The sequence below is a fragment of the Ruegeria sp. BHSC276 genome (assembly GCF_059612945.1).
In genome coordinates, this window is the sequence record NZ_JBXWRP010000003.1 from 56,299 (window position 1) to 112,598 (window position 56,300).

Genomic DNA, 56,300 nt, shown 5'->3' on the forward strand with positions numbered 1-56,300 from the left:
TCGAATGCACCGCGACCGTCGCAATCCCCATCTCGCGCGCGGCACGGATCACACGCAGGGCGATCTCGCCTCGGTTGGCAATCAGGATCTTGTCGAACATGGGCCCGCCTTACTCGATGATGACCAGAGGTGTGCCGAACTCCACCGCGTCGCCGTCGGCGACCAAAATGCGTTTGACGGTGCCCGACTTGGGGGCGTGGATGTGGTTCATAGTCTTCATCGCCTCGACGATCAGCAGCGTGTCGCCTTCGGAAACCGATGCGCCCACGGTCACGAACGGGGCCGCGCCCGGCTCGGGCTGCATGTAGACGGTGCCGACCATGGGCGAGGTGACGGCACCGGGGTGGCTGGCCGGATCGTCGGCCGGAGCGGCGGCCTCGGCCGGGGCGGCGGCCGGTGCCGCCGGAGCAGCGGGCGCCGCCGTGGCAGCGGCCGGTACCGCCACCTGAACCGGTGCCGCGGGCGCCGGAGCGACACGGCTGACGCGCACGTTCAGGCTGTCTTCCTCGCCATATTCCCGTTTGACCTGCAGTTCCGTCAGATCGTTTTCGCGCAGCAATTCAGCCAATGCCTTGATGAACGCCACATCCGCTTCGTGTCTGGTATCTGTCATGAGTGTCCTCGAAGGTTCCCCTATGGCCCGTCTGTCTGCGCGGGCTTTGCTCAATTACGCTGCGTTATAGGGCAACGCGACGGCCATGAAAAGCGCAGTCTGGGCTGGGTTCGGCCATGAAACGCCAGCACAGCGTCGGCTAAAGTGGCGTGCCCGATAGCTTGGCCACCAATTCAGGCAGCTTGCGGGCCCCGAACTTTTCCAGAAGCCGAGCGCGATAGGCCTCGATGGTGCGGTAGCTGAGCCCAAGTTCGGCGCCGATCTCCTTGGCCGACAGGCCGCGGCACGACAGGATGGCAACCTCGCGTTCGCGCTTGGTCAGCTCGACCAGCGGGCGCTCTTCGGAAATGTCGGAAAAGCTCCAGATTCCATGGCGAAACGGGTCGTCGGGCGTCAGCGAGCGCCCGCGTGCCCGGCACCAGAACAGGTCGCCATTGCGGCGACGCATCACCCGCTCATCGGAGTAATATCCCGTGTCGCGCATCACCTGCAGGCTGCGGGCGCCGATCCTCTCCCAATCGGCGACCGAAGGGTAGAGATGCAGCAACGGCATGTTCCGATAGTCGGTCTCCTCGCCGCCGAAGGTGCGGGCGAATTGCAGGTTGCAGCGCCGGATGATCCGGTTCTCAAGTTCGACCAGGCCGATGGGCGCATATTCGAATGCGGGATCGCTCATGCCGGTATGGTGGCGGGATTTTCGGCCGAATTGAAGGGGAGAGTTGCCCACGCGTCGCAAGACTTCGGCAGGAATTGAGTAAATCCTGTAAATCAGGTTTGAAAACACTCGCGTAACCCCTTTAAATTAAGGCGGGTATCAGCAAAACCTGTCTTGGAGCTGTGTGCTTGCCAGGCATCAGCTGAGGAGGAAGATCATTGTGAGAGATATGTTGACCGGAAGTCGTATCCGCGAGAGGCGCCAGATTTCCGGGCTGAAGCAGGCGCAGCTGGCGCGCCAGGTGGGAATTTCGGCATCCTATCTAAACCTGATCGAACACAACCGGCGCAGAATCGGCGGTAAGCTTCTGGTCGACATCGCGGCGGCACTTTCGGTCGAGCCGTCGGTGCTGACCCAGGGGGTCGAGGCCACGCTGATCGCGGCCCTGCGCGAAGCCGCTGCCGACGCGGTGGGGCAACGCGCCGAGATCGATTCGCTTGACGAATTTGCCGGACGGTTTCCGGGCTGGGCCGGTGTGCTGGCCCAGATGCACCGTCGTGTGGTGTCGCTTGAACGTACGGTCGAGACCCTGTCGGACCGGCTGACCCACGACCCGCATCTGGCGGGCTCGATGCACGAGGTCCTGTCGACGGCAGCTGCGATCCGCTCGACTGCCGCGATTCTGGCCGAACCCGGCGAACTGGATGCCGAGTGGCGCGACCGGTTCCATCGCAACCTGCACCAGGATGCCGAGCGCCTGGCGGAAAGCTCGAAGGCCCTGGTCGCCTATCTGGATCAAAGCGAAAGTCCCGGCGACCGGCGCGGATTGCCCATGGAGGAGGTCGAGGCCTTTTTGGACCAGCGCGGATTTCACCTGCCCGAGCTGGAGGGCGGCGAATACGGCGATGACATGGTGCAGCATGGTCTGCGGTCGGCGGCGGCCAAGTCGCTGGTCCGGCAGGTGCTGAAGCAATATGCGCAGGACGCGCGGGCCATGCCTTTGGGCCGACTGCGCGAGGCCCTGCAAGCGGACGGGCTGGATCCGCTGACACTTGCCGCGCGGTTTTCGGTCGATCTGGCCACGGTGCTGCGGCGGCTGGCCTTCCTGCCCGAGGATGTGTTGCCGCGACCGGCGGGATTGGCGGTGTGCGATTCGTCCGGCAGCATCATCCTGCTCAAGCATGTCCCCGGTTTCGCCATGCCCCGGCACGGCGATGCCTGCCCTTTATGGCCCGTGTTCTCTGCGTTGAACCGGCCCTTGGTGCCGGTTCACAGCCGTGTCACCCTTCTGGGCCGCAGCGCCGCCGAGTTCGAGTGTTTCGCCATCGCCTGGCCGCAGCCCGTGTCGGGGTTCGGACGCGAGCCGGTCTATCGCTCGGTGATGCTGGTGGTGCCGCCGGGCGACGACAAGACCCAGTCAGGGGCAGAGGTGCAGGTCGGGGCAAGCTGCCGGATCTGCCCCAAGACGGACTGCGCCGCCCGGCGCGAGCCGTCGATTCTGAGTGAAGGTTTTTGACAGTTTCGCGACGCACCGCTTAATCTGCATGCGACCGTCCGCCAAACGTCGCGGCCGGTCTTGGGGAGGGAATACCAACATGAGCCGCAGGGTTCTTTTGATCGAGGATGAGCCGAACATCACCGAGGCCATCCGGTTTCTGCTGACCCGCGAAGGGTGGGTGGTGGAAACCCATGCCGAAGGTGGGAACGCGGTCGAGACGATTCTGGCTGCGCGGCCCGATCTGGTCATATTGGACGTGATGCTGCCCGGCAAAAGCGGCATGGACGTGCTGCGCGAACTGCGCGAGCACGCCGACATGAAGGCGCTGCCGGTCCTGATGCTGACCGCCCGCGGACAATCGCGCGACCGCGAGATGGCCGAGAAGGCCGGGGTCAGCCGGTTCATGACCAAACCGTTTTCGAATGTCGAAGTGCTGACCGCCGTACGAGACCTGTACGCACAGGCGTCGCGGTCATGAGCGCGCCCGGCCCCGGGCGACCGACAGCAGAGGGGCCGCGCCCGTCGGTCTTTTTGGAGCGCCAAAGCTATCGCCGCCGCCGGTTGGCGGATGCGGCGCGAATGCTGCCCTTTCTGGGGGCTGCTTTGGTCGTGATCCCACTATTGTGGCCGCGCGCCGATGTCGAGGGGCAGGGGATGCCCCTGTCGTCCGCCATGCTGTACATCTTCATCAGCTGGGCCGGGATGATCGCGGTCAGTTTCCTGTTCGGTCTGGCGGCGCGGCGCATGGCTGCGCGTGAAGACGCCAGTTCTGAGGGTGCCCCATGGCGACCATGAACATTCTGATCCTGGTCTGTCTGGGCTATGTGGTGCTGCTATTCGGCGTCGCCTTCGCAGCCGACCGGATGGCCGCGGCCGGACGCGGCCGCTGGCTGCGCTCGCCCTTGATCTATACCCTGTCGCTGTCGATCTACTGCACGGCCTGGACGTTCTATGGCGCCGTGGGCAGCGCGGCCCGGTCGGGTTTGGAATTCGTCACGATCTATCTTGGTCCGACCCTGGTGATGATCAGCTGGTGGTGGGGCCTGCGCAAACTTGTGCGGGTGGGGCGCAGTCAGCGGGTGACCTCGATCGCCGACCTGATCTCGTCGCGCTACGGCAAGTCGAACACGCTGGCGATCTGCGTCACGATCCTAGCCGTGCTGGGGGGCACCCCGTATATCGCGCTTCAGTTGCAGTCGATCACGTTGTCCTTCTCGATCTTCGCCGAGGCTGACCCGTCGGGCCTATACCGCGAAGGGGCCAGCGTGTTCTGGGTGGCGGCCGGGCTGGCGGTGTTTGCAATTTTGTTCGGCACCCGCAACCTCGATGCGAACGAACGACATCACGGCGTGGTCACGGCCATTGCGTTGGAATCGGTAGTCAAACTGTTTGCGCTGCTGGCGGTGGGCATCTTCGTCGTCTGGGGCATTGCCGGCGGAGTGACTCCGATGATGGAGCGGATCGACGCGTCGGAGATCGGGCGCTGGAATGTGGATGCGGGGCGGTGGATGACGATCACCTTCCTGTCGGCTGCGGCCTTCGTCTGCCTGCCGCGTATGTTCCAGGTGATGGTTGTCGAAAACGACGACGAGGCGCATCTGCGTACGGCCGCCTGGGCCTTTCCGTTGTACCTGCTGTTGATGAGCCTGTTCGTGGTTCCCATCGCCGTTGTCGGGCTGGATCTGCTGCCGGCCGGGTCAAACCCCGATCTGTTCGTGCTGACCGTACCCCTGTCGCAGGGCAATGACTGGCTTGCGATGCTGTCCTTCATCGGCGGGTTTTCCTCGGCCACGTCAATGGTGATCGTCACCGCCATGGCGTTGTCGACGATGGTGTCGAACCATGTGGTCATGCCGATCTGGCTGAACACGCGCGAGCGGCGAAGCTCGATTTCCGGTGATGTGCGCAACGTGGTTCTCATGGCGCGCCGGATTTCGATCGCCGCGATCATGGCGTTGGGCTTTTTCTACTATCGTCTGTCCGGCGGCGGGGCGGCGCTGGCCTCGATCGGATTGGTGGCCTTTGCCGGGATCTCGCAGATCCTGCCCGCGCTGGTCGGCGGGCTGTTCTGGCGCGGCGCCACCCGGACCGGCGCGTTGGTCGGGCTGAGCGTGGGGTTCTGCCTGTGGGTCTACACGCTGCTGCTGCCGGGAATGGGCGGGGGCATCATGTCCGCGTCCGTTATCGAAAACGGCCCGTTCGGCATGGGTTGGCTGCGGCCGCAGGCCCTGTTCGGGTTGGAGGGTCTGGACCCGATGACCCATACGGTTCTGTGGTCGCTGTCGCTGAACGCGCTGGCCTTCTGCGTGGCTTCACTGCTCAGCTTTCCCAGCCCTTTGGAACGCCTTCAGGGCGCGCAGTTCGTCAACGTGTTCGACCACTCGGTGGCGCCCGGCGGTTGGACCGGATCGGTGGCGCAGAGCGAAGACCTGATGATCATGACCCAGCGGATACTTGGCGCAGCCCCCGCGCAGGAGTTCTTTCAGGCCGAAGCCGAACGCCAGGGCGTTCGCGGCCGCCTGCCCGAGCCTACGCCCGGCTTCCTCGAACGGCTCGAGCGCGAGCTGAGCGGGTCGGTCGGCGCGGCGACGGCCCACGCGATGATCGGGCAGATCGTGGGCGGGTCTTCGGTGTCGGTCGAGGACCTTCTGGCGGTGGCCGACGAATCGGCTCAGCTGCTGGAATACTCCAGCCAGCTCGAGGCGAAATCGGCCGAGCTCACCCGGACCGCCCGCAAGCTGCGGGAAGCGAATGAGAAGCTGACTCAGATTTCAATGCAGAAGGATGCCTTTCTGGGGCAGGTCAGCCACGAACTGCGCACGCCCATGACTTCGATCCGGGCGTTTTCCGAGATCATGCGCGATACCGACGGTCTGAGTGCGGATGAAACCCGCCACTACGCCACCATCATCCATGACGAGGCGCTGCGCCTGACCCGCCTGCTGGATGATCTGCTGGATCTCAGCGTGCTGGAAAACGGGCAGGTCAATCTGAACATGGGCGACGCCAGCCTGCGGACGGTTTTGGACCGCGCGGTGTCCACTGCTTTGGCTGGGGGCGAACGGCGGTTGAAAGTGCGTCGGTCACTGCCTTCCGAACGCGTTGCACTGCACACTGACCTGGACCGGCTGGGGCAGGTATTCATCAACCTGATCTCGAATGCGCAGAAATACTGCGACGCCGCCGAGCCGACGCTGACCATTTCCGCCCATGATGTGGGCGGGCAGCTCGTGATCGATTTTGTCGACAATGGCAGCGGCGTGCCGGCTGATGCGCAGTCCATGGTGTTTGAGAAGTTCGCGCGTGTGGGATTCGACAAGGCCGGAGGCGCTGGGCTGGGCCTGGCGATCTGCCGCGAGATCATGCAGCGGCTGGGGGGCGAGATCGTCTATCTGCCGGGCCAGGGCGGAGCGGCGTTTCGGGTCAGCTTGCCGCTGGCACATCGGCAGGCGGCGCAATGACGTCAGCCTAAAGACATTGGTAACGTTCCGGGGTGTAGACCTGAGGGCGAAGTGTTTCAAAACGATGGAACGATGTGATGTCGAAATCGGTCAGCTCTGTGCTGGCGCGCAAATTGTCTGCGACTCAGCGTGGTACGATGGCGGCGTCCCGGGCCGTTCTGCGGGCTCTGCGTTTGGCGCTGGCGCGGACCGCCGTCGAAGGTTTTCGCCTTGCGATTTCGGTGATCGGTGCAAAGCAGGCTGGCCGTAAGGCCGAAAACCTGACCGAAGGGCTGGATGAAAGCTGGCTGTTTCTGCTGGTCGCTGCCGGTGAGGAGCGCCTTGCAGCTGTTGCACTCGATCCGGGTTTGGTGTCGGCTGTGATCCAGCAACAGACGATTGGCGAGGTCTTGCCCGCTCCGCCCGAGCCGCGCCCCTTCACCGATACCGATGCCGCAATCGTCGCGCCGCTGATCGACGGCATGTTCGCCCGCGCGACGGAATTGCTTGAGGATCCGCAGGATGTCGCGCTGCTGTCGGGGTATGAATACGTCTCACGCGCGGCGGATCTGAGGGCGGTTTCCCTGGCCTTGGTCCAGGAGGCATACGGCCGATATGAGCTGACCGTCGAACTGGGCCGAGGTGCCCGGCAGGGGATGGCCGTCATGCTGTTGCCCGATCCGTCGGACGGTCCGGGCCCTGACGATTCACGCAGCAACCCCGCCAAGAAGCTTCTGGCCGAGGCCGCGGGCATCATGCGGGCGGAACTGAACGCCGTGATCACCAGGTTGCAATTGCCCTTGGCGGAACTCTCCGGGTTGAGCGCCGGAGATGTGCTGCCGCTGACGGGGGCTGGGCTGGGGCAAATCGATGTATTGTCCATCGATCGGGCGCGTGTGGGCACTGGCCGATTGGGCCAATGCGGCGGCATGCGCGCCCTGCGTCTGACTGGCAAAACAGTGAGCCCGTCCGTTTCGGCCAAGGATGCCGGGGCATTTGTCGAGCATGCGGGGAACAGGTTCGGCCCTGACAAATCAGAGCCCCTGCAGGTGGACGAATCCGAGTTGGTACATGACGTTCTGGTCTCGGAAACGTCTGTGTCCAATCTGGACCGCGACGACCTAGATGCGATCGGAACGGATCAGCTGGCCGAGAAGATCTCGGAATTGTCGGGCTTGCCCGTGACCCGTTCGTCTTCTTGACGGGAAAGTCCGGCGATCAGGCGGTCGGGCGCATCTGTTCCAAGGCCGGGCGGAGCTGTTCAAGTTCATACCCGGCCTTGCGGGTGGCTTCGAGAATCTCGTCCACCGGCAGGCTGTCCGTCTGCCCAAGTGCCCAGACAACCGAGCACCGCGTACCTGATGCGCAATAGGCCAGAACCGGACCGGGGCCGCTTTCGATCAGCGTTTTTTGGTGTGAGACGTTGACCGGAGTCATCGTCTGATGAGTCAGTTCCAGCACCTCGAACTCCAGTCCGGCCTCGCGTATGGCGCGTCCGATCACGTCGGACTGCATGTGCGGCGGCACTTCGGCATTGGGCCTGTTGCAGATGACCTTTGCAAAACCCGCAGCCTTGATCGCAGGGATATCCTCGACCGTGATCTGCGGTGAAACTGAATAGCGGGGCGTGATTTGGCGAATTTCCATGCCGAAGCTTTAGGCTGCGTTTCCGGTTCTGTCCAGTTTTCACGGGTCGATTAGGGTCAGACCGTTTTTGATGTCCGTCAAGGGCCGTTGCGTCATGATGGTGTAGTATCCATGGTATCATTTCTTGGTGAGGGGCTCGCGATGCGCAAAAACCTGCCAGAGGGCCGAGGCTTGGATGGCGGTTCGCAAAGCCCCTCCCCATATCAGGGATGCTGGCAACATGCGGGAGGATGCCGATGACTGCACATGATTTCTCTGCCGAGATCGCGAGGTTGGAAAGAAAATTGCGTGGGGCAAACCTGGAAACACGCCTGGCCCTTCAGCCGTCGGTAAGCAAGGTCATTGATCGCATGCGCGCGGAAGGCGTGCCCGTCCCGACTCGGCTGCGCCTGTTGGATGCCGCCTTGGCTGAGGACGCCCTTGAGGCGAAATTCGACAATCTGCCGATCTGAGAGGGCCTTCAGCCCAGGGAAATCCCCAGAATCACCAGCATCAGCCCGATGACGGATAGAAACAGCGCGCCCAAGTTCCAGGGGAGAACGCCTTGGACCGTTGCGCGCAGTTCGTCATCCGACAGGTTTGACCTGCGCGCCTTCATCACGCGAAGGATGCACCAGACCAAGCCTGTAAGCCCCGCGACGGACAGGCTTGCGCCGCCCCAGATGAAAAAGTCGAACATGGCTCGCCTCGTGTTTCATGCCGTGCAGTTGCGGATACCGGATCGTCCGGAGCGGCACAAGTCACGGCTTGGCTGGTCTCTTGCGACCGCTGCCGCCCCGATGTATCCGGCAGGGTGACCGTCACGCCGGAAACACCAATCACCACTTGGGAGAGACGCCAATGGAAGACATGACCGAAAACCAGGCCGCAGCGAACTATCGCGTCACCGCTGGCGAGTTGCGCCAGTTCATCGAGCGGTTCGAGCGTCTGGAGGCCGAAAAGAAAGACATCGCGGATCAGCAAAAGGAAGTGATGGCCGAGGCCAAGGCCCGCGGTTACGACACCAAGGTCATGCGTAAAGTCATCGCGCTGCGCAAGCGCGACAAGGACGATATCGCCGAGGAAGAGGCGGTGTTGGAAATGTACAAGGAAGCTTTGGGCATGTAGCCGCGGCGTGCCATGCCGGGCGGTGCGGGCCTCAGAGGCCCAGAACACGTATGCCCGGCATGGATTTAAGCCGCGCAAGGTCCTGTGCATACAGTTCCGTAAAGGCCTCGACGATGTCCGTATTCCACCCGGGCAGGTCCAGTTCTTCCTCAACCTCATGCGGCAGCGCGTGATCTTCGAACAAGGCGGAAAGATCGGCCAGCAGGGCCGGTCGGTCACCCGCGTTTTCCGGCCGGATCAGTTCTTCCAGCCTGTCGCGGCCTTCATCGTCCAACAGCGATGCCAGCAGCGCAAATTCGTTCTCGATCGGCGTTTCGCGTGGCAGGCCACAGATGGCACAGACGATATCTCCGAAAATCACCGGCAGATCTTCGTTGGCCCAAAGGGTGATGGCCACGTTCGGCGCGAGGTCGCGGATGTCCTCGATCATCGTCAGCCAACTCAGGCAACTGACATCGGTGTTCGCCAAGGTTTCGGCCCGATCCTCGGGCGGCAAGGCCATCAGGACCTTGGGGATGAAGCTTCCGGGGTTCCTCACGCCGACAAAAAGCTCAATCCCGGCCGGCGCAAAGGTTTGCTCGAGAAATGCCACGCGTTGACCGGCCAAGGGATAGAATTGCCCATCCCTCAAGGCCGTGGGAGTCTCTCCGATGAAGTCCGGGGATGTCAAAACAGTTCTTTGATACTCGATGTCGTCCGGTATCAAGCTGCGAAGTCGATCGACGGTTTCCGGCTCCACTTGGCCGTTGGCCAGGTCTTGCAAGGGCGACATGAACAGCTGACGACAGCGTCGCGGTCCATACAGCACGACGCCGACATCGGTCAGAAGGTCGGAATTCGCGCGCAGGGCATGAAGCAGAAGGCCCTCGTCGGTGAAATCTGCGCCAGAATGAATGGCTAGATGCATTGCTGATGCGGTCCTGCGGTTTCCGGTCTTTGTTCATCGGGTACAGTCTGTTTGGGATGAGGTCAAACCTACAGGGCAATTCGAGACCGACCACGCGTCTTGCCGGATACGATCCGGCAAACAAGTTGGAGATTCAGGCTTGCAGTCTGTAACGCGAGGCGGTAACCGACATTAGGAGCCCCTATAGCTCAGCTGGTAGAGCAACTGATTTGTAATCAGTAGGTCCGCGGTTCGAGTCCGTGTGGGGGCACCACTTTTTTCAAAGGCTTACGAGGCGATCTCATGCCTGGCACTCGCTTCGGGTAAGCGTAGATGCCGATTTTTCCCTTTACATTCGCCCGAGGGTTGCATGATTCTGCAGACAAGGGAGGAACTGATGGGACACATCAGGCTTGGCACTTTGCCTCGGTCCAGGAAGTGGCGCGAGGTCGTTGATTTGATCGCAACCGATGCGTCGGTAGAAGAGATCGCCGAGGCGGCGGCTGATGCATCCGAAAAAGATCTCTCGCGCGCGAGTCGTGACCCTAGGTTTCAGTTTGTAAGCTATTTGCTGGTGAGGTTGCCTTTGCTTGCGAGGGCTCCTGGCTTCGAAGACGCTCTGGCTGATCTTGGTGTCGACGGATCGGAGCTTGCCTCTGTGACAGGGCTGCTCGCCGGGTTGGATCGTGCCATTGATCGCAACAGCTTCGATCTCCGAAGTTCCTCAGATACAGGAGAATTGGCGAAGGTCGCGCTCTTGGAAAGCCTTTCCGTTCAGCTGCACGACCGGTTGCCATCCCTGTTTGAACCGACACCGCAAGAAATTCGCCAAGCACTCGCGAGCTTCGCCTCGGGCGATGCATTTGCGAGACTCTCGCGGGATTTCTTTGCCCGGTTGACATACCGTTCGCTAGACTACTATCTGAGCCGGGAACTCGCCAATCACACTGGCGAGGATCGACGCTTTTCCACCGATGCACAGCGAGTGGCATTTCAACAAGCCCTCGCCCACCACACATTTGAAGTGTCTAGAATTGTCGAAGAATATGCGGGCGGCTGGTATGGCAAAACCGTCTGGCAGAAGCAGGCGCTTGATCGCGATTCAATAGACAAGTTCACAGCTTACGCGTTCAAAAAGATGCGCTCGGAGTTTGGGCGCCGTCGCGCTGTTGTCTGAAGTTGAAGTCAGATGGTTGCCGCCCCTGACAAAAAGCGGCGGTGATGAAGTCCTGCGTCTCGACATTGCTGGCCGCGAAGTCGCAATGACGCTGCGGATTGGACAATTGAACCGTCAATTGGTCGAGGGCCTGCAGGATCGTGCACTCGATTTGCTGGAGATTGCCGCGCTTGTCTATTGCGCGGACGCGGCAGTCAGCCGTGGTGGCCCGGCGGATCAGAAGATGGGTGAGAAGTGGCACAGACGATTCGTAGCCACCATGCCGGTACGCGATCTGGATTTCTGGCAACGTGAGAGCGTAATACAGGCTCTGGAAGAAACGTTGATGTTTCTATCCGGCGACCGCTTTGAATTTTCTTTTTCGACCAAAGACGAACCGGATGCAGAGCGATCGCGCTTTTTCAAATTCGGCCGAAATAGTTCATGGAAGCCCCACCGCGTCCTGATGTTTTCCGGCGGGCTCGATTCCTTTGCGGGCGCTGTGGAAGAAATCGTAGAACAGAAGCATCGGGTTGCTTTGGTCAGTCATGCCTCGTCCACGAAAATAGCGCCGGTTCAGAAACGGCTGATCTCAGCCTTGAGCAAACGGTACGGACCGGAAACGTGCCGTCACATTCCCATGACCGCCCAGTTGAAGAGCCGATCGACCGCCGAAAGAACGCATCGCACACGCTCATTCTTGTTTGCGGTACTTGGGTCGATCACTGCAACGGCCTTCGGACTGGACCGCGTGTCGTTCCATGAAAACGGGGTCGTGAGCCTCAACCTACCGCCGGTTGGCAACGTCGTTGGAACACGAGCGACGCGAACCACGCACCCAAAGACACTGAAGCTGTTCACCGGTCTTCTGCGGCTTGTTTTTGAAAATGACATGCGGGTCGACAATCCATTCTTTGCTCGAACAAAAGCAGACGTTGTGGAACGTATCTCCCATCTTGGCATGGCAGACCAGATTGTTGAGACGCGTAGTTGCGCTGATGTGCATAATCAAACCCATCAATACTTCCATTGTGGGCGCTGTTCGCAGTGTATCGATCGGCGGTTCGCGATGCTTTCAAAGGGGTTGGAGCGATTTGACCCGGAAGATGCCTATCGCGTGGACCTTATGTCGGGCGCTCGACCGAACGGGACCGACCGTGAGATCGCGTTGTCCTACGTACGCAATGCAGTGTTCTTCGGGAACGCCACACCAAATGCACTGGCCCGGAGTTTCCCGGTTGTTCTGGATGCGGTTAATCATCTCGAAAGTCCACCAGACACCGCAATGTCGATGATCGCAGATTTGCTTAACCGCCACGGCAAGGCGGTCACATCTGTCATGCGCAGAACTCTCGAAAGCAAGTCACCCGGTGAGTTCCCTGAACAGAGTTTGCCAAGTCTATATGGTGAGATGCAGAGCGGTTTAACCATGCCGGCAGTGCCTGCTGCGTCAGTTGAACAAAACGAGAATGAGCAACCACCGCTGACTATAGAAATCAACAAAACCTCACGTTTGGTTCTGATCGGCGAACATATTGAGCTCAAGAAAAACGCCACAGCGGATCTGTTGATCGTTTTGGCTGAAGAGTGGCTCCGTGCGGCAGGCAAAGGTCTCGAACCTTTGGAGTATCCCTGCTTGAAGTCTGGCGACCTCGTCAAAAAATTGGGCGTTGAAACCGACGAAGTCGTTAGGCGGAGAATACTGACCGCGCCAAGGACGATTGCAAAGAGATTCGAGTCTGCTGGTCTGTCAGTTGAAAAGCCCCAAGAGTTGATCGAAAACCTCTCTTGGAACGGATACCGGCTTGCTCCCGAGCGCGTGGTCGTTCGGGTGCGCCACCGGAGCTGATCATTCATCAATAACCGCGTCCTCGTCTGGCAACGGTCCACGGCGGCGAAACCGCCCCATCAGTTCGACCTGGCGGCCAGGTGAAACAGAACCATAGGAGCTGAACGTCGTCATCACGTCGTCGTGTCCCATGTTCTGCGACCAGGCTTTATAGTCCTCTGGTGTCCTGCAGTGAAGTTTTGCTAGCTCTGCGATCGTATCTCGAACGCGGTGCGGCGAAAACGGTGGCAGCCCGGCGTTGACGAAAGCTTGCTTGAAGATCCGGGCCGCTGACGACGGGCCTACCCACGGCTCGCGCGCTATACCTACTGCCTCAAAGCGTCTGGACGGGCCAACAGCGACGCGCGTCTTTGGGAACAGAGGATCCGTGTCCGAGAAAAGATGGCCCTGGCGAAGCTCCGTGATCCAGTCTCGCAGAATCCTTTCGACATCATCACCGAAGGGAAAGAAACTGGTCGTGAAGGACTTTCCAAACTTTGTATCCACGGAACGGCCGTCAAACTGCACGCATTTATTGGCTAGATCGACATGACGCAGCTGCATGGTGATGGCGGCACCTTCACGTGATCCGGTCAAGAAAAGGAAGGCGATCACGGCGCGGTCACGGCGCTGGATCACTGTTTCTGCAGGCATGATGGACAACAGGTGGTTTACTTGTTCAGGGGACGGATGCGGCTTCCACAGGGTGCTGCGACGGGCCTGTTCCGATTTGCGATCCGGCGTGAGATAGGCAATGTCTGCGCGCGAGATCCTGGACTTGTACCCCGGTTGGTCAGCCATCCAGTCAAAAAGCTTCATGACATCGCGCAACACTCCGTTGATCGTAGCTGCCGACAGTGGCGCGCCCGTTCGTTCATTGCGCAGACCTTGCAGATGGCGTTTGAACGCGCGCGCCCTTTCTGAATGGAACGCCCGGTAGTCCTTACCTTTGAGCCATTTATCATAGATGGCAATCGATGCTGCGGCTTTGTCGATCGAAGATTGCGACAGCCCCTTTGCGTCCTTCAGCCAGACAAGGTGTTTGCGCTTGATGCGCAGGTTATCCGAGGTGTGTTTTGGCATGGGTCTCTGGCTCCTCTTTCAAGGTCACTTTTGAATGGGGTTCGGTACAGGACACTAATCTTGGGGAGGCTTGTTGAAGTGTGACCTCCAGTTTGGCCTGAATGGCTTCCAGATCTGAACGGCGAATGATCTTGTTCATGACCGCACCACACGTCGGACAGAGGGCGGTTAGGCGGCCGCTGGAAGCTGTTTCCTGAACATAGTCAGCGATCTTGCCGTCGGGTTCGCGCGGACCTCTGCAGCTGAGGCAGTAGCAGTGATGCAATGCCAACTTGCACCGCGCCTTGCGTTGTCTTTGTCCGAGGAAGTCCTTGAGCACATGTCCTTCGATCAGCCAAGGCTTGCTGCTGGTATCAGCCGCAAGTCCGTTGTTCCCAATCCAGCGAATGACGGTCTGGCGATGACAGCCCAAAACGTCCGCCACCTCCCAGACTGTGTAGACAAGGTGCGATTTGACTTTGTGTGAGGGGAAGGACTTTGCCATTACACACCCTCCCCGGAAATCGGTCCGCATGTATTCTGGCAGACCTGCGCCTCCTCAAAGGCTTCGATCACGTCTTCATCGTATAAAACGCGCGCGCCGATCTTCAAAAACCTGGGGCCCTTTCCGAGCCAGCGCCACTGCTCCAGCGTCCGCGGCGACATGTGCCACCGCTCCGCCAGCTGATCTTGTGTCAACTTGGTCATACCAACCTCAATTGCTCACTGCGGCACGAGGAAGTTCGGTCCGCTTCTACAATTGAGAATCTGACGGTTCAGAGTTTGGAAGTATGTGGTCACAGCCCCGGAAAGCGTGACAAGTACCAAGGCTAAGCTATTGACTCTAAACACACCGAGGCGAAAAGGTGTGACATTTCCGCAAAATGCGTGACCTCACGATCCAAACCGCATGGGAATCAGTGTCTGCAAATGGCCCGAAAGCTGACGTTAATCAAGTAAACTCGGAAGACGGCTTCGAGCCCACTGCGGAAGTGCTCCGGCTCCGATACTCGCAGATGCAGCAACGCTACCGACCGAAGCCGTCAGCTACGGTGCGGAAAGAAAAGCGGACGTGCGGTCCGACTGCAGCAAGAATTACTAGGCTGATTTCCTAGTTCCCGACCATCCACGATTCTGACGATTGACCCGGCCTCGACTTCCTCAACCGTAACATTGCAGGGCAAGAGCAAACCCACATCGGGCCTGGCGTGCACTACCCGGAAAGCCAGTTTTGGGTTGCATGCCCCAAGGATGGTATAGCGGTGACAAGCTGCTCCGCGAAAGCCTTGTCGAGGTCGATGCGCGAAATGACCCCGAACCCTTCTTCCGCGAGCGCGGCCATTACGTCCTCGATTGCGCCATCAAACAGACGTTCGAGGGTTACTGACATCCCAATTTCCGCCATCGGTCAGCCAGCCGGCGTGTACCAGATGGGAGACGTGTAGGCACGCTCCTGCTGCGATGTTGGTGCACCTTCGGGGATCTCGATTCCGTAGCGGAAAGCATCATACACATACCAGGGCGGTGTCGGGATCTCCAATACCCGGGCGTAGTAGAAGGCCGGGCGTGCCGGATCGAAATCTGGGTCGGTCCAGACGGTCGCAAGCTCGGATGCGCCGATCGAGTTGGCCCAGCTTGCCGTCGCCACATCCACCGTATCGCCTACCGCCGGCAGCTTGCCGTCCGCGCCCGGAACGCGCCCGTCGGACCAGGCGACATCGTAGACAGCCTCGCTGGTCGTGCCGTCCTCATTGAGCCAGCCCTTCACAATCTGGATCCGGTCGAGGTTGGCGCCAATCGGATCCCGTAGCGCGGCCACCATGAATGTCGGCGCTACGGCCCCATCGGGCGCAGCGGACAGGTCAGCGCCCATTGGCACGCCTTTCGAATACCCGACGGTTGACGGAATACGAGAAGCCAGATCGGCCTCATCAAAGTTCCAACCGCCGAAGAAGCGGACCGCCATCCTAGGGCCGGTCGTGGCGTAGACTTCCTTGCGCGCCATGGCGTCGAAGATGCTTTCTCGGGTATTCTCCTCCGCCCAGACAGCCGTAAGGCCTGAGGCGACCATCTGCCAAGCAAACAGCTCACCGTTTTCATTTTTCATGAAAGGATGCTGCAACCGTTCTGCGGACGGCTCGTACCCGGTGTGCTTGCCAAAGAAATTCTCTTCTTCGGCTGTCACTAGACCGGTATGACTGTCTGTCGCCCCGCTGAAGCCAAACTTGTAAGGATTGGTCCCGAACTCGGCTTCCAGGGCCAGCCCGCTCTTCAGGGCTTCGCGAGCATACTCACGCGCGAGCATATCGTCGGTTTTGGCTTCAGATAGATCGAGGTTGCCGACATCCCAGTTGTAATAGTCGGCAAACTCGTCGTTCGGGCTCAGAAATGGGTGTGCCTCGCCGTCGCCCTTGATTTGCGTGATTTCATAGAGCGGTTCCCATTTGGCACGGGCGTCGACGTACTCCTGAGTGACAGGCGAGCCGTCGAACCGGATGTCGATCGGAAACATCACCCCATTGGATAGGTTGCCGTTATGCGCCAGCGCCAGCACCGCGCCGTTGGTCTTCTCCTCGTAGGCCTCGAGATAGGCATAGAGATCCATGGGATCGGGACTGCCCCAGGGCGGCGTCATCACCATGGGTACAATCTGCCCAACGCGGTCCGGCCCATCGCGGAAAATCACGTTGCGGTGCATGTTGTTCCCCGCCACCAGCGAAGTCCATTCAAATCCGAGCATTGGTGTGAAGATGCCGGGCTCATAGAACCGCTCGGCCGTCTTGAGATTATCCGACCAAATCGTTGCGAACCTCCGCGAGCCGGGCATGTAATTGTTGAACATTTCCTCGTCGATGGCGCCTTGAGAAACGCTTCCGATCAGGTCAAGCGCGGTATCCACTGCTGTCTGTCCGCCCGCACGGAACCCGTCGGACCAACGCTTGCCCTGTTCATAGCGGGTGACCGAGGGGTTCGCCGCGAGCGCGTCGAAAATCATACCCATCCCGTCCGAGTGATCCGCAATCACAAGCCAATCTAACGGGCGCGACAATCGGACGGGCTGGCCGGAGGACGCGATGATCTCTTCTCCGCGCGCAAACCGGTAAGCATCTTCATGATCGAGGCGTGCACCGAAGCCACCGGCGTCCATGGATTGTCCCGTATGAAGATGTGTCTCTCCCCACAGCGGCCGCTCAGGGAAGGTTCGTCCGGCATATGGCGAATAGGCGGGAGCAGGATAGGTGTCTGCAAGCTGTTCGGCCTGCGGGGTCCATTCCTGCGCGTAGACCGGCATCGCCGTCGCTAGGATCGTCGTTGCGAGTAGTGCAATCGCGCCGCTAGTGGCAATGCGCTTCGACTGTGTCATGCTTTCTCCTCCTAACAAATCAATTCTGGTACGAATTTATTGGTACTCGATTGGATAATCGATCCACCTAGAAGGATATCGACAGCGTGAAGAAGCCGCCGACCCCTTCGGTTCGGTTTTTGGTTTCGAACTCTTTATAGGCTCGAAGGCTTGCGTAGACCGCCCGTCCTCCGATCTCTCCACTGTATGCGATTTGAGGACCGACACCATAGGTCTCGGATCGGAACCCTCCGAGCGCCGCTGGCGCTCCCTTGTCATCGGATATTTGCTTGTACGCAAAACCCACCGCACCCAATTGCCAGTTCTCCGAGACAAACTCTGACATTGCCCAGTCCAGGTGGATGGACTCGCCATTGGTGTAGCCCGTGTCTGAGTTTTCGAAGTTGTACGTCAGACCTAATGTGGCCGACGCCTCCCATCCGCTTTCCGGATCGAAATACGTATATGCCCCTCCGACGTCGATCGCGGCATGACCGATCCCGATGTTGGCAAGACGGTCTGCGTCGTAATCTCCGACAGGGATTGCGCCAGTTGCATAGACCATCCAGTTGTCCTTACCCTTGTTCCAGAACAGTTGGACCGTGGGGTAAAGATCGCCGAACCCGGTTACCTTTTTCGATGCGCCCCCGGAGACTGGGCCAAGTGTCACATCCGCGTCCACATCACTGGATGCGAAGATTGTCGCGAGCGAAAAGGCGATTTGACCGCCCAGAACCTTGGTTTCGGGGCTATAGGTCGGAATGACAAACTGTCCAAGATACCGTGCATCTACGCCCAACCGGATTTCACCACCCAGTTCAAGTTCCTGCCCGCCGGAAGCATCACCAGAATAAGCATAGGTAACGAGGGGCACCGAAAATCCCGTCTGAGGCGGGATTGCCGCAAAGCTCGCGTACTGACCCGGTAACCAGAAGCTTACACCCCCTTCGTCTGCACTCGCATTTGTGCTTGCGGACATCGCGGCTATCATGCACGGACCGGCTTTCAAGACCGATCCGAGCTTTGCAGAAAACCGGAAGTGATCGCTCCAGGAAATCATTATCATTCACCCGGCGTGTACCATATAGGTGACGTGTACGCGCGCTCCTGCGTCGAGGTTGGCACGTCGTCTGACATTTCATCTCCGAAACGAACAGCGTCATAGACCGTCCAACGCGGTGTCGGAATTTCCAGAACTCTTGCGTAATAAAATGCCCGCAAAGACGGATCGAACTCCGGATCGCTCCAGACGGTGATCAATTCAGGTGCGCCGATTGAATTGGTGAAAGTTGCGGTCGTAACGTCGACCGTGTTTCCGACGGGCGGCAGCTTTCCATCCGGTCCCGGTTCGCGATCATCCGACCACGCCACATCGAAAACCTTTTCTTCAGTTTCGCTCGACGCATTTAGCCAGCCTTTTACGATCTGGATGCGGTCGAGATTGCCCGAGAAGGGATCTTTCAGCGCGGCGACCAGAAAGGTCGGTGCCTTGGCTCCTGCGGGCGCATCCGGCAGATCGCCCCCCATTGGAACACCCTTCTCGTAGCCAATGTCCGCCGGTAAACGCGACCGGGCGTCTGCGTCGACAAACTCCCATCCTCCGAAGAAACGAACCCCGATACGGCTTCCGGTGGTCCCATAAACCTCTTTGCGTTCCAAGGCGTCAAAGATTGCCGCGCGGGTATTGTCCTCGGCCCAGACCGCAGCCAAGCCGGACGCGGCCATTTCCCATCCCAGGACCGTAAGACCTTCGAAGTCGCCGACGAGGTGGTTCCAACGGCCCGGCTCCGGCTCGACCCCGGAATGCTTGCCGAAGAAATTGTCCTCCTGCGCCGTCGCGAGTGCGGTGTGGCTGTCGGTTGATCCGACAACGCCGAATTTATAGGGGTTGGTGCCAAGCTGGTCTTCGAGCTTTAGCCCGTTTTTCAGCGCTTCCCGCGCATACTCGTACTGAAGCATCCAATCCTCTTTCGGCGTAGGCCCCAGATTGGCCTTGTCCCAGGTCTCGTAGTCCGCGAACTCGTCATTCGGGCTCAGGAACGGATGCGTCTCTCCATCGCCTTTGATCTGCGTGATCTCGTATAACGGCTCCCATTTTGCTCGGCGCTCGACATAGTCACCCGTGAGCGGTTCGCCCGTTTTGGGGTTGGTCTCGACAGGGAACATCAGACCATTCGAAACGTTTCCATTATGGGCCAGCGCAAGGATCCGTCCCCCGGTTTCGTCTTCGTAGCGCTCCATCCAGTCCCAAAGGTCTTCCGGGTTGAATGTTTCCGCAGTGGTGAATGGCAGCATCTGGCGCGCACGGCTCGCATCGTCGCGATATATGACGTTGCGGTGCAGGTTGTTGCCGGCCTCGGTCGACGTCCATTCATAGCCGATGAAGGCGGTGAAGGTTCCGGGATCATCGAATGCGTCAGCGGTTGACGTAAAGTCGTCCCAGACCGACTGGACAAAACGACGATCGGCAATCGCTTCGGGAAGCGACTCTCCCGTAATCCCGGCGAATGTCTCAATTACTTCCATCGTCGCTGCCAGAGCGACGTTTCCGCCCTGGTTAATACGTTCATTCCAATCCCGGAGCGTAGGGTCGCGCATCAGCGTCGCGTTGCCAGCGACAATCTCATTCATTGCTCCCATGGCATCAGAATGATCTGCGACGACAAGCCAGTCGAGCGGTCGTGAGAGCTTCACGCGCAAGCCATGTGATGTGGTCACTTCATCGCCCCGCGCAAAGCGGTAAGCGTCCGCCGGTGTCAAAACGACGCCAAACGCGCGCGCATCCAGCGAGTTCGACGTGTGAAGATGCGTATCGCCCCAGAGCGGTCTAGTCGGGAAGTTCCTGCCAGCGTACGGCGAGAAATCGTCTGGTGCCAATTCCAGCATGTCTTCTGAGGAAATGGTCATTTCGCCGACCTGGCCGCCTTGCGCAGCTTCCTGCGCAACGGCGTTAGTCCCAAGCACCCCTACAGATATAAAAGCCATTGAAACGGAACGAAGTTTCATCGTTTCTTCTCCTTATTTTATATTCTGACGTGCGCTTAGCAACGCAGTTGATTTTTGGCGGATTATGAAAATCTCGAACGTTACGAACGTCACTGCGGCGGTTGATACGGATCAGGTGTTCCAGGAGGGATGGCTGGAAACTCTTTGAATGTAGCCGCGTGTTCCAACAATTGCGGCAGTGCTTTTTCCACGGCCCAGGTGTTCGGGAACAGAACGCTTTCTCTCTCGTTCGGGTCGTTCAGCAGGTTGTAGACGCGCGGTGTGTCAAAGGTCAGAGTTTCGTCAAAGATCGACGCGTTTTCCTTGAACATGACCTTCCAGTCTTGCCACTTCACGCCGAAGACCTGATCGCCCATGTAGACGATCACGCCATCACGGTTTGAGTTCTCCTGACTACCAAGGAAAAATGCCGACTGATCGATGCCGTCAAATGCTCTGTCGCTCGGCACGGATCCTCCGGCGAATGCGGCTAATGTCGGAAACAAGTCCATTGAATGTACGATCTCATTGCTGGCAGACCCTTCGGGGATCATGCCGGGCCACCTGATGACAAAAGGAACGCGCATGCTGCCTTCGAGGCTGGTGAAGAGCGTTCCGCGCCACGGACCAGCGGTTCCCTGCACCATCGGTACCGGCGAGGCATTTGAATTGCCAATCCGTGCCGCTTCCGGACCATTGTCCGCAGTGAAAATGACGATCGTGTTTTCTGCGATGCCTGCGTCTTCAAGCGCTTGTTTCACCCTCCCCAGGTACGTGTCGACCTGCAGCAGGATGTCGGCCCACACGCCGTTGCCTGTGGCGCCTTCAAAGTCAGGGTGAGCGATGTTCGGGTAATGCGTCTGAGTGTAGGCGAGGTAAATGAAGAACGGGGCGTCTTCACCACTTTTACGGTTGATGTAGTCTATGGCCTTGTCGGTCAAATCCCCGTCTATCAGCCCCCTATACTCAAGGTCATAGTCACGAGCCACGGTAGCATGCTCCCCTGCGACGCCTTGCATGACGACTGGCTCTTCCATACCGGCTTCGGCAAAGCCACTAAGGGTTCGCCACACCGTCACGTCGGTGGTTTCAACACCGTAGAACTCGTCAAAGCCTTGGTTTGTAGGATATCGCCCTTCCGACCAGCCGAGGTGCCATTTTCCATACATGGCCGTGTTGTAACCTACGTCCTTGAGCATCTCGGCCATAGTGATTTCCCACTGCGTCAGACCGTAGACACCGCCTCCCAGTGGGACTGTATGATTGCCGCTACGGACGCCATAGCGTCCTGTCATCGTTGCCGCTCTGGAGGGCGTACACTGGCTTTCGACATTGAAGTTCGTCAACCGCAAGCCCTCTGCAGCGAGTGCATCCATCTCCGGGGTTGGCGTTCCGCGGATAATGCCTCCACCGTTGAAGCCCGGTTCACCCCAGCCAAAATTGTCAAGGAAGATCAAAACGATGTTGGGTTTGTCCTGTGCGAACGCCACGTTTCCCAAACTGCAAAATATAAGCAAAATCAATGTGCGCGCTGTTTTCACAATACCCCCCTGATACTGTCGGCGATTGTTCTTACAGGAGGCTAAACCACGCGATCGTTGATTGCCGAACCATTTTGCGCCAACAATAGAGAGAAATTTCGAAACTTTAGCCTATGACTTATTCGCCTCCCGTTACCGTCGCCGAAGCACTTGGAAGTGTTCCGACACTGATCACCAATGCTCTCGGCGATCGTACGTTAGAGCGGTGCCTGGCGGAGGCTGGCTTGCCTCTCGACATCTCAGAGAAAGTCGGTTTCTACATTCCCGAAACGGCCTTGAACCGATTTCTGGACACTGCGGCGCGAAGCGCTGGTGACGACCTTTTCGGATTGTATCTTTCGGAGCATCTTTCCGTAACGGAGTACGGAGCTTGGGGTGATTATGTTTTGGAAGCTTCCAATCTTGGAAATGCTCTGGAAAGGGCGGTGCGGATTATTCATCTACACGCCAACAGAGACATGCTGGAGGTAAGGCAAGAAACAGGTTCGACCTTTTTCAGGTATACTTTCGCTGAGAGACGAAACGCCGGTTATCGCCAGTCAGCTCTTGCCGCCTTGGGCTCCCTTCTGAGTGTGCCACGCCATTTTCTAGGGCCAGCATATCGTCCTTTGTCCATCGGCCTCGACCTGAACGATGTCAGTTGCGAAGCTCGGATTGAAGCTCGCGTCAGGACTCAAGTTCGCACTGACAGAGATTGCATTTACTTGGAGATACCGAATTCCGATCTGACGGCGTGCAATCCGGCCATCCCAGAAATGTATACAACAGTTGGGGACGTCGTTCGGGCTTGCAGGGGAGGTCCTCCCGAAAATTTCGTTCAGTACTTGGAACAACTTATTCTGCAAAGATTGGGAGAACAGAATATCGACTTGGATGACATTGCGCATGCCACAGGTAAAAGCAAAAGAAGTCTCCAACGAAGAATCGACAGATCCGGTACCAATTTTCGAATTATCTACACCGCGGCTCGGATGCGCAAGGCAAGCGAACTGTTGACTCAGACATCAGCTACTGTATCGGCCATAGCCCTATACCTCGACTACTCGACGGCAAGTCACTTTTCCCGCGCATTCCGGAAACATTTCGGCATTACGCCCCTTGAATTTCGAAACACGAGATCTGTTCTGATCTGACCTCTCCTTTGGGCTTTGTCGCACCATGGTGTGGAAAGGCACAAACTACGTCTTGCCCGATCAATGAATGTCGGTTCCGTGACGTACGTTACGGGTCTTGGGTTTGAAACCCCTGAGCAGCTTGTCAGCAGCGTCTTTCGATGCTCCGGGTCTCTTGTTCATCTTCGCTCCATAATGGCTTCGATGAACCAGAAATCCTCGGTTGCTCAAACCCCTAAATCTGTCCGGAAAGTGCTGACGTCGGACACACGGGAGGGCTTGCAATTTTCCAGTTCTGCGAAGAACGTTCGGCCTGCATCCTGAATGATACCCGAAGGTCCGATGACAATGCGCAAAGTTTTCTACTCTCCGCTCGTCCATTTCTTCGCACTTGGTGCCCTGATCTTCGCGGCCTACGCGGTTACCGGGGACGAACCTGTTGCTCCTGCACCTGATGTCATCAGTTTGACCGAGAGCGAGGCCGACCGTCTCGTGCAGAACTTTGCCGCAACCTGGAACCGCGCACCGACGACACAGGAGCTTGAGAACCTGATGCGGTCCTGGGCGCTGGAAGAGGCCCATGTTCGCGAGGCGCTAGCCCTCGGACTTGATCGGGGCGACGCGGTTATCCGCCAGCGATTGAACCAGAAGATGCAGTTCCTGGCGGAATCTGGCGCCGCGATGCTGGAACCCGATGAGGCAATGCTCCAGACGTATCTGGAACAAAACCCAGATCGGTTCAATCAACCCGCTCGCATTGCTTTGGAACAGATCTTTGTGCCCGGAGATAGGGACGCCTCGGAGCTTCTGGCGCTGCTGGAGAACGGAGGCGATCCGGCGACGCTGGGGCCCGCTACTCTACTGCCACCATCCTTTCCGATGACGCCTGCGCCGGTAATCGACCGCACCTTCGGAGAGGGGTTTCACGAAGCATTGGCCGACCTGCCGGTCGGACAATGGCAGGGCCCGATCGAGAGTGGTTACGGACTGCATCTCGTTCGGGTAATTGAGAGAAGGGACGCCGCTCTGCCACCGCTGTCCGAAACCCGCGACCGTGTCGAGGCCGAATGGCTCGCGTCCGAGATGAAGAAGATGCGTGAAAGCTTCGGTCAGGCGCTGCTGAACCGCTATACCGTGAGTTTGCCCGACGCCGAAGAGGTGTTGAGCCAATGAGTCGGCTGCCACTCCTTTTGATTGCCATCCTCGCCGTATGTCTGCCTAGGTCCCCATCAGCCCACGCGCTCGATCCAGGGTATCTCGATCTCTCGTCCATGGGGCAGGAGCGCTGGCGCGTGACGTGGCGCGCACCTGATGTGAACGGTCAAAAGATGCCCATAGAGGCGCGCCTTCCTGGGAACTGCTCACATGAGCCGCCTCCGTCACCTTCCTTCGATGGACGTGCCTGGACAACCGCATGGGTAGCTACCTGTCCAGGAGGCCTTGAGGGCGGTGTGATCGAGATCGTCGGTCTGGAGCAGACCAGGACGGAAACCCTAGTGCGGTATGAATTGGAACCCGGACAGACGCAGGTGCATCGCCTGACGTCGACCGAAACCACATTCACCGTACCTGAGGATCCTGGTGTTCTCGACATCCTTTCGAGCTACGTCGCGCTCGGGGTGACGCACATCCTCGAAGGCCTCGATCACCTGCTTTTCGTCTTCGCGCTTGTTCTGCTGATACGCGATCGCAGTCGGTTGTTCTGGGCGATCACGGCGTTCACCGTTGCGCACAGCATCACGTTGGCTTCGGCCACTCTCGGCTGGCTGAACATCCCTCCTCCACCTGTCGAGGCAGTGATCGCGCTGTCAATCGTGTTCCTCGCCTATGAGCTGTCGCTTTCACCGGAGAACCGCGACCCGTTGGCCGTGCGTTTCCCCTGGATTGTCTCTTTCGCTTTCGGCTTGATACATGGCCTGGGATTCGCCGGGGCACTGAGAGAGATCGGCTTGCCTGAGGGAGACATTCCACTGGCGCTGTTTGCCTTCAACGTCGGGGTGGAACTTGGTCAGATCCTATTCATCGTTGTGGTACTTTCCATTGGGTTCGCGGCCCGGCTTCTCTATCCGGCAATAAGAGAGCGAGCGGTTAATCTTGAACGCGTGACAAGTTACGGCATTGGTAGTCTGGCTGCCTTTTGGGTGATTGAACGGATTGCGGGATTTTGAGCGAAATTCGAAGAAGCTACCGAGGAAGCCATGTGCGACATCTGACGCTGGCGCAGCGAACCCCCGGTTCAAATCTGTCCCAAGTTGACGGCGTTCAAAGACTGCTTCCGCGACATCGCGCTGCAATGCCGCGGTCGACTCCAAAAAATTGACGCCATGTTGAGGCTGTTTTTGCTGCATCAGCATCAGGCAGAAAGGTCCGCAATTCGGACATCGATCGATTTTCCCCGAACAACCGCTCAGCGGGACTTTCCCGCCGTTCGCCTTGCGCCTCTATACGGCCGCTATCTGCGCATTCCGGACGCTTCTTGCTTCTGAATCGAGGATCGGATTGCACAGAGAGCTGCCTTTGAGCAACAACGTATTCAGGACATAGTTCGGGACGGAATACGATCATCCATTCCGACCTCGCGTCAGGCTGAGAATGCCGCGTCGATTGACCGTTGCGAGGCGACTGCGATGTGCTGTACTCATTGGATCGAGCTATGCGGCCCTGCGTGGAGGATGCGAGGACGTCACATTGCCATTCTGAAAGATATTTCGACAGTGAGCGAGGACGACGCTTCGCTTTGGTTGGAGATGATTATGCGGATTTTCACATTTCTGCTCTGCACGGCAGCAATTGGTTGTTCCAGCGGCGCGTTCGCCCAAGATAGCGGTTCTGACACGACGCCCAATGCCGTGCTCATACGCGGCGCAAAGATCTTCACAGGATGTTCTCCCGACCTCTTGGAAGGTCAGGACGTCTTCATCGCGGGCCAACTGATCTCGCGTATCGGGCCAGATCTCGAACCGCCAGAGTTCGCCACCGTGATCGACGCCAACGGGCGCGTACTCATGCCCGGCCTGATCGACGCGCATTGGCATGGCGTTTTTGCGACCGCAACAATTGCCCAACTCGCCGCAACCAATGAGGGCTACTGGAACCTTCAGGCCTCGGTCGCACAGCGCGACACGCTCTACCGCGGGTTCACCACAGTGCGCGACGCCGGCGGTCCGATGTTCGACATCGCCCGTGCGACCAATGAGGGGATCATCGAAGGCCCTAGGGTATTCCCGGCCGGTCCCGGCATCTCGCAGACCGCCGGCCATCAGGATTTTCGCCAGACCAAGGATGTGCCTGCTACGCCAGACAAGCTGCATCCCATGGAAACCTCCGACATGTTCTACATAGCGGACGGGATCCCGGTCGTTCTCAAGCGCGTGCGCGAGAACCTGATGCAGGGCGCGACCCAGATCAAGCTGATGGCCGGTGGCGGTGTAACCTCGTCCTACGACCCGATCCACACCAAGCAATTCACGCTTGCGGAGCTGGAAGCGGCGGTTGAGGCGGCGGAGAACTGGGGCACCTACGTCATGACCCACGCGATCAATGACGAGGCGGTGAACCATTCCATCGACGCAGGCGTCAAAAGCATCGAGCACGGGCACATGTCGACGCGCGAGACGCTGCAACGCTTCGTCGAAAACGATGTCTGGCTCAGTATGCAGCCCTTCCTCGACGACGAGGACGCCCCGACCCTGAACACGTTCCAACAGGCGAAGTACAAGTTCGTTACGGACGGCACCGATTTCGTCTATCGCACGGCAAAGGAACTCGGCGTCAAGATCGCCTTTGGCACAGACACGCTCTTCAGCGCCGATCTGGCCGCGCGGCAGGGCGCACAGCTTGCCAAGTTGCAGACATGGTTCACGCCCTACGAGGCGCTCAAGATGGCGACCTGCGACAACGCGGAACTGCTGAAACTCGGGCAGAAACTCACGCCCTATCCGATGGGTCCGCTCGGCGTGGTCGAAGAAGGCGCCTACGCCGACTTGATCCTCGTTGACGGCAACCCGCTGGAGAACCTCGACCTCGTCAGCGATCCGGAGAACAATTTCGACGTCATCATGAAAGACGGTGTTATCTACAAGAACACTCTGGACTAACAAAGTATTGGGCGGCTCGATGTGAAACCGCCTATTCCTACAGTCATTTTGGGTTCCGAACCGTCTTCCAACCGATTTAGTCGGATGTCTGCTCAGTCGGCATTCTGCCCGTTCGTGACAAAAGCTGCATCGGTCGGGAAGGGCTCTCACCCGTCGTTGGCGAGGCCTTGGCTGACCGTCTGGTTTCAGAAAGCGAACGGCATCTTATGCCGTTCGCCGATCGTTTACATGTCGATCTTCTCGGCGATTGCCAACGCATCTTCGAGCTCGACCCCAAGGTATCGAACCGTGCTGTCTACCTTGGTGTGTCCGAGCAGGAGCTGGACCGCACGAAGGTTGCCGGTCTTTCGATAGATTTGAGCGGCTTTGGTGCGCCTTAGCGAATGCGTGCCGTATCCGCTCGGGTCCAAGCCGATCGCGGACACCCAGTCCCGGACAAGCCGCGCGTACTGCCGGGTCGATACATGCGGTCGATCATGGATCCTGCTGGGAAACAGAAACACACACCCGAACATCTCAGGAGACGAAACCCAGTTCCAGATGGACTCACGCATGTTTTCAGAGACCTCGAACTGGACTGGTCGTTGTGTCTTGCTTTGGATGATAGAGACACGATCGCGGACACTGCCCCCAATCACGAATTCGGCGACCTTCAACCGGACGAGATCGCAGCCACGCAACTTGCTGTCGATCGCGAGGTTGAACAGGGCTAGGTCCCGGAGATTCCCCGCCATTTCGAGGCGGGTGCGAATCGCCCATACCTGCTTTGGGAGCAGCGGGCGCTTCTGGCCAACAAGCCGCCCTTTGTTCCACGGGCGGCGTTTCGGTTTGACAGCGGGAAGTTGGACTTTGGACATGAGGTCTTGTCAGAAGAACTTGTCTTGAGGCAGGCAGGACGGTTGCGTAGCTTTTGCCCATGACCAAACCTGCCTCTTTCAAGTACTTCAAAACCAGTCCCGAGGTCATCCGCCTGGCGGTGATGCTGTACATCCGTTTCCCGCTCTCGCTTCGAAATGTCGAAGATCTGTTGCACGAGCGAGGCATCGACGTGAGCCACGAAACCGTCCGATATTGGTGGAACAGGTTTGGTCCAATGTTTGCAGCTGAGATCCGACGGAAGCGTGTGCAGCAGCTGCGCGCGTTCTCGAAATGGAAGTGGCACGTGGACGAGGTTTTCGTAAAGGTGAATGGCAAGCGACATTATCTGTGGCGTGCAGTAGATCACGAAGGTGAAGTGCTGGAAGCAGTTGTCACCAAGCGCCGAAACAAGGCTGCAGCACTAAAATTCCTCAGGAAATTGATGAAACGGCACGGTTGCGCCAAGGAGGTCGTCACAGATCGCTTCGCTTCCTACAAGGCTGCGCTCAGAGAAATAGGCGCGTTCGAAAAACAACAGACGGGCAGGTGGCTCAACAACCGCGCCGAGAATTCACACCTGCCGTTTCGACGACGCGAACGCGCGATGCAGCGTTTCAGGCGCATGCGAAGTCTACAGAAATTCGCCTCCGTCCATTCCTCTGTCTACAATCACTTCAACCAGGAAAGATCGCTAGCCAGTCGAGACACCTTCAAGCTGACCCGCGCCGCCGCTCTTAGCGAGTGGCGTCAGCTTTGTTCCGGATAGGTTCGCGGTTTCCGCGGCAAACTGAGACTGGTTCGAATTCGTCTGACAGCACCCTACAACCATTTCAACCAGGAAAGATCGCTCTCCAGCCGAGACACCTTTAAGCTGATACGCAGCGCCGCACTTGCCGAGTGGCGCGAACTTGGCGCGGGATAAAGGACAGCTTCACTGGCCTAACAGAGACGAGTTCGAATTCGTCTGACAGCACCGGCGGTGGCATCTGGACGAGATGTTCGTGAAGATCAATGGCGAACGCCATTACCTATGGCGGGCCGTCGATCACGAGGGCGAGGTTCTGGAGAGCTTCGTCACGAAGACACGTGACAAGAAGGCTGCGCTGAAATTTTTAAAGAAAGCAATGAGAAAGCACGGCCGCCCCGAAGCGATCGTGACCGATAGACTCAGGTCCTACGGGGCTGCCCTGAAGGAAATTGGCGCAGGCCATCGCCTGGAAACAGGCCGTTGCCTGAACAACCGCGCTGAGAATTCGCACCTGCCATACCGACGACGGGAGCGGGCGATGTTGCGATTTCGGCGAATGCGAAGTTTGCAGAAGTTCGCCGCCGTCCACGCCTCGGTCCTAAACCTGTTCAATTCGAAGCGCAGCCTCTCCTCCAAACCAAATTTCAAGCTGACCCGAGCCGCTGCTCTCGCCGAGTGGCGCGGTCTCTGCGCCGAATAAGGTGCAGTGATCCTGCCCTCGTAGAGACGAGTTCGAATTGGTCTGGCAGCACCCCTCATGCGGCTTCATCAAGCTTGGTGGTTTCAGTTGATCCGATCAACGTGGAATGGAGCGCCTTGATCGCGCTTTCGACGGCTTCCCGGGGCACGACGAACTGAATGTCGACATTGCGTGTTGTCTGGTGCGCGGCGATCACGTCGATCCCGGCGTCCTCCAGCGCCCGCAACCCGGCGCTGAAACAGCCAAGCCCGGAAAGGTCGCGCCCGATCGCCGACACGATCGCGACCGAGCGGGCATTGATGTCGGCCGACGGGAAGGCGCGTTCCATGTCGGCGATCACCCGTCGAACCGTCTTCAGCGAGGCTTCGACATAATGCGTGATCGTGTTGGCGTTCGAGGTTTTCGACGCAATGCGCACCTTGTGGCGTTTCAACGCCTCGAGTGCTGCGCTGTCATAGCCTTTGACGCCCACCATGTCCTGCTCGAATAGCTCCAGCGCCACAACGTCCAGGCCAGTGATGATTTCGACCGCCGGTTGCTGAGCCGGCTGGTCGTCGATCAGCGTGCCGGGATCGTCCGGGTCGAACGCGTTGGTGACGCGCAGGGCGACATTTGATTGGCGCAGGATCTTGGCGGCGTTGGGGTGGATGGCTTCCATCCCCATGTTCGACAACTGGTCGGCGACATCGTAATTCGTGTGCCCCAGCTTGCGCACGGCGTCCGCCCCCACGAGGGCCGGGTCGGCCGAGGACAGGTGGAACTCCTTGTGGATGATCGCCTCGGTCGCCTTGGTCAGGGCCGCGATGTTCGAGAACGTGACCTCGGAATACCCCCGGTCATATTCGCGCATCAACCCTTCGCGGCACTGCGCGTAACCGGTGACGATGGGCAGTTCGCGGGTCAGGTCCACATCGGCCAGGGCGCGCGAAATCCGCTCTTCCAGCGAATATTCGGTTTCGTCGCGCCAGCCGCTGAGATCGACGAACCGCGCATTCACCCCGGCGCGCCGCAGCATCAGCGTGGTGACGAAGGCGGAATGCGCCTCGCCCAGCCCGGCCAGCAACTCGCGCACGATCATCATCTGGCTGGACAGGCGGAAATGTCCGTACGAGCACAGGCGCCGCAGGTCGAACAGGCAGCTGCGGGCGCTCTCAATACGGTCGCGCACGAAATCTTCGGCCAAGGCGCGGTCGCCTTGATTGTCCAGAACCGCGTTGTGGGCCTGGGACATCGCGTCGGCCACGCGGGTCAGCGCGCCCAGCCAGCCGTGATCGCTGTCGTCATTGGCAAACAGGGCGTAGACGCCCGGCTCGCCCGATTTTTTGTGTTCGAGCAGCATGTTAGTGATGCCGCCAAAGGCCGAGACCACAAGGACTCGGCGGTACAAGTCCGCGCCCTTGCGGTCGCCGATGATCAGCGTATCGCGCAGTTCGCGGACACGGCTCATCGATGTTCCGCCGATCTTCTCGACGGTGTGTTCAGGAAAAGTCACGGATGTTTCACCCGGCGCACGCCGGGGCCTCTTTAGGTGGATTCCAATGCGTAAGAGCCGTCTTCGCGGTGCACTTCCTTGCCGGTGACCGGCGGGTTGAATACGCAGGCCATGACCAACTCTTCGTCGGCGCGCAGGATGTGACGGTCATGTTTGTCCAGCGCATACATGACGCCAGGCCGGATGTGGTGGGTCTCGCCGGTAGCGACGTCCGTGATCGAGCCGGATCCCTGCATGCAATAGACGCTTTCAAAATGGTTCTTGTATTCGAACGTGTGCTCGGAGCCTTCCTCGAGAAAAGTGATGTGGAAGGAAAATCCCATCCCGTCCTGGGCCAGCAGCATCCGCACCGATGACCACTGCGCATCCGAGACGACCCGATCGGGGTCATTTTTGATGATGTCGTTGAAATCGCGTACAATCATGATCTTACTCCGCCGCCATTTTCTTGGTTTCCATCGCGTCCCGCGTGGCATCCAGCAGGATCGTAAGCCCGCGCCGGAAGGTCTCGTCGGGGGTGGTCAGCGCCGCCAGCACCTTGACCACTTGATCCTCGCTGCCCGAGGTTTCGATGATCAGGCCCCGGTCGAACGCGCGGCTGCAGATATCGGCCGCCAGATCGCCGGACTGGACATCGACGCCCTGCATCATGCCGCGCCCCTTGAGCCGGGCGCCGGGCACCAGCGCGGCCACTTCGGCCAGGGCCGAGGTCAGGATCCGCGCCTTGGCGTCGATCTGTTTGCGGAACGTGTCATCCGACCAGTATTTCTCGATCGCCACGCGGGCGGTGACGAAGGCATGGGTGTTTCCACGGAACGTGCCGTTGTGTTCGGCCGGGCCGAACAGGTCGTATTCCGGTCGCATCAGCATCAGGGCCATCGGCAGGCCAAAGCCCGACACCGATTTTGCCAGCGTCACGATATCGGGGGTGATGCCCATGTCCTCGAACGAGAAGAACCCGCCGGTCCGGCCGCAGCCGGCCTGGATATCGTCGATGATCAGCAAGGTACCATGTTCCCGGGCCAGCGCCGCCACGCGTTTCACCCATTCAGGGCTGGCCGCGTTCAGGCCGCCTTCGCCCTGAACGGTTTCCAGCAGAATGGCCGCCGGGGCGTCGATCCCGCTGGAGCTGTCTTTCAGCATGGCCTCGAGGAAATCGGCGGCATCGTGATCGCCCGGAAAAAATCCGTCATAGGGCATCCGGGTCACGCCGTTCAGCGTGGTGCCTGCGCCTTCGCGGTGATACGCGTTTCCGGTGGTGGCCAAGGCGCCCAGCGTCACGCCGTGAAAGCCGTTGGTGAATGCGATGATATTGTTCCGGCCCGTCGCCTTGCGCGCCAGTTTCAACGCCGCCTCAACCGCGTTTGCGCCGGTCGGGCCGGTAAACATCACCTTGTGATCCATGCCGCGCGGCTTGAGGATATGGCGCTCGAACGCCTCCAGAAACTCGGCCTTGGCATCGGTGTGCAGGTCCAAGCCGTGGGCCAGACCGTCCGAGGTGATATGCTCGATCAGCGCGACTTTCATATCTGTGTCGTTATGGCCGTAGTTCAGCGACGAACAGCCGGACAGGAAATCGATATAGGTGTTGCCTTCGGCATCGGTTAGCTCGGACCCCTGCGCCCGGGTAAAGATGGTGTCAAAGCTGCGGCAATAGCTGCGCGCCTTGGATTCACGACGTTTGAATACAGTTGCTTCGGCTGACGTATCAGTCGGCATATCAAGTCCTTTTGGGATTGGAAGGGGATAAAGGGGCAGGCGCCACATCTGGTCGCGCCCCCGGTCAGGCCGCCAGTTTCGCGGCCTGAGGCAGGTCAATCGTGACCATGAATTCGGTGCTGTGAAGATCTCTGAAATGCTGGGCCTGAGTGAAATAGGGCTGGCTTTTCAGGATCGCATCGCGAGATTTCGAGAACTTGCGGAACAGCGCCCACGAGGCCGCGTTGTCGCGGGTGATGGTGGTCTGCAGGCTGGTCACATCGCGGCAGGCATCGCGCTGCAGCAGTGCGCTCAGCATCACCGTGCCCAAACCGAGTCCGCGCGCCCTTTCGGCCACGGCGACCTGCCAGACGAACACCGTTTCGAGGTCGTAGGGCAGGATATAAGCGGACACCCAGCCGACGATCTCACCGTCCAGCTCGGCCACCACGCATGTGTCCTTGAAGTGATCGCATTGAAGCAGGTTGCAGTACATCGAGTTCTCATCGAGCGGCTTGCACGCCCGCACCAGTTCCCAGATGGCCACGCCGTCTTCGGCGGCGGGCTGACGGATCTGAGGGGTTGGCTTCTTGAACAACTCTCTTGCGTGCTTCATGGGTCTCACTGCCTTTCTATTACTTTGAAAAGCTAAGTAACAGTGCGCATCGCAAAATTCAACCCAGCCTTAAATTTTTACAAGTATGGCAAAAAAGCAGAATTTCTTTAGCTAATATCAGGTCGAGTGGCGAAATGTGTTTCGGTCTTCGAATAAAAATTGCTCAGGCCGGATATTGAAAATTCATGCCGGCTCTGCCAGTAATCAGCGATGGACCGTATCGATGCCAGCCTTGTTGCCTTGCGCCGCATTCTGCGCGCCACCGACCTGTTCGGGCGGGAACTGGCCCAATCCGTGGGGCTGACCGCCGCCCAGTTCCGGGTTCTGCAGATCGTGGCCGAGACCGGCCAATGCACGGCTACCGCCATCTCGCAGCGCATGCGCATTTCGCAAGCGACCGTGACCTCGCTGGTCGACAAGCTGGTCCGTCATGACATGGTGCAGCGAGTAAAGTCGCAGACCGACCGGCGGCAGACCAACATCGTGATTACCGAGAAGGGCAAGCAGGCAATCGCTCAGGCACCGGACCCGCTGCAGCAACGGTTCGTGAGAAAGTTCGACGCCCTAGAGGATTGGGAGCAAGCCGCATTGATCGCCGCGCTTGAACGTGTCGCTGCGATGTTGGATGCCGAGGATATTGACGCGGCGCCCGTTCTGGACACCGGTGAATCGCTGACTTTATCATAGCGCCAGACTGTCAAATGCACCCGACGCGTGGAGCCTGAACTCCGGTTCGGCGCACGGCTTTCGGTGCCGACAGCAACGTCGTCAGTCGGCCCCACCTGTCGCGAAGGCCTGATTTACCTTTTCCAAAAGCTCCAGACATTTCGACAACTGATCGACGGAAAGAAACTCATCCGCCTTGTGGGCCTGCTCGATGCTGCCGGGGCCGCAGACCACCACGTCCATTCCAAGCTGTTGAAAGATTCCGGCTTCGGTACCGAAGGGCACAAGATCTGCCGAATTGGCTCCGGTCAGCCTTGACAAGAGGCGCCTCGCCTCGTTGCCCTCAACCGGGACCAACCCGGCAACCTCGCCGATGATGTCGGTTTCGATGCGGGCTTCCGGGTACACCGCCCGCATGGCAGGCAGCAGCGTATCGTTGCAGTACTCGGCCATCGCCTGTTTGACGAAATCCGCATCCGAGGGCTGAACCGGCCGCATTTCCCACGCGACCTGCGCCTTTGGCGGGATGACATTGTGCGTGCTGCCACCATGCAGCGCGCCGACATTCAATGTCGTCCAGGGCGGATCAAAGCGACTGTCTTCAGGCGCCATGGATTTCAGTTGCTCGCGCAACTCCAGAAGTCGCGCCACATAGCGCACGACATATTCCACGGCATTCACGCCAAGATCCGGGGCCGATCCGTGCCCTTCGAGCCCCTGAAACCGGGTCGTGTATTCGAAGCAGCCCTTGTGGCCTTCGATCACTCGCATCATCGTCGGCTCACCGATGATGGCCATCGCTGGTCGCCGTCCACGCCTGGCCAGAAGGCGCGCCAGGTGCTGCGCGCCGACGCAGCCGGTTTCCTCGTCGTAGGTAAAGGCAAAGTGGATCGGCGCCTTGCGGGGCGTCTGGGCGAATTGCGGCGCCATGGCAAGGGTTGCAGCGACGAATCCCTTCATGTCACAGGTTCCGCGCCCGTACAGACGCCCATCGCGTTCAACCAGTTGAAACGGGTCCGAAGACCACTCCTGGTCTGTGACGGGAACCACATCGCAGTGTCCGGACATGACCAGCCCGCCATCGACATCCGGGCCAAGCGTGGCGAACAGATTGGCCTTCAGGCCGGTGGGGTCGTGAAAGATCTCAACCTGCGCACCGCACCCGTCCAGATAATCCGCGATGTATCCGATCATCGCCAGATTGCTGTCGACCGAAACCGAGGGAAAGGCGATCAGGTCGCTCAGAATGCGCTTGGTTTCTTCAAGCATGGATCAGGTCTTTACGAATAGCTTGCGGTCGATGCTGCACAGCGGTTCAGCCGCGCCGGTGTCCCGGATCAGGATGGTTTCGGTTGTCTCCAACCCCCAACTCTCCATCCAGAGCGCCGGCATGAAATGGAACACCATGCCCGGCTCCAGAACCGTTTCATCCTCGCTGCGGATCGAAGCCGTGCGTTCGCCCCAGTCGGGCGGGTAGCTGAGGCCGACGGGATAGCCCATGCGCCCCGACCGTTCGATTCCGTGTTTTTCCAGAACGCTCATGAAGGCATTGGCGATGTCACAGGTGCGGTTTCCCGCGCGCGCGGCCTCCAAGCCTGCGGCGACACCTTCAAGCTGCGCTTCTTCGGCGCGCAGCATGTCATCGGATGGCTGGCCCAGAAACACCGTTCGCGACAGCGGTGCGTGATAGCGGCGGTAGCACCCCGAGAGTTCGAAAAAGGTTGCCTCGCCCTCGCGCATGGGGGCACCGTTCCAGGTCAGATGGGCGGCGGTTGCGTCAAGGCCGGATGGTGTCAGCGGAACGATGGCCGGATAGTCGCCCCAGTCGTCGCTGATCCCGGTGATGCCGGCATACATGATGTCGGCCACAAGGTCGTTCTTGCGCACGCCGGGTGCGGCGCGGTCGATCGCGGTTCGGACCACCTTGTCGGTGATCCGCGCCGCCTTGCGGATAAAGGCGATTTCATCGTCGGACTTGACCAGCCTTTGCCAGTTCACAAGCGCAGTGGCATCCCGAAACTCGGCGTCCGGCAACTCTGCGACCAGAACCGAATGCGCCTTGGCCGAGTAGTAGTAGTTCTCCATCTCGACGCCGATCCGGGCTTTGTCCAAACCGCGCGCTCTGAAATGTACCGCGAGATCCTGCATCGGGTGGACGTCGGTCGATTGAACGAAATGGTCGGCATATCCAAGGATGTTGTCATGCTGCATCCAGCAGGTGCGGCGCCCACCAATCATGTCCATGTAGCGCCCCCACCAGATCGGTTCGCCCTCCATCGTCAGAACTACGCCCTGATGGACATAGAAGGACCAGCCGTCATAGCCGGTCAGCCAGGCCTGGTTGGACGGATCGGTGACAAAGATTGCATCCAATCCCGCCCGCGCCATGGCGGCGCGGGTTTTGGCCAAGCGGCGCTGATATTCCGCTTGGCTGAATGGTGCGTTGGCATGCGACATGGACGCCTCCTCAACCCAAAACCGCTCGGACCGCGCGCGCGGTAGCTGCGACGATCCGGTCCGCCTCGTCCCGTGTCAGGCAGAAGGGTGGCGCAAAGCCCAGAATGTCACCCTGCGGCATGGCGCGGGCAATGATGCTGTCCTGCTCCAGCAATTTGGCGGCAATCTGGGGGCCGATCTTTGCATCAGCATCAAGGAAGGTACGGCTTGCCTTGTCGGCCACGAACTCGACCGCACACAGCATGCCCTCGCCGCGCACCTCGCCGACGTTGGGATGATCCCCCAACGCGTTCTGCATGGCCGCATTCAGGTATGCCCCCACGGTCCCGGCGTTTTCGACCAGACCGAGGTCATCCAGCAGCTTCAGGTTGGCAACCCCGGCCGCCGCGCCAATCGGATGGGCAGAGTAGGTCCAGCCGTGGCCGATCGGGCCGTTTTCGTCGGTGCCCTGTTCCAGAACTTTCCACATTTTTTCGGATACGATGGAACCCGATAGCGGTGCATAGGCCGAAGTCAGCCCTTTGGCGATCGTGATCAGATCCGGGCGCAGTCCGTAATGCTCGGAGCCGAACATTGTGCCCAGCCGGCCAAATCCGGTGACGACCTCATCGGCGACCAGCAGAATGTCGTGCTTTTCAAGCACCGCCTGAATGGCTTCCCAGTACCCGTCAGGAGGTGGAACGATCCCGCCCGTGCCCAGCACCGGCTCGCCGACAAAGGCAGCGATCGTGTCGGGGCGTTCGCGATCGATCAGCGCCTCCAGCTCGGCCACGCAATGGGCAACGAACCCGGCTTCGTCCTGCGCCGGGTCCGGGCGACGGAAATAGTAGGGCGCCTCGGTATGGATCACCTGGGCCAGTGGCAGGTCGAACTTGTTGTGGAACAGCTCAAGCCCCGTAAGCGAGCCGGTCATGAGACCCGACCCATGATAGCCCCTCCAACGCGAGATGATCTTCTTTTTCTCAGGCTGTCCGAGGATGTTGTTGTAGTGCCAGATCAGCTTGATGTTGGTTTCATTGGCGTCCGAACCGGACAGGCCGAAATACACTTTCGACATATGCGCGGGCGCGCGGTCGAGGATCATTTTGGACAGGGTGATCGAGGCCTCGGTCCCGTGGCCGACATAGGCATGGTAATAGGCAAGCTCCTGAGCTTGATCGGCAATGGCCTCGGCAATCTCGGGTCTGCCATAGCCCACATTCACGCAATACAACCCGGCAAAGGCATCCAGCAGACGGTTGCCGTCGCGGTCCTCGATATGGCAGCCGGTGCCGCCGGTCACCACCCGATGCGGCAGGTTGCCCCGTGCGAATTCCGCCAGATGCGTCGATGGGTGGAAAAAGTTCTCGCGGTCCCACTGTTCAAGTTGGTCATTGTGAAGCATGGCTTACCCTACGTGTTCAGGCGGCGCGCCGCCGGTTGTCATGAAAGGAGCCGTTTGCACGCATTGAACCGAAACGGTTCAACCTGAGCAGACTGGCTCCGCTCACCCCAACAGCAGCGCGCAATGCCTTTATTGCCAGGGCGACGCGATGGAAGCACGAAACAGCGCAAGCCGCAATTGAAATTGGCATCCCCTTCAGTGTCTGCTCGGTCGCCTTTGAGACGCCTCTTTCACCGCTGTAGTTCGAACCGGGATCTTGTCAGAGCAAATCGTTCTGAAAGCCTGATGTCGGTTCGGTTGTGGATCTCGGCGGCGCTATGGTAATTCTTTCTACTTGCAGAAAAAAAATTGTGTCCTCCGGTTGCCCAAGAGGGTGGGCAAGGGGGGCGGTTGCGAGTCGTCTGGCAATGCCTCAATCAGGACGATGGCACATTTCTTTTACCATGACTTGACACGACGGCCTTTGCAGACGTGCAAGCCGATGAAGCCCGGCGTCACATTACCTATTGCGGAGGCGGAATCTTCGTCACTGTTGATGCTTTCGGACTGTTTCAATTGGGGCACGACCATGTGGCTGTCTATGAGAACTCGATGAGCGAATGGGGCCCGACGAAAATCTGCCTATGGAGACAGGTCAACACCGTGCAATGCCGTGATGTTCCTGATGGGTGACGCCATCCCCAACTCCGCGACAGCCGTTGTCTCGGACCGGTCAGGATACATTCAGCACATCGATGTCGGAATGCTGGAAGAATGTGCCGCTGCCAAGAATGGCCGTGTCTAGGTCATGGTGCTCCCGGGCACATTCGTTCCTGAAAACCAGGCACTGGCTAGCACTTCCGGCAAGCTGGATGAGGAACGGGTAAGGAATGCTTTTCTGGTCGGAGCAGAGCGCAGCTTCGATCAGGACCCGCGTTTCAGTCTCCAGGTCCTTTTTGAAATTGCCCAACGGGCGCTGTCACCAGGGATCAACGATCCGACGACCGCAATTTCCAGCATGGGACGGCTGCTGCGGTTGTTGTTGCCCTTGACCTCCGAAACATCCTCGCCAGGAAATTGAGTTGCATTCACGTTGGCGTTCCGCCGATCGCGGCAGCGAGTTTGTTGAAAGACGCATTCGACGCCATCGCACTGAATGCCGGCGACAAGTTCGAAGTTCATCTGTTCCAGCAATCGGCTTTGTGGCGACTGGCGCATAGCCAAGAGACCGAAGTGGCAGTGGCTGCCCGCGAGGCATCTGCTCGCGCACTGGCCTTCTCGGATCGTGACTTGGCATTTAAAGAAGACCGGGACCGCGTTCTTGCCGCGGCCCCGGATATGGCTTCGAGGATTAGCTCCAATCGTTGAACGCCTGAACCGTTCCGGCTCTATCAGAAGCGGGTTGCCGCCTTCTGGATCGCCTCTTGAATTTCTTTCCATGCCTTCTCTGATCCGAGCCGGACATCATCCCAAGCGTTGTCGCTGGATTTTTGAACCTTGTCGATTTGCTCTTTCGCCTCGCCACGCTTGCTGCGGATCTTCTTCAATTGATCCTCGTATTCCATCTCGGCGTCGGCCTCTGCCTTCTTCCAGCGCGCCTCGAGTTCCTCGATCTGCGCATCCCAACGGTCCAGTTGTGCTTTTGCTGCTTGAATGAATTCTTTGCGTGTGGTCATCGCTTTGTCCTTCACCTGTAAGAAAAACTTTACACTTACTTCTTTTAGGCAGTCGCGATGGCCTTCAGCATCCATACCGCCTCTTCGTGTTTTGCCATTCTAGTGTTCATGAGATCTTCCGTGGCCCCGTCGCCGTGACGTGATGCAAGAGCAGCAGTCTCTCTCAACCTGCGCGCCAGCGACTCATTATCGTAGATCAACTGTTCCATCATGCCATGCGCGTCCCTGATCGTTTCTTCTTCGGTCAAATGCGCTTGGCTGACCATGTCTGTGACGGACAAGGGAGCGATCTGACCCAGGGCTCGAATACGCTCGGCCAATGCGTCGATGGCCTCGAACAAGTCGCGGTACAGTCTCTCGGTCAATTCGTGGATCGGTACGAACAAGGGGCCGACCACGTTCCAATGGTACCCTTGCGTCTTTATCATCAACAGAACGCTGTCACACAGAACCTCGGTGACTGCGTTTGATATCCACTCATTCTTGTCGATACCGGTATCATGCATTTCGTTCTGGGGTTCGGTTTTCAGAACTTGCTGTGTCATTCTTTTCCCTTTCCCTATTTCGGTCATTCACGACAACTAGGGTTGCGATAGAGAAAAATCAAATAAAAACATATATTTAAGGTATGTATTTTGTGCTTCTTGTGTTTGTTGCTGATCTAGATTGACTAGCGCTGGAGGCGGAAATTTACCTAAAAGCTGATGTCAAGGAGGTTCATTGCCTTACGTATGTGGAGTAAGTGATGTGATACATAAGCGAGCGAGGAACGATGCCCAATCAAGATCGACCACCGAAGCGCACCGAAAAGCTGCAGCTGATGCTGGATGTTGAAGAGCTGAAGGTCATTGATGACTGGCGATTTGAAAACCGACTTCCATCGCGCGCAGCTGCCATTCGCGAGCTGATCCGAAGAGGACTGAACACGGATGAATTCGAAGAGCCGCCGAAGGAGATTCCTTCAGGCGAATTTCGCGTTGTCGACGATTCCGATTGACCTGCCAGTGGTGGTAGAGGGGCATTTTCAGAGGACTTGTCAGAGGGATTCAGGTTGAGGCAGGCAGGGCGGTTGCGTGGCCTCGCGACATGATCAGAAGTGCTGTCAAAGGAAACCGGCTTGGGGGGGGGAAGGCGGTTTTGTAGCGTCCAGCCATGACCAAACGCTCGCCGTTTCGCTGTTTCAAGACCTAGCCCGAGATCATCCGCCTGGCCGTGATGCTGTATGTTCGGTTCCCGCTGTCGCTCCGGAACGTGGAAGAGTTGTTGCACGAGCGCGGCATCGACGTCAGCCACGAAGCCGTACGATTTTGGTGGCACAGGTTTGGCCCGATGTTTGCCGCCGAGATCCGGAAGCGGCGGATCGAGGGTATGTGCACCAGTTAGTGGCGTTGGCATCTCGGCGAGATGTTCGTGAAGATCAATGGCGAACACCATTACCTCTGGCGAGCGGTGGATCACGAGGGCGAGGTTCTTGAAAGCTATGTCACGAAGACGCGTGACAAGAAGGCCGAGCTGAAATTTCTAAAGAAAGCAATGCGCAAGCACGGACGCCCGGAAGTCATCGTGACCGACAGACTCAGATCCCATGGCGCTGCACTGAAGGAAGTTGGCGCTGGCCATCGCCAGGAAACGGGGCGCTGGTCGAATATTTGTCTTGGCTCTTCTCGCCCAGCCAGCACTTACTCAAGAGCTTCCTGGTCCCATTGCCTGCTACCAAGACAGCGCAAACGCCAAAGACATCGACGCCTATATGGCGTGCTTCACCGAAGACGCTGAGATGATCGATGTCTCGCGCACCTTCAATGGGCAAGACGCCATTCGGGCTTGGGCGGCGCGGGAAGTAATCCCAGGTGGCGACACCTTTCGACATCGGGAAATCTTGGAGCAATCCAACGGCTACGCCAAAACAGAGGTGAACTGGCTGAGCTGGGTCGTCCACTATTCCTATTGGTGGAACGGAGACGGAAAGATCACCAGAATGTCGTTGCAGTACGCAGACTAGGAGAGAGTATTTGAGACGCGCGCTTGTTACTGGGGCCAATCGTGGGATTGGCCTCGCCATAGCGAAGGGGCTGAAAGACGCGGGCCTTGAGGTTCTCGTTGGCGCACGCAATCTCGATGCGGGACGCACAGCGGCGACCGAGATCGGTGCGATGGCTCTGCACGTCGACGTTGCCGACGCGGGCAGTATCGCTTCAGCAATTTCAGAAGCTGGCCATATCGATGTGCTGGTCAATAACGCCGGCATTCTCGGTTCTGGCAGCTTGCTTGACGATCCCAAAGACTTTGCAGCTTCAATGGCCATCATGGTGCATGGCCCATATTTGCTGATGCATCATCTTACGCCCCGAATGGTTTCCTCTGGCTATGGGCGGGTAGTGAACGTGTCTTCTGGATGGGGCGCGTTCTCGGATGGCGTCGCCGGACCCGCCGGATATGGCGTCGCCAAAGCAGCTCTGAACGCCCTGACGGTCGCATCGGCTCGGACGTTACCCAAGAGTGTCAAAGTCAATGCCATGTGTCCTGGTTGGGTGCGCACACGAATGGGCGGCGGCGGTGCAAACCGCTCTCCGGAAGAAGGCGCAGACACAGCCATCTGGCTCGCGATGCTGCCGGATGAGTACTTCCATCCTTGGCATGGTACTGCCGGACCATGGCGCGGCAACTATTTCACCGCTTGGGAAGGATCGCTGCGCGTTCCATTCCTGATGCGCTGGCCAGGTCGCATCGAAGCGGGTTCTACCAGCAACGAAATCGTGCATCTAGTGGACATGCTGCCAACTCTGGGCCGTGTCGCTAGCTACGACGTTCCGGACGATCGGATCATCGACGGTGTAGACCAGCTCGATTTCTTTTTGGGGGAGCAGGATACCTCGAACCGGGAAGGCTTCATCATCTACAACAACGATGACGTATACGGCTATAAGTGGCGCAATTGGAAGCTCCATCTGATCGAGTTGGAGAACATGAACAGCGAGCCGCGCCCGCTCAATGTGCCTCGCGTCTTTAACCTTATCACCGACCCTAAAGAGGAATACGAGATACAGTCCGAAGCCACATGGATTCTACCCGTAATCTTCGAGAAGATCGTGGAGTTCGAGAAGACCCTTATTGAGGAATCGCCGGTGCCGTTTGGGGTGCTAGAACCATACGAACCGCCCAATTAACCCTAAGGGGCGTCCGTCAGTTTCTGTACTCACGCGACTGGCTGCATTGTCCGCAGAGCGGTTATTTGGGGAAAATCGATCAATGTCCGAATTGCGGACTTAGCAGCCTGATGCAGATGCGGCGAACTTCGCGATCGAACTCGCATCCCGTCTCGGAGAACACCTCGACGCCGTCGCCGGGGAGCTCAACGAGCGGCCGAGAATAACCTTGAATTACTTCTCGCTAGTGGAGAAGTTCGAGGAGTGTGTTGCGGCCATCGGTTGAACCGGCAGCGCAAACCGGACATTCACGACCAAGCATTGCAAACTCCGAAATATACAACAAAACTGCCAGTTGCAGAGATTGCATCGATGTTGGCAACCCACCAATTAATGCCGTCGGCTAATTTATTAACGTCGCACTACAACTTCTCCAAACTGATCCAACGAGTACCTCATCTTCCAAGCTTTCTTTTGGCTCAAGGGAGCAGAGAACGGGTCACTGAATTTGCCGATATTCGGTCGGTGTGACACCAGTCCATCTCTTGAACGCTCTGGAAAAACTTGTTGCACCGGAGAAACCAAGCAACTCGGCGATCTCCTCGTTCGGTGCGGATCTATCGCTGTCGAGGATTTCTAGGGCCCTTTCTCTACGCACCTTGTCGCGGATCTCCTGGAACGAGGTGCCCAATCCAGAGATCGTGCGCTGTAGGCTCTTTGGGTGGACGCCAAGGTGACGCGCGAGTTCCTGGAGGCCGAAGGTTCGCTCGCCAATCCTTTGGAGGCAGACTTTTTCGACCCATGTCAGGATTGCATCGCGCGGGGAAGTATCACGGAACTCTCCACGCGAGGTGGGTGGGATTTTCCAGTTCAGGGCTAGTGGCCGTTGCAGCCACTCAGAGGGAAACCCGATCTGAACACCGTTGCACTTTCGTTTCAAGAAAGAAGACTTCGGAAGCAGATCCGGCGGAATACCCGCGTTTTCCTGCGCCGTAACTGTTATACGAGACGGATTGAAATCGTCTTCGGTCACTAACCGCAGGAGGGTCAACCACAGGCTCGCAGTGGCGGCATCTGCCTGAACGACGGGTGCTGCCGGTAAGAAAGTCCTCTCAGCTCGGATCACGGTGACATTTGCATTGATTTGGAGGGAGTATCGAACGTTGTTGATCTGCCGGTCGAGTTCGAGAATAGCCAGCGGTAGGAACTCTGCGAGGGTGTGGGATATCGCATAGCTCTCCCGGACAAAGACGGGGCCCGCCTCGACGAACGCCTCAGCTGCGCGCGCCGAGAAATACGGATCGTCGAGTGCATCGGCCATTTCCTCGACGGCCTTGTAGAGTGCATTGCCGGTGATCAGCGTAGCCGGGTCGGTGAGATCGATCTGGTCGAGGCCGGCCGCTGCTAGCACAGGGCCAATCTGGCCGCCGCGCTTCTCGAACAGATCGAGGAAGGGCAGAAGCTGTAGCGCGCGGTTGAACACGATCCCCTCAGAGACCATTCGGCAATCCCCGGTTTGAGTTCTGCGCATAGCTGTACACGCCATACTGCACCAATACTCGCAGGATGCGCTTTCTAGGACAAGATTCGACACCTCCTGTCCTGTGGGGGTAAGCCGTCTGGCTCTGATGTGTGTCTAGTATCTCTCTGAAAAGGTCACGATTCCAGAAGGTGGCCGAAGGTAAAGGGAGATCGCCTGTGCAACCAGAAAGAAACTTGCGCGCAATCGGCAGCCTGATGGTCTTGCTCGCAACCGCGACGACGGCGCTTGCCAACGACATAGTGATCCTGAACGGGCGGGTAATCGACCCGGAGACGGGCCTCGACGCGATCCGCAACGTCGGTGTGGAAGACGGCCGCATCTCCGCGATCAGCGAGTTCCCGCTTGAAGGCGACACGGTGATCGATGCCACGGGCCACGTCGTCTCTCCGGGGTTCATCGATTTGCATGCGCACGGTCAGAGCATCGGCGACTACCGGATGCAAGCGATGCAGGGGGTGACGACCGCACTTGAGCTCGAGTCCGGCGTCCTTCCCATCGGCGACTGGTACGAGGGTCAGGCAGCGAAGAACCTGCCGATCAACTACGGGGCGGCCGCGGGCTGGACGTATGGCCGGATCGCCACCTTCGACAACACCGATCCTTTGGCGACGGTCGAGTATTTCCAGGAGGCCCAGGCCGAGAACGACTGGAAGATGGAGATCGCCGATGCGGACGAAGCCGCACGCATCCTCGCCCTTGTGGAACAGGGGCTCAAGGAAGGCGGCCTCGGCATCGGCATCAATGCGGGCTATGCGCCGGGATACGGTCAGAAGGAGTATTTCGCGCTGGCGGAGCTCGCCAACGAATACGGCGTGGCCACCTATACCCATGTCCGATACGCCAGCGTGATCGAGCCGCAAAGCTCCTTCGAGGCGCTCAAGGAACTGATCGCGAATGCGGCGATCACCGGCGCACACATGCACATCTGCCATATCAACAGCACCTCGATGGCGGATATCGAGGCTACGCTCGCCCTCGTCGAAGAGGCGATGGCGAAGGGCATCAACATCACTGTTGAGGCCTATCCCTACGGCGCCGCGAGCACGGTCGTCGGTGCTGCGATGTTCACCGGACCGGACTGGCGGGAGCGGATGCAATCGACCTCGGAGAACTTCCAGCTCGGCGCCGACCGCATGACCGAGGACGAGCTGGCGGACTATCAGGCGAACAAGCCGGGCACGTTCATCACCTGGCACTTTCTCGATGAGAGCAAGCCGGAAGACCTCGCCATGCTCGACCTGTCAGTAACGCATCCGGCAACGTTGATTGCCTCGGACGCGACCTTCTGGTCGTACTTCGACGAAGAAGGCAACGTTCAGACCTACACCGGAGATGAATGGCCGCTGCCGGAGGATGTGTTCGCGCATCCGCGTTCTGCCGGGACTTACGCAAAGATCTTGCGCTCTTATGTCCGCGAGCGCGGTGTGATGTCGATGAGCGAGGCAATCCGCAAAATGGCGCTGATGCCCGCACAGACGCTGGAAGCGTTCGTGCCCCAGATGCGCCGAAAGGGCAGGCTTCAGGTGGGCATGGACGCCGACATCGTGGTGTTCGACCCGGAGACGGTGGCCGACCGCGCGACCTTCGAGAACGCCAACCAGCCCGCCGTCGGCGTGCAGACCGTGCTCGTGAACGGCGGCTTCGTCGTGCGGGATGGAAATCTCATCCTCGACGCGCCGCACGGCCAACCGATCCGCCGGGAACTAGTACAGTGAACTTCATTCGTACCCCTTTGATCGCGGGAGCATTTCAACCATGAAACCTAAATCTGCTATCACGGCGACCGCGTTGGCCTCCACGCTGATGTTCGGCAGCTTCGCCCAGGCCCAGGACTACGATCTCGTCATTCTAAATGGTCGGGTCATGGATCCGGAAACGCTCTACGACAGCATGGCCAATGTGGGCATCTCTGATGGCCGTATCGTCACGATCTCCAAGGAGGCGCTGAGCGGGACCGAAGAGATCGATGCGACCGGCCATATCGTGGCGCCCGGTTTCATCGACACCCATTTTCACTGGCAGCAGCCGATGGGCTATGCGCTCGGCCTGCGGGACGGATTGACCAGTAGCATGGACCTCGAGGAAGGCTGCGCAGGGACATATGTGGCGCGATGGTATTCAGAACGCGAAGGCAAGAACCAGGCGAACTACGGCTGCGCATCGAGCCACGAACAGGCCCGTGCTATTGTGCTCGACGGTTTCGACGATGATGAAACCCTTCTGCTCGGTCCCGCAGCGGCGTTGACAACCCGCAAAGGTTCTGGATGGAGCCTGAACAAAGCAGATTACGATACCGGCAACAAGATCCTGCAGATTATCGACGAAGGTCTTCAGGCTGGAGCGCTGGGTGTGGGCTCTACGCTGGGCTACATGCGTGATGGCGTTACTACGCGCGAGTTGTTCGAGGTGCAGAAGGTTGGAGCGCGTTATGGCCGTCAGACCGCCGTACACACCCGGTTCACCCCGGACGGTGACACCCTCGAGAACGTCGGCGCCCAAGAGGCCATCGCCAATGCGCTTGCCCTCGACGCTCCTGTGCTGATCCAGCATTTCAACAATCCCGGCTGGCGTCTCACGCACGAACTGATCTCACGGCTTCAGGAACTGGGCCACAACATCTGGGGCGAGGTCTATCCCTATTCCGCTGGATCGACCACGGTGAATGCGGTTTTCCTCCAGCCGGACAACTGGGTCGAGAGACAGGGTCATCGCTACGAAGACACGATGCAGGACCCGATTACGGGTGATTTCTATACTCAGGAAAAATACGATCAGGTGATCAAGGACAACCCGACCCAGGAAATCCTTCTTTATAAGACGCCGCCGGAGGATTCCGTGAAATGGTTGACGCTCAAGGGCGTGACGATGGCCAGCGACGCGATGTTTGCCGAGCCTCTGACGGCACCCTGGAATACCCCGTTCGAGGAGCTGGGCAATACCCATCCGCGCCTCGCCGGTGCCCGCGCACTAACGCTCCGGCTGGGACGCGAGAACGACATTCCGATGATGCAACTCCTGTCGATCCTCAGCTACAACGCAGCCCATCATCTCGGACGCATGGGGCTGAAGGCCATGCAAGAGCGTGGCCGGATGCAGGAAGGCATGATCGCCGACATTGTCGTTTTCGATCCCGAGACCGTCACTGACAACGCGACCTACAATCAGGGCGCAGTCCCTTCAACCGGCTTCAAAGCGGTCATCGTGCATGGCGAGGTCACGGTGCGCGACGACGAACTGCTCGAAGTCTTCGCAGGCCAGCCGATCCGCTTCGAACCCGAGGATCGGCCGCTTTTCGAGGCAGTGTCGGAAGAAGCGTGGAACCGGGAGTTCTCGACCGGCATGCCGGATGTGGCGCCTGGCATTCCTCCGCAGGGAGGGAATTGAGCCATGACGACATGGGCAGCCAAGCTACGGACACGAATGGGTGTTGGACTCGTCGCGGTACTGCTTGCCGCCGCGACTGAGCAGGCGGAACCGACCCGGATCGGTTTCCCCGACTTGCCAGACCCTGCCGCGCAGGAGTTCGACGACCCTTTTCGCGATATGGGTTTCGAGATGCTCGGGGAGTTGCGAACATTCGTCCGTCTCGAGCAGCGGCTTGCGAGCGGGGAGGTTCCGGAAGACGCACGATCACGGCTCGAGGCGCGGCTCGAGGCGGCGCGCGACGCGCTGACGCTTGCCGGCCATGACATCGAAGAGTTGCTGGCCCAGCGGTGGATCGTGGCCGAAGCGCGGAAGCGTGCACTCCTTTCAACCAATCCGGAGCTCCACCGGACCACGGTCACCATTACCGGTTTCCTCATTCCCGCGGGCATCGACGAAGACGGTCTCACCGTCGGATATCTTGTGCCGGAAGTGGGCATGTGTAGCCATACGCCCCCGCCGCCACCCAACCAGCTGATCCGCGTGACGGTCGATGCGGGGTCTCCGGCTCGGTCGCTCTACACCCCGGTGACAGTGACGGGGCTGCTTGCGCCTCAGGAGAGCAACGAAACCATCTTCGTCCTCGACGGTGAAGCGCGGATGGCGAGTATGTGGAACCTCGAAGCAACCCAAGTCACGCTGGCGGTGAATACGCCTCGAACCCCTTTGCGCACCGCGTCGCAAATCAGGAACGTCTCCCACTCCACACCCACCGGGGAAGATCAACAAACCGGCAATAATTGAGGCTTCGAATTGATGATTTGGCTCTCAACCCCAATCAGGATGCTTGGTCATTACAAGTGCGCGCAGGACGCATCACATAGCCTCAAAGAAACAGACGAGCGCACGCCACATCGGTTTGTACTTAGCATTTGTTTCGTGGTGTCAATTTTCCTCCTGGCTGCTGCTGGTTCGACCCATGCGCAAGATCGACCGACCACAATCATCACATGGAACGACCTGGGTATGAGCCTCGAGGCCCAGAAAGACGATAAAGCGGATGATGGAACGTATGCGGGTCAGTCATCCTTGAGCGGCCCGCAAACGGTTCTGCCGCCGGACGACCTCTTCGATCCGCTTTCGTCTGACGGCATCGCGGTCCAAGACTGGGACGAAACGGCGTTTGAGGTCGCATCGGGCTTGCTGGAATCTCAGTTATCCATTGACGGGTATGTCTTGCCGCTGCGCCGGGAAAACGGGCGCGTCGTTGAGTTTCTTCTGGTGCCGTGGATAGGAGCATGCATACACGCCCCTGCGCCTCCACCGAACCAGATCATTCATGTCGATTATCCCGAGGGGGTCGATTCCATTGGTATGTTCACGCCGGTACGGCTTGCGGGGCGCCTGACGCATTGGCCGGCAAGTCACACTCTGTTCCTTGTAGACGGTTCGCGCAGCATTCCGACGTCGTACGCGATGGAGCAGGCTGTAATCGGCGGGACGCCCGGCGAGATCGTTGCCGCTACCTCCGCAGGCGAGGATTTTTCCTGGTTGGCACGCGCGCAGGCCAGGATCACCGACATCTTCACCACAGCGATGACGGACATGGAGCAAGGCCGGTCTGCCGGCGGAGTCGGGCTCGCGCTGCTGATCGCGTTCGCCTACGGTACGCTGCACACGCTTGGCCCGGGACACGGCAAGGCCGTCGTCGTCTCCTACTTCATCGGAACCGGTGGCAGTCTCAGACGTGGCGTCGTCATGGGCGGCCGGATCGCCGTTATGCACGTGCTGTCGGCGGTAGTCGTCGTCTTCCTGCTCGACTTCGCCGTACGACAAGCGACGGGAGCGGCGCCCTCGGATTACAGGTTGATCCGGCTCGGAAGCTACGCGCTGATCATGGCAATAGGTGCGGTGATGTTATGGCATGCCATCGCGAACATACGAGCAGCTCATGACGATCACCACGGCGGCCACGCCCACGCCGGATGTGCGGCCTGCTCCGCTGCAAACACCGAATCGCAAGGCGGCGGCTGGATCGCAGCCGCGGTAGGTGTGGTGCCTTGCACCGGCGCGCTTATCGTCATGCTGTTTGGCCTCGCGAACGACCTTGTGGTTCCCGCGGTCATGATGGTGATCGCGATTTCGGCGGGTATGGCGCTCGCCATGTCGGCCCTCGGCATAGCGGCGATCCTGGGTCGCAACTGGGCCGAGGCGCGCCTCGGGAGCACCCCCCAGAGACGCCTGAGATTTGAAGCCCGTTCACGGCTCGCAGGCGCGGCCTGCGTGCTAGCTATCGGGAGCACTTTATTCGCCATGACCTTGGCTCAGCCGCCAGGCGCGGATCGACCGCAGCAAACATCGGTCCTCGGGACGAGCTAAGCGAGCTCATAACATATAGTTGGCCTGCGAGGCGTTTGTCCCCTCAATTACCTGCAATTGGAGTTGATAAACTATGTCACAGGCACCTAATGAGCAGAGCATGCAAGGCGCATTTGACCCTCATTGCGTCTGTGTCGCGATGCGGCGTTATGTTTGGTGCCGATGGTTGCGATATACCCTGACGGTCGTCTGCGCGCTACTCGCCACCATATTTCCCGCGGAAGTCCGACCTGAAGGCCTAAGCCGTGATGGGTTTTCATCTCCAAAAAGCGTTCTCGGAACGCTGGCAGCCACGTCCGATCAGCAGGATCTGGGGGGGGTGCAGGCGTACCGGGACTGGAAAAATGGGTTTGAGAACCGCGTGGGGCTGACATTCGGTCTCGAGGAGATGGCCCAGTATCTCGGTACCGACTCAGACCTGACGCCGTCCGATGCGGCAAGCAACGTGTTTCGGTTCTTCGGCACTTGGACAGCGTCCGGACGCGGCACTCCCTACGCTGGCGCTTTGGTCTTCAAGATCGAGAATCGGAGCGCCTTCGGAAGCCATCTCTCGCCCCAGGCGCTCGGGCCATCCCTTGGATATGCAGGGCTTTTTTCGTCGACCTTTAGCGATGCGGGGTGGTTGTTGACCAACCTCTACTGGCGTCAAGCGTTTGCCGATGGTCGGGGCAGCTTCGTCATCGGTCAGGTTGATGTCACCGACTACATTGACATCAACAGCCTCGCCAACCCATGGACCGCCTTCACAAACCTCGCCTTTGAGCAACTACCAACTGTTCCAGCGCCCTCTCAGGGATTGGGAGCCGCGCTGCAGTGGAGACTAAGCGACAGTTGGGCGATCCTCGCTGGCTTTGCAGATGCCAACGCAGACCCGGCAGACCCGGTCGGTAGCGCCAGAACGCTTTTCGACACCGGCGAGACCTTCAAACACTTCGGCATAGGTTGGGCGCCTGATTGGGACAATCGATACGACCAGTCAGTTCAGCTGACTTTCTGGCAGATTGATCAGAGAATGCAGGCTGGTGTGCCCGGCGGTTACGGCGTTTCTTTTCTGGCGAGCGGTCGCCAGGACGCGTGGAGGCCGTTCTTCCGTGCAGGCTATGCCAAAGATGGCGGAACGCTTCTCGACCGATCGATCAGCGTTGGAACCGGGTACGACGCCCGCGACGGCAAGGATCTTGCTGGAGTCGGGGTGAACTGGGGACGGGCACCTGGTAACTCACGGAACCAGTTCACAATGGAGGCATTCTACCGGTGGGACGTGACGGATTTCTTCCAGATCACACCAAGTGTGCAGCTTGTTACCAACCCTGCGAACGACCCCACGACCGAAAACATGGTGGTTCTCGGGTTGCGCGTGCGTGCCCACTTCTGATTCGCAAAACGAGACAGGGATGCCGCGCCCAAAACGGAAGGAGCCGGATATATGGCTGTATCGATGACACTTGATGCAGCCGCAGAAGCGATGCGGGACGTGACCCGCAAGACGGTGAGGCGCAGTTCGAGGCTGTTCTTAGTACAGGGCATTTTGCTCGTTCTCGCCTGCGTTCTCGTTCTCATTTACCCTCTGACGACCAATGTCGCTCTTGCGGTGTTTCTCGGGTGGATGCTGCTCTTCAGCGGCATCGTTCAAGCCGTTACACTGATAGGCTGAAGCATGACTCCGGATTTCTGGCTGCAACTGATTTCGGCCGCGATGTCGGCGATCGTGGGCTTTGTCCTCCTGTGCAATCCTGCTTGCCGCGATTGTCGGAAACGCAATGTCAGGACAACGCTGGAAGCCTCCTCCAATCATAGGGCCATAACTGAAGTTTGGTCCAAATTCGGGTGATGTGAGCACAAGGACGAATGGCAGTTTCGTCCGCGATCTATTGGTTCGAGTGACAAATTTCGTCGCGCTCTGATCGAATGGCTGGTTTTCTTGCCGCGTTGCGACAACCAAAGCTCAGCAACCGCAGAATAATCCGCGCTGCGTGCGCACGCAGCAGGATTTGGACACTTCTCCTATGGGCTCGTTCGAGCCATTCGCGGCACCTAGCACCAAGGTCAGGTGAGCGGGACGGAGCAGCCTGTTGCAGTTACAGCATCTGAATAGGTTGACCAAAGCTTGCAAGTTGTCCCCTCGTGTCTGAAAGTACCTGTAGAAGTATTCAGGGAGAACGCAGACATGGGTTTCGTCGATGCAATAAAGACATGCCTTGCAAAATACTTCGTTTTTTCCGGGCGCGCGGCGCGGCCCGAGTACTGGTGGTTCGTTTTGTTCGTGGTTGTCGTCAGCGTTGTCTTGGCAGTTATCGACGCCTCCCTGTTTGGCACGGACCCCGAAACTGGAGAGAGCAGCCAAGTCCTCACCCCGATATACCAACTTGCCGTTGTCATACCCATGCTTGCCGCTGGATGGCGTCGACTGCATGACACCGGAAGACCAGGCTGGTACTTGCTTTTGCCTGCAGCACTAAGCATCGCAACCATGTTCATGCTGTTCAGTGGCATCGCTGTATTTTCAGTCCTCGAGCAAGGGACCGACGACCCTGAAGCGTTGAGAGGCCCAGCGGCACTACTTGGCGTCACCGGCGTGATGATTGTGGGAGTCCTTCAACTGATACTCTCGGTGCTGATGATCTGGTGGCTCAGCCGACCATCACAGGAAGGTACAAATGAATATGGTCCACCCGCAGCTTGAACTTATGACGTAGATCATTAGCGCTTTCGCGGCGAAATGACGAACCACGGCCAAACTGACTAGGGGGTTATCTATGAAGAGACATCTTGTTGCCGGCACGGTCTTCACAATCATGATGTCATCGCCGGGCATGGCTGACTGGAACTTCAGTGGACCGCCTAATGCCAACGCCTTCATTCAAACGGACAACATGACGCTGGAGTTGCAGTGCGATCGTGTCCGCTTCGCGCCAGCAGGCTATGAGGACTCGCAGGATATTGTCTCAAAGCAGGGCCTGTCCTTTCGGTTCATGAAGGATGGTTCGACTGAGGTCGGCGCGTTTCAGGCAGGATCAGTGAATGCGGATATCTCGCTCGTCGACAGCTATCCTGTTGAGGTCCGTTTTTTCGATCAGGGCGACTATGATTTTGTTTTGGATCAGATCGCGCAGAACGCCGTTCTGAACCTTTCGATGGCTGACCAGGATGTCTCTTATGGTATCTTCACGCTCAAAGGATCTTCCGCGGCAGTCAGATCCCTACGCGCGGCCTGCGGCTCTAACAGGTCGACATCACAGAGCATGGAGGCGCCAGAAGGCATTGTGTATTGCGGTGGCGGTGCCGTGCAGAGGGTCATCGAATACGCCATCGTGGGTCAACCCGGCGAGCAGTGGGATGCCCTCGTGACCGTCAATGGTGAGACAGTTCGGGCGATGACTTCATATAGCTTCTTCGGAAACTCCGAACCACCAGCAGGCTTCCAAGTGGCGCTCCTGGGTGAAGATCGGTCAGAGTTCCTCGTCTTCAGCGATGCGGGCCGGAACTGGATCGAGTTTGGCGATTACACCTACGATCAGTGCAACTGAGGCACACGGAAGGGCTGGAGACACGAACATGGGTAGCCAACTGCTTGGAAATGGCAATCGCGCCGGCGCTGGGGTTTTGGCGGTTGCTCTCTGTGCTCTTTCCGTGGCCTTCTATACGCCCGCGGCGCACGCGCAGGATTTGTCCGGGCTGCCCACACAGCTTCTTGAAAGAGTAGAGGCAGCACAGCAGGCATGTTCGGATATGGAGAACGGGCAGTTCGCCCTTGAATTGGGAGCCATCCACCGCGTCGATCTCGATGGAGACATCGAGCGGGACTGGGTTCTGGATGAGGTGGGTTTTGCCTGTTCCACCGCTGTGTCGCTCTATTGCGGGACAGGTGGTTGCATGTCTCACTTTCTGATCGGCGATCGTATGTTTTCGCTTCTAAATCAGGGATGGGACATGGCGAACATTGGCCCATTCCGCGTGCTTTTGGCGGATTTGCATGGCTCGCAATGTGGTGGGATCAACCCAACGCCCTGTGTCGTGGCCAGTGTCTGGGATCCAGATGAAATGGTTTGGCGCAGCACAGGTGCAGAGTGGGAGTAAAATCGATGGAGCGACGCCTCGAAAAGGTCATGCGTGCCATCTGTGCCTGCGCTTTTGTTCTGACTGTGACGGGATGCGTCGAAACCGCTCCAGAGGTCGCGATCAGCGAACCCGACCCGAAACTGAACTTCGTTCGCGGTTACCGAAGCGTTGCGGACGAGTGCCAACTTGTCGGCGAAACGGCTTTCACTGTCGATTTCCTCGACGATGCGGCCGATCTTTTGGCCTGTCCGACGGGAAGTGCAGCAATGGCAAGCCTAATGGCGGAAACGGGAGCGCCCGTAATCACCCAAACCAACAGCTTCTCGTTCTTCAGCATTCCCGACCGCTGAACCACATGCTTGCCCTGGACTTTGAATAGTCCTCTCTGTCGATGAGTTCAGGACAACTGCCGGACTACTCCGTAACATCCATCGAGAAGAAATACGTCGCGCACAACGCTTGACCGGCAATGCCTGCAGGCGGTTCCATGCCAGTAAACATCGCTACGCCAAGGTAGGTGGATCCGGAGCTGTCCTCACTCCAGGCTGCCATATACGTGACTGGTTGGTCGCCACAAAGCGTGTTTCCCTGCCTTAGTGGGCCTGCATCGCCTGATACACGAAACACCTGAGCAACAGGCACGTCGCCAGACGCACCCCAATTGCCTGAACTCTTGGGGTCATAAACTTCGAGATCAAGAAACCTGCCGGTCTCGAAGACCATCCGCTTGGTAGACATGATTACTGGCCCGGTAATCGCCAATGCCGTTTCGCTGGAAGGATTGAAAGCCTTAGAATCCTCAAAGAGCGGCTGGGATGATGCTGGACCCCCCAACATCCCCATAGCCATTGACAGCATCAGGATCGATCGACGCATTTGAATCTCCATTGTGCGAAGTGGTCTGACAACCTTAAACATCCTTTTGCTTCGTCGCCGAATGCGGCCGCGAGTTCCTGTTCACTGTCTCGAATGCTGCGCAAGCGATCAAGGTCTGAGAAGGGCTCGAAGCGGAAGACCAACGGGGGATTCCGAAAGTCTGCTTGGGAGCGGCGAGCGGACGGTCCCGCCCGCCAAAGCATTAAAGATCGATACGTTCGGCAATACTAAGCGCGTCTTCAAGCTCGACGCCAAGGTAACGCACCGTACTGACCACTTTGCTGTGACCGAGCAGAATTTGAACGACACGTAGGTTTCCGGTCTTTCTGTATATCAAAGCCGCCGTGGTGCGCCTAAGTGAATGCGTGCCGTAGCTGGACGGATCGAGACCAATCGCTGACACCCATTCCCGGACAAGCCTAGCGTATTGCCGGGTCGAAAGATGCGGCAAAGCATGCATACGACTTGGAAACAGATACCGTTGTCCATGCATGTATTGAGAAGAGACCCATTGCGACACGACTTCACGTGTATTCTCCGTCACTTCAAATTGCATCGGTTTTGCAGTTTTGCTTTGAACAACGGATACCCGATCGCGAACAGAATTGCCGACGGCGAGATCGTTAACCCTCAGGCGGACGAGATCGCACCCGCGCAACTTGCTATCGATGGCAAGATTGAACAATGCCAGGTCTCTCAGCTTGTTTGCAAGTTCGAGCCGAGCGCGAATGGCCCAGACTTGCTTTGACTGCAATGGCCGCTTCTGTCCGACTAGTCTGCCTTTGTTCCAAGGCGGACGACGCGTTGTGACAACGGGAAGTAGAGATTTGGGCATCTTAGATCTCCGTCCATTGCCTTCCGTCCCAAACATCGACACTGTGCCGACAGCTGCAGTCTAATTGCCGCTCGCGTGTCTTCAGCACAGGAAATTCTCAGGTTTCAGGAACTGCCACCGCTGATCTTCTTACCCATCACATCCGCTGCCTGCCGCAACGGGTCATCTGCGAGGTGCGCGTAGCGTTGCGTGGTAGACGGGTTCGTGTGTCCAAGTAACCGACCGACTATAGGCAGACTCAGACCGCTGGAAACGAGATGCGACGCATGCGTATGCCGATTGTCGTGGATACGGTAGTCTTGAAGACCTGCTGATGTGGTGACCGAGCTCCAAAATTTCTTCAGATCTTTGTACGGTTGGTCCGGAGAGCGTCCCGGAAACAACCAACGACTTTCAGTAGATGCCCCTGCTTTCATTGCCGCAAGCAAATCACAGGTTGCTGACGAAAGCGGCAGGTGCTCTCGTCGCTTTTGCTTTGTGTGGTGCGACGGCTTTGTCCAGACCCCGCGGTCCAAATCAAAGTCTTCCCATTTTGCCTTCAGCACTTCGCCGATCCGTGCGCCTGTCAGGAGCTGCAGGCGAATAGCGTTCGCTGCAACCTGATTTGGATGCTCTGACAGAGCCACCAAAAGTCTTTGCAGCTCACCGTCTGACAACCAGCGGTCCCGCTTTTCCTCGGGGAACTTTTCTATGCCGCGCGCCGGATTGTCAGAACGCTGACCCCAGCGCACAGACAGTTCAAACATTTTCGACATGAGCGCCAGAGTGCGATTGGCTTGATAGGGCGTATCACGCATTTGATTGTGAAGCTTCTGAACATGCTGATGCGTCACTTCAATGACTTTAAGATCCCCA

At 58.6% G+C, this 56,300-nt stretch carries 57 protein-coding genes, 1 tRNA gene and 3 pseudogenes (2 of these 61 only partly in view); 33 read left to right on the forward strand and 28 right to left on the reverse strand.

What is annotated here, in order from left to right; translation table 11 throughout:
- The 3 genes from accC to AC2FMD_RS03955 form a co-directional block, all read right to left on the reverse strand.
- Positions 1–100, reverse strand: partial view of an acetyl-CoA carboxylase biotin carboxylase subunit gene (gene accC / locus AC2FMD_RS03945; protein ID WP_496678473.1) — the start only. It extends 1,250 nt beyond the left edge of the window; only the first 100 of its 1,350 coding nucleotides appear in the window; the start codon lies at positions 98–100; its stop codon lies beyond the left edge, outside the window.
- Between the two features lie 9 nt (positions 101–109).
- On the reverse strand, positions 110–613 hold the full coding sequence (accB, locus tag AC2FMD_RS03950) for an acetyl-CoA carboxylase biotin carboxyl carrier protein (RefSeq protein WP_496794697.1): 504 nt from the start codon (positions 611–613) through the stop codon (positions 110–112).
- A gap of 139 nt (positions 614–752) precedes the next feature.
- Positions 753–1,289 carry a LuxR C-terminal-related transcriptional regulator gene (locus AC2FMD_RS03955; protein WP_149777010.1) on the reverse strand — a complete coding sequence of 179 codons (537 nt, stop codon included), beginning with the start codon at positions 1,287–1,289 and terminating at the stop codon, positions 753–755.
- Between the two features lie 196 nt (positions 1,290–1,485).
- Between AC2FMD_RS03955 and AC2FMD_RS03960 the strand changes: the two genes are divergently transcribed.
- From AC2FMD_RS03960 to AC2FMD_RS03980, 5 genes are all read left to right on the forward strand, one after another.
- Positions 1,486–2,784, forward strand: coding sequence for a short-chain fatty acyl-CoA regulator family protein (locus AC2FMD_RS03960; protein ID WP_496687415.1), 1,299 nt, complete (start codon positions 1,486–1,488; stop codon positions 2,782–2,784).
- A 79-nt stretch (positions 2,785–2,863) separates the two neighbouring features.
- The gene (locus AC2FMD_RS03965) at positions 2,864–3,244 is read left to right on the forward strand and encodes a response regulator transcription factor (protein WP_496678470.1); all 381 of its coding nucleotides are present in this window, start codon (positions 2,864–2,866) and stop codon (positions 3,242–3,244) included.
- Positions 3,241–3,561: a hypothetical protein gene (locus tag AC2FMD_RS03970; RefSeq protein ID WP_496687331.1), complete on the forward strand. Its 321-nt coding sequence runs from the start codon at positions 3,241–3,243 to the stop codon at positions 3,559–3,561. Before AC2FMD_RS03965 ends, AC2FMD_RS03970 begins: the two co-directional genes overlap by 4 nt.
- Complete coding sequence (locus AC2FMD_RS03975) at positions 3,549–6,227, forward strand: ATP-binding protein (protein WP_496794698.1); 2,679 nt, start codon at positions 3,549–3,551, stop codon at positions 6,225–6,227. Before AC2FMD_RS03970 ends, AC2FMD_RS03975 begins: the two co-directional genes overlap by 13 nt.
- A gap of 77 nt (positions 6,228–6,304) precedes the next feature.
- The gene (locus tag AC2FMD_RS03980) at positions 6,305–7,408 is read left to right on the forward strand and encodes a flagellar motor switch protein FliM (protein WP_496794699.1); all 1,104 of its coding nucleotides are present in this window, start codon (positions 6,305–6,307) and stop codon (positions 7,406–7,408) included.
- A 16-nt stretch (positions 7,409–7,424) separates the two neighbouring features.
- On the opposite strand, the gene AC2FMD_RS03985 is transcribed toward AC2FMD_RS03980, so the two are convergent.
- Positions 7,425–7,853: a protein tyrosine phosphatase family protein gene (locus tag AC2FMD_RS03985; protein ID WP_496678463.1), complete on the reverse strand. Its 429-nt coding sequence runs from the start codon at positions 7,851–7,853 to the stop codon at positions 7,425–7,427.
- Positions 7,854–8,089: 236 nt separating this feature from the next.
- Between AC2FMD_RS03985 and AC2FMD_RS03990 the strand changes: the two genes are divergently transcribed.
- Positions 8,090–8,305, forward strand: coding sequence for a hypothetical protein (locus AC2FMD_RS03990; protein ID WP_496678461.1), 216 nt, complete (start codon positions 8,090–8,092; stop codon positions 8,303–8,305).
- Positions 8,306–8,313: 8 nt separating this feature from the next.
- Here the strand turns inward: AC2FMD_RS03990 and AC2FMD_RS03995 are convergent, their stop codons facing one another.
- The gene (locus AC2FMD_RS03995; RefSeq protein WP_496678459.1) at positions 8,314–8,532 is read right to left on the reverse strand and encodes a hypothetical protein; all 219 of its coding nucleotides are present in this window, start codon (positions 8,530–8,532) and stop codon (positions 8,314–8,316) included.
- Between the two features lie 161 nt (positions 8,533–8,693).
- Between AC2FMD_RS03995 and AC2FMD_RS04000 the strand changes: the two genes are divergently transcribed.
- Positions 8,694–8,960, forward strand: a complete 267-nt coding sequence (locus AC2FMD_RS04000) for a DUF2312 domain-containing protein (protein ID WP_149777019.1) — start codon at positions 8,694–8,696, stop codon at positions 8,958–8,960.
- Positions 8,961–8,991: 31 nt separating this feature from the next.
- On the opposite strand, the gene AC2FMD_RS04005 is transcribed toward AC2FMD_RS04000, so the two are convergent.
- Complete coding sequence (locus AC2FMD_RS04005) at positions 8,992–9,867, reverse strand: hypothetical protein (RefSeq protein WP_496794700.1); 876 nt, start codon at positions 9,865–9,867, stop codon at positions 8,992–8,994.
- A gap of 177 nt (positions 9,868–10,044) precedes the next feature.
- Here AC2FMD_RS04005 and AC2FMD_RS04010 point away from each other — a divergent pair.
- The 3 genes from AC2FMD_RS04010 to AC2FMD_RS04020 all read left to right on the forward strand — a co-directional run bounded on the left by AC2FMD_RS04010 (position 10,045) and on the right by AC2FMD_RS04020 (position 12,851).
- Positions 10,045–10,120: transfer RNA gene (locus AC2FMD_RS04010), tRNA-Thr, on the forward strand.
- A 96-nt stretch (positions 10,121–10,216) separates the two neighbouring features.
- A complete protein-coding gene (locus tag AC2FMD_RS04015) occupies positions 10,217–11,023 on the forward strand; it encodes a hypothetical protein (RefSeq protein ID WP_496794701.1) in 807 nt (268 codons plus the stop codon).
- Entirely contained in the window at positions 10,998–12,851 is a 1,854-nt protein-coding gene (locus AC2FMD_RS04020) for a 7-cyano-7-deazaguanine synthase (RefSeq protein ID WP_496794702.1), read from the forward strand. The genes AC2FMD_RS04015 and AC2FMD_RS04020 overlap by 26 nt, the downstream gene beginning before the upstream one ends.
- On the opposite strand, the gene AC2FMD_RS04025 is transcribed toward AC2FMD_RS04020, so the two are convergent.
- From AC2FMD_RS04025 to AC2FMD_RS04060, 8 genes and pseudogenes are all read right to left on the reverse strand, one after another.
- On the reverse strand, positions 12,852–13,913 hold the full coding sequence (locus AC2FMD_RS04025) for a tyrosine-type recombinase/integrase (protein WP_496717089.1): 1,062 nt from the start codon (positions 13,911–13,913) through the stop codon (positions 12,852–12,854). It abuts the gene before it with no gap.
- Positions 13,891–14,397, reverse strand: a complete 507-nt coding sequence (locus tag AC2FMD_RS04030) for a helix-turn-helix domain-containing protein (RefSeq protein WP_058272706.1) — start codon at positions 14,395–14,397, stop codon at positions 13,891–13,893. Before AC2FMD_RS04030 ends, AC2FMD_RS04025 begins: the two co-directional genes overlap by 23 nt.
- Positions 14,397–14,600, reverse strand: a complete 204-nt coding sequence (locus AC2FMD_RS04035) for a helix-turn-helix domain-containing protein (protein ID WP_496717090.1) — start codon at positions 14,598–14,600, stop codon at positions 14,397–14,399. The genes AC2FMD_RS04030 and AC2FMD_RS04035 overlap by 1 nt, the downstream gene beginning before the upstream one ends.
- A 335-nt stretch (positions 14,601–14,935) precedes the next feature.
- Positions 14,936–15,297 (reverse strand): annotated as a pseudogene (locus AC2FMD_RS04040) (DUF302 domain-containing protein).
- 3 nt (positions 15,298–15,300) lie between these two features.
- Positions 15,301–17,256 (reverse strand): DUF3604 domain-containing protein, encoded by a 1,956-nt coding sequence (locus tag AC2FMD_RS04045; RefSeq protein WP_496794703.1) that lies wholly within the window; start codon positions 17,254–17,256, stop codon positions 15,301–15,303.
- Between the two features lie 67 nt (positions 17,257–17,323).
- Positions 17,324–18,301, reverse strand: a complete 978-nt coding sequence (locus AC2FMD_RS04050) for a SphA family protein (RefSeq protein ID WP_496794704.1) — start codon at positions 18,299–18,301, stop codon at positions 17,324–17,326.
- Positions 18,298–20,241, reverse strand: coding sequence for a DUF3604 domain-containing protein (locus AC2FMD_RS04055; RefSeq protein ID WP_496794705.1), 1,944 nt, complete (start codon positions 20,239–20,241; stop codon positions 18,298–18,300). The genes AC2FMD_RS04050 and AC2FMD_RS04055 overlap by 4 nt, the downstream gene beginning before the upstream one ends.
- 89 nt (positions 20,242–20,330) lie before the next feature.
- Positions 20,331–21,761, reverse strand: coding sequence for an arylsulfatase (locus AC2FMD_RS04060; RefSeq protein WP_496794706.1), 1,431 nt, complete (start codon positions 21,759–21,761; stop codon positions 20,331–20,333).
- A 113-nt stretch (positions 21,762–21,874) separates the two neighbouring features.
- Here AC2FMD_RS04060 and AC2FMD_RS04065 point away from each other — a divergent pair, with 113 nt between their 5' ends.
- From AC2FMD_RS04065 to AC2FMD_RS04080, 4 genes are all read left to right on the forward strand, one after another.
- On the forward strand, positions 21,875–22,894 hold the full coding sequence (locus AC2FMD_RS04065; protein ID WP_496794707.1) for an AraC family transcriptional regulator: 1,020 nt from the start codon (positions 21,875–21,877) through the stop codon (positions 22,892–22,894).
- Between the two features lie 327 nt (positions 22,895–23,221).
- Entirely contained in the window at positions 23,222–24,046 is an 825-nt protein-coding gene (locus tag AC2FMD_RS04070; protein WP_496794708.1) for a peptidyl-prolyl cis-trans isomerase, read from the forward strand.
- 278 nt (positions 24,047–24,324) lie between these two features.
- Positions 24,325–25,041, forward strand: a complete 717-nt coding sequence (locus AC2FMD_RS04075; protein ID WP_496794709.1) for a HupE/UreJ family protein — start codon at positions 24,325–24,327, stop codon at positions 25,039–25,041.
- Positions 25,042–25,587: 546 nt separating this feature from the next.
- Complete coding sequence (locus tag AC2FMD_RS04080; RefSeq protein ID WP_496794710.1) at positions 25,588–26,970, forward strand: metal-dependent hydrolase family protein; 1,383 nt, start codon at positions 25,588–25,590, stop codon at positions 26,968–26,970.
- Between the two features lie 224 nt (positions 26,971–27,194).
- On the opposite strand, the gene AC2FMD_RS04085 is transcribed toward AC2FMD_RS04080, so the two are convergent.
- Positions 27,195–27,827 (reverse strand): tyrosine-type recombinase/integrase, encoded by a 633-nt coding sequence (locus AC2FMD_RS04085; RefSeq protein ID WP_496794711.1) that lies wholly within the window; start codon positions 27,825–27,827, stop codon positions 27,195–27,197.
- A 59-nt stretch (positions 27,828–27,886) separates the two neighbouring features.
- Between AC2FMD_RS04085 and AC2FMD_RS04090 the strand changes: the two genes are divergently transcribed.
- The gene (locus AC2FMD_RS04090; RefSeq protein WP_010442732.1) at positions 27,887–28,594 is read left to right on the forward strand and encodes an IS6 family transposase; all 708 of its coding nucleotides are present in this window, start codon (positions 27,887–27,889) and stop codon (positions 28,592–28,594) included.
- Between the two features lie 211 nt (positions 28,595–28,805).
- Positions 28,806–29,276, forward strand: a pseudogene (locus tag AC2FMD_RS04095) (IS6 family transposase); the annotation flags it as partial.
- 55 nt (positions 29,277–29,331) lie between these two features.
- On the opposite strand, the gene AC2FMD_RS04100 reads toward AC2FMD_RS04095, so the two are convergent.
- The 4 genes from AC2FMD_RS04100 to ectA form a co-directional block, all read right to left on the reverse strand.
- The gene (locus AC2FMD_RS04100) at positions 29,332–30,768 is read right to left on the reverse strand and encodes an aspartate kinase (RefSeq protein ID WP_496742697.1); all 1,437 of its coding nucleotides are present in this window, start codon (positions 30,766–30,768) and stop codon (positions 29,332–29,334) included.
- 32 nt (positions 30,769–30,800) lie between these two features.
- Positions 30,801–31,193, reverse strand: a complete 393-nt coding sequence (locus tag AC2FMD_RS04105; RefSeq protein WP_496742698.1) for an ectoine synthase — start codon at positions 31,191–31,193, stop codon at positions 30,801–30,803.
- Between the two features lie 4 nt (positions 31,194–31,197).
- On the reverse strand, positions 31,198–32,487 hold the full coding sequence (gene ectB, locus AC2FMD_RS04110) for a diaminobutyrate--2-oxoglutarate transaminase (RefSeq protein WP_496742699.1): 1,290 nt from the start codon (positions 32,485–32,487) through the stop codon (positions 31,198–31,200).
- A 64-nt stretch (positions 32,488–32,551) separates the two neighbouring features.
- On the reverse strand, positions 32,552–33,082 hold the full coding sequence (ectA, locus tag AC2FMD_RS04115; protein WP_496742700.1) for a diaminobutyrate acetyltransferase: 531 nt from the start codon (positions 33,080–33,082) through the stop codon (positions 32,552–32,554).
- Between the two features lie 210 nt (positions 33,083–33,292).
- On the opposite strand from ectA, the gene AC2FMD_RS04120 reads away from it, so the two are divergent.
- The gene (locus AC2FMD_RS04120) at positions 33,293–33,769 is read left to right on the forward strand and encodes a MarR family winged helix-turn-helix transcriptional regulator (RefSeq protein WP_496742701.1); all 477 of its coding nucleotides are present in this window, start codon (positions 33,293–33,295) and stop codon (positions 33,767–33,769) included.
- Positions 33,770–33,850: 81 nt separating this feature from the next.
- Here the strand turns inward: AC2FMD_RS04120 and argE are convergent, their stop codons facing one another.
- The 3 genes from argE to AC2FMD_RS04135 are packed head-to-tail and all read right to left on the reverse strand — an operon-like array spanning position 33,851 to position 37,589.
- Positions 33,851–35,017 carry an acetylornithine deacetylase gene (argE, locus tag AC2FMD_RS04125; RefSeq protein WP_496794712.1) on the reverse strand — a complete coding sequence of 389 codons (1,167 nt, stop codon included), beginning with the start codon at positions 35,015–35,017 and terminating at the stop codon, positions 33,851–33,853.
- A 3-nt stretch (positions 35,018–35,020) separates the two neighbouring features.
- Complete coding sequence (locus AC2FMD_RS04130; protein WP_496683486.1) at positions 35,021–36,205, reverse strand: M24 family metallopeptidase; 1,185 nt, start codon at positions 36,203–36,205, stop codon at positions 35,021–35,023.
- A gap of 10 nt (positions 36,206–36,215) precedes the next feature.
- Positions 36,216–37,589, reverse strand: coding sequence for an aspartate aminotransferase family protein (locus AC2FMD_RS04135; protein WP_496794713.1), 1,374 nt, complete (start codon positions 37,587–37,589; stop codon positions 36,216–36,218).
- Between the two features lie 787 nt (positions 37,590–38,376).
- Between AC2FMD_RS04135 and AC2FMD_RS04140 the strand changes: the two genes are divergently transcribed.
- Positions 38,377–38,649 (forward strand): DUF2254 family protein, encoded by a 273-nt coding sequence (locus AC2FMD_RS04140; protein ID WP_496742703.1) that lies wholly within the window; start codon positions 38,377–38,379, stop codon positions 38,647–38,649.
- Positions 38,650–38,690: 41 nt separating this feature from the next.
- A complete protein-coding gene (locus tag AC2FMD_RS04145) occupies positions 38,691–38,936 on the forward strand; it encodes a hypothetical protein (RefSeq protein WP_496710962.1) in 246 nt (81 codons plus the stop codon).
- A 23-nt stretch (positions 38,937–38,959) separates the two neighbouring features.
- On the opposite strand, the gene AC2FMD_RS04150 is transcribed toward AC2FMD_RS04145, so the two are convergent.
- Complete coding sequence (locus AC2FMD_RS04150) at positions 38,960–39,244, reverse strand: sll1863 family stress response protein (protein ID WP_496710961.1); 285 nt, start codon at positions 39,242–39,244, stop codon at positions 38,960–38,962.
- Positions 39,245–39,288: 44 nt separating this feature from the next.
- Entirely contained in the window at positions 39,289–39,816 is a 528-nt protein-coding gene (locus AC2FMD_RS04155) for a Dps family protein (protein ID WP_496683479.1), read from the reverse strand.
- A gap of 200 nt (positions 39,817–40,016) precedes the next feature.
- Between AC2FMD_RS04155 and AC2FMD_RS04160 the strand changes: the two genes are divergently transcribed.
- The 4 genes and pseudogenes from AC2FMD_RS04160 to AC2FMD_RS04175 all read left to right on the forward strand — a co-directional run bounded on the left by AC2FMD_RS04160 (position 40,017) and on the right by AC2FMD_RS04175 (position 42,411).
- Positions 40,017–40,241 (forward strand): hypothetical protein, encoded by a 225-nt coding sequence (locus AC2FMD_RS04160; protein ID WP_496710959.1) that lies wholly within the window; start codon positions 40,017–40,019, stop codon positions 40,239–40,241.
- A 200-nt stretch (positions 40,242–40,441) separates the two neighbouring features.
- Positions 40,442–40,993: pseudogene (locus AC2FMD_RS04165) on the forward strand (IS6 family transposase); the annotation flags it as partial.
- Between the two features lie 28 nt (positions 40,994–41,021).
- Positions 41,022–41,246: a hypothetical protein gene (locus AC2FMD_RS04170; RefSeq protein WP_496794714.1), complete on the forward strand. Its 225-nt coding sequence runs from the start codon at positions 41,022–41,024 to the stop codon at positions 41,244–41,246.
- Positions 41,247–41,256: 10 nt separating this feature from the next.
- On the forward strand, positions 41,257–42,411 hold the full coding sequence (locus AC2FMD_RS04175) for an SDR family NAD(P)-dependent oxidoreductase (protein WP_496742705.1): 1,155 nt from the start codon (positions 41,257–41,259) through the stop codon (positions 42,409–42,411).
- 478 nt (positions 42,412–42,889) lie between these two features.
- On the opposite strand, the gene AC2FMD_RS04180 is transcribed toward AC2FMD_RS04175, so the two are convergent.
- Positions 42,890–43,891 carry an AraC family transcriptional regulator gene (locus AC2FMD_RS04180; RefSeq protein ID WP_496742706.1) on the reverse strand — a complete coding sequence of 334 codons (1,002 nt, stop codon included), beginning with the start codon at positions 43,889–43,891 and terminating at the stop codon, positions 42,890–42,892.
- Between the two features lie 197 nt (positions 43,892–44,088).
- On the opposite strand from AC2FMD_RS04180, the gene AC2FMD_RS04185 reads away from it, so the two are divergent.
- The 10 genes from AC2FMD_RS04185 (at position 44,089) to AC2FMD_RS04230 (ending at position 54,084) form a co-directional block, all read left to right on the forward strand.
- Complete coding sequence (locus tag AC2FMD_RS04185; protein WP_496742707.1) at positions 44,089–45,648, forward strand: amidohydrolase family protein; 1,560 nt, start codon at positions 44,089–44,091, stop codon at positions 45,646–45,648.
- Between the two features lie 40 nt (positions 45,649–45,688).
- Entirely contained in the window at positions 45,689–47,317 is a 1,629-nt protein-coding gene (locus AC2FMD_RS04190; RefSeq protein ID WP_496794715.1) for an amidohydrolase family protein, read from the forward strand.
- A 3-nt stretch (positions 47,318–47,320) separates the two neighbouring features.
- Positions 47,321–48,100, forward strand: coding sequence for a DUF3299 domain-containing protein (locus tag AC2FMD_RS04195; protein ID WP_496794716.1), 780 nt, complete (start codon positions 47,321–47,323; stop codon positions 48,098–48,100).
- 12 nt (positions 48,101–48,112) lie between these two features.
- Positions 48,113–49,675 carry a HoxN/HupN/NixA family nickel/cobalt transporter gene (locus tag AC2FMD_RS04200; RefSeq protein WP_496794717.1) on the forward strand — a complete coding sequence of 521 codons (1,563 nt, stop codon included), beginning with the start codon at positions 48,113–48,115 and terminating at the stop codon, positions 49,673–49,675.
- Positions 49,676–49,841: 166 nt separating this feature from the next.
- On the forward strand, positions 49,842–51,050 hold the full coding sequence (locus tag AC2FMD_RS04205) for a carbohydrate porin (RefSeq protein ID WP_496679498.1): 1,209 nt from the start codon (positions 49,842–49,844) through the stop codon (positions 51,048–51,050).
- A 51-nt stretch (positions 51,051–51,101) separates the two neighbouring features.
- A complete protein-coding gene (locus tag AC2FMD_RS04210; RefSeq protein ID WP_496679496.1) occupies positions 51,102–51,329 on the forward strand; it encodes a DUF308 domain-containing protein in 228 nt (75 codons plus the stop codon).
- Between the two features lie 513 nt (positions 51,330–51,842).
- The gene (locus tag AC2FMD_RS04215) at positions 51,843–52,358 is read left to right on the forward strand and encodes a DUF805 domain-containing protein (protein WP_496713740.1); all 516 of its coding nucleotides are present in this window, start codon (positions 51,843–51,845) and stop codon (positions 52,356–52,358) included.
- A 73-nt stretch (positions 52,359–52,431) separates the two neighbouring features.
- Positions 52,432–53,202, forward strand: coding sequence for a hypothetical protein (locus tag AC2FMD_RS04220; RefSeq protein ID WP_496742711.1), 771 nt, complete (start codon positions 52,432–52,434; stop codon positions 53,200–53,202).
- A gap of 28 nt (positions 53,203–53,230) precedes the next feature.
- Positions 53,231–53,752, forward strand: coding sequence for a hypothetical protein (locus AC2FMD_RS04225; RefSeq protein ID WP_496742712.1), 522 nt, complete (start codon positions 53,231–53,233; stop codon positions 53,750–53,752).
- 5 nt (positions 53,753–53,757) lie between these two features.
- Positions 53,758–54,084 carry a hypothetical protein gene (locus tag AC2FMD_RS04230; RefSeq protein WP_496742713.1) on the forward strand — a complete coding sequence of 109 codons (327 nt, stop codon included), beginning with the start codon at positions 53,758–53,760 and terminating at the stop codon, positions 54,082–54,084.
- A 64-nt stretch (positions 54,085–54,148) separates the two neighbouring features.
- On the opposite strand, the gene AC2FMD_RS04235 is transcribed toward AC2FMD_RS04230, so the two are convergent.
- From AC2FMD_RS04235 to AC2FMD_RS04245, 3 genes are all read right to left on the reverse strand, one after another.
- Positions 54,149–54,610 carry a hypothetical protein gene (locus tag AC2FMD_RS04235; RefSeq protein ID WP_496713748.1) on the reverse strand — a complete coding sequence of 154 codons (462 nt, stop codon included), beginning with the start codon at positions 54,608–54,610 and terminating at the stop codon, positions 54,149–54,151.
- 202 nt (positions 54,611–54,812) lie between these two features.
- Positions 54,813–55,445, reverse strand: a complete 633-nt coding sequence (locus tag AC2FMD_RS04240; protein WP_496742715.1) for a tyrosine-type recombinase/integrase — start codon at positions 55,443–55,445, stop codon at positions 54,813–54,815.
- Between the two features lie 104 nt (positions 55,446–55,549).
- Positions 55,550–56,300: the 3' portion of a tyrosine-type recombinase/integrase gene (locus AC2FMD_RS04245; protein WP_496794718.1), read on the reverse strand. It continues 413 nt past the right edge of the window; 751 of the gene's 1,164 nt are visible here — the last part of the coding sequence; the start codon falls outside the window, past its right edge; it ends in the stop codon at positions 55,550–55,552.

Coding starts and splice junctions, on each gene's coding strand:
- accB (WP_496794697.1), bottom strand. CDS start 613: ATGACAGATACCAGACACGAAGCGGATGTGGCGTTCATCAAGGCATTG.
- AC2FMD_RS03955 (WP_149777010.1), bottom strand. CDS start 1,289: ATGAGCGATCCCGCATTCGAATATGCGCCCATCGGCCTGGTCGAACTT.
- AC2FMD_RS03965 (WP_496678470.1), top strand. CDS start 2,864: ATGAGCCGCAGGGTTCTTTTGATCGAGGATGAGCCGAACATCACCGAG.
- AC2FMD_RS03970 (WP_496687331.1), top strand. CDS start 3,241: ATGAGCGCGCCCGGCCCCGGGCGACCGACAGCAGAGGGGCCGCGCCCG.
- AC2FMD_RS03975 (WP_496794698.1), top strand. CDS start 3,549: ATGGCGACCATGAACATTCTGATCCTGGTCTGTCTGGGCTATGTGGTG.
- AC2FMD_RS03980 (WP_496794699.1), top strand. CDS start 6,305: ATGTCGAAATCGGTCAGCTCTGTGCTGGCGCGCAAATTGTCTGCGACT.
- AC2FMD_RS03985 (WP_496678463.1), bottom strand. CDS start 7,853: ATGGAAATTCGCCAAATCACGCCCCGCTATTCAGTTTCACCGCAGATC.
- AC2FMD_RS03990 (WP_496678461.1), top strand. CDS start 8,090: ATGACTGCACATGATTTCTCTGCCGAGATCGCGAGGTTGGAAAGAAAA.
- AC2FMD_RS03995 (WP_496678459.1), bottom strand. CDS start 8,532: ATGTTCGACTTTTTCATCTGGGGCGGCGCAAGCCTGTCCGTCGCGGGG.
- AC2FMD_RS04000 (WP_149777019.1), top strand. CDS start 8,694: ATGGAAGACATGACCGAAAACCAGGCCGCAGCGAACTATCGCGTCACC.
- AC2FMD_RS04005 (WP_496794700.1), bottom strand. CDS start 9,867: ATGCATCTAGCCATTCATTCTGGCGCAGATTTCACCGACGAGGGCCTT.
- AC2FMD_RS04015 (WP_496794701.1), top strand. CDS start 10,217: ATGATTCTGCAGACAAGGGAGGAACTGATGGGACACATCAGGCTTGGC.
- AC2FMD_RS04025 (WP_496717089.1), bottom strand. CDS start 13,913: ATGCCAAAACACACCTCGGATAACCTGCGCATCAAGCGCAAACACCTT.
- AC2FMD_RS04030 (WP_058272706.1), bottom strand. CDS start 14,397: ATGGCAAAGTCCTTCCCCTCACACAAAGTCAAATCGCACCTTGTCTAC.
- AC2FMD_RS04035 (WP_496717090.1), bottom strand. CDS start 14,600: ATGACCAAGTTGACACAAGATCAGCTGGCGGAGCGGTGGCACATGTCG.
- AC2FMD_RS04045 (WP_496794703.1), bottom strand. CDS start 17,256: ATGACACAGTCGAAGCGCATTGCCACTAGCGGCGCGATTGCACTACTC.
- AC2FMD_RS04050 (WP_496794704.1), bottom strand. CDS start 18,301: ATGATAATGATTTCCTGGAGCGATCACTTCCGGTTTTCTGCAAAGCTC.
- AC2FMD_RS04055 (WP_496794705.1), bottom strand. CDS start 20,241: ATGAAACTTCGTTCCGTTTCAATGGCTTTTATATCTGTAGGGGTGCTT.
- AC2FMD_RS04065 (WP_496794707.1), top strand. CDS start 21,875: ATGACTTATTCGCCTCCCGTTACCGTCGCCGAAGCACTTGGAAGTGTT.
- AC2FMD_RS04070 (WP_496794708.1), top strand. CDS start 23,222: ATGCGCAAAGTTTTCTACTCTCCGCTCGTCCATTTCTTCGCACTTGGT.
- AC2FMD_RS04085 (WP_496794711.1), bottom strand. CDS start 27,827: ATGTCCAAAGTCCAACTTCCCGCTGTCAAACCGAAACGCCGCCCGTGG.
- AC2FMD_RS04090 (WP_010442732.1), top strand. CDS start 27,887: ATGACCAAACCTGCCTCTTTCAAGTACTTCAAAACCAGTCCCGAGGTC.
- AC2FMD_RS04105 (WP_496742698.1), bottom strand. CDS start 31,193: ATGATTGTACGCGATTTCAACGACATCATCAAAAATGACCCCGATCGG.
- ectB (WP_496742699.1), bottom strand. CDS start 32,487: ATGCCGACTGATACGTCAGCCGAAGCAACTGTATTCAAACGTCGTGAA.
- ectA (WP_496742700.1), bottom strand. CDS start 33,082: ATGAAGCACGCAAGAGAGTTGTTCAAGAAGCCAACCCCTCAGATCCGT.
- AC2FMD_RS04120 (WP_496742701.1), top strand. CDS start 33,293: ATGGACCGTATCGATGCCAGCCTTGTTGCCTTGCGCCGCATTCTGCGC.
- argE (WP_496794712.1), bottom strand. CDS start 35,017: ATGCTTGAAGAAACCAAGCGCATTCTGAGCGACCTGATCGCCTTTCCC.
- AC2FMD_RS04130 (WP_496683486.1), bottom strand. CDS start 36,205: ATGTCGCATGCCAACGCACCATTCAGCCAAGCGGAATATCAGCGCCGC.
- AC2FMD_RS04135 (WP_496794713.1), bottom strand. CDS start 37,589: ATGCTTCACAATGACCAACTTGAACAGTGGGACCGCGAGAACTTTTTC.
- AC2FMD_RS04140 (WP_496742703.1), top strand. CDS start 38,377: ATGGTGCTCCCGGGCACATTCGTTCCTGAAAACCAGGCACTGGCTAGC.
- AC2FMD_RS04150 (WP_496710961.1), bottom strand. CDS start 39,244: ATGACCACACGCAAAGAATTCATTCAAGCAGCAAAAGCACAACTGGAC.
- AC2FMD_RS04155 (WP_496683479.1), bottom strand. CDS start 39,816: ATGACCGAAATAGGGAAAGGGAAAAGAATGACACAGCAAGTTCTGAAA.
- AC2FMD_RS04160 (WP_496710959.1), top strand. CDS start 40,017: ATGCCCAATCAAGATCGACCACCGAAGCGCACCGAAAAGCTGCAGCTG.
- AC2FMD_RS04170 (WP_496794714.1), top strand. CDS start 41,022: ATGATCGATGTCTCGCGCACCTTCAATGGGCAAGACGCCATTCGGGCT.
- AC2FMD_RS04180 (WP_496742706.1), bottom strand. CDS start 43,891: ATGGTCTCTGAGGGGATCGTGTTCAACCGCGCGCTACAGCTTCTGCCC.
- AC2FMD_RS04190 (WP_496794715.1), top strand. CDS start 45,689: ATGAAACCTAAATCTGCTATCACGGCGACCGCGTTGGCCTCCACGCTG.
- AC2FMD_RS04195 (WP_496794716.1), top strand. CDS start 47,321: ATGACGACATGGGCAGCCAAGCTACGGACACGAATGGGTGTTGGACTC.
- AC2FMD_RS04200 (WP_496794717.1), top strand. CDS start 48,113: ATGATTTGGCTCTCAACCCCAATCAGGATGCTTGGTCATTACAAGTGC.
- AC2FMD_RS04210 (WP_496679496.1), top strand. CDS start 51,102: ATGGCTGTATCGATGACACTTGATGCAGCCGCAGAAGCGATGCGGGAC.
- AC2FMD_RS04215 (WP_496713740.1), top strand. CDS start 51,843: ATGGGTTTCGTCGATGCAATAAAGACATGCCTTGCAAAATACTTCGTT.
- AC2FMD_RS04220 (WP_496742711.1), top strand. CDS start 52,432: ATGAAGAGACATCTTGTTGCCGGCACGGTCTTCACAATCATGATGTCA.
- AC2FMD_RS04225 (WP_496742712.1), top strand. CDS start 53,231: ATGGGTAGCCAACTGCTTGGAAATGGCAATCGCGCCGGCGCTGGGGTT.
- AC2FMD_RS04230 (WP_496742713.1), top strand. CDS start 53,758: ATGGAGCGACGCCTCGAAAAGGTCATGCGTGCCATCTGTGCCTGCGCT.
- AC2FMD_RS04235 (WP_496713748.1), bottom strand. CDS start 54,610: ATGCGTCGATCGATCCTGATGCTGTCAATGGCTATGGGGATGTTGGGG.
- AC2FMD_RS04240 (WP_496742715.1), bottom strand. CDS start 55,445: ATGCCCAAATCTCTACTTCCCGTTGTCACAACGCGTCGTCCGCCTTGG.